The sequence below is a fragment of the Candidatus Binatus sp. genome (assembly GCF_030646925.1).
Classification (GTDB): domain Bacteria; phylum Desulfobacterota; class Binatia; order Binatales; family Binataceae; genus Binatus.
Genome location: NZ_JAUSKL010000087.1, coordinates 57,672 through 114,176 on the forward strand (window position 1 = coordinate 57,672; position 56,505 = coordinate 114,176).

Sequence of the window (56,505 nt, forward strand, 5' to 3'; positions counted from 1 at the left end):
GATGCTCTGGTCAGACCCCGCGACCAAGCGGCGCGCCCAAGTGACGCGCTTTGAACCCGGAGCAGTCCTGCCGCTCCATAAACACGTCGGCGACGAGTTCCTTTACGTGATCGAAGGCGCAATCGCGGACGAGGCGGGCGTCACCGCGGCGGGCAGCGTCGGCTATCGTCCCGACGGATGTATCCATACCGTCACGAGCAAACACGGCGCGACAGTCTTCGCGATTATCAGCGGCGGTGTCGAGCCAGCCTCGGCGATCGGCGATGCGCCCCCGTCGCAAACTATCGTACTAAGCGAAATTCCCTGGAGCAGCGCGATGCCCGGCGTCAGCCAGAAGCCCATCTGGAGCGACAAGGCGAGCAAGCGCCGCGCAGTTCTCGCGCGTTTTGACGCGGGCGCGAAATTGCCGCTGCATAAGCATCTCGGTGACGAACTGATCTTCATGATCGAGGGCTCCAACTTCGATGAATCCGGTGAAGTCCGCACCGGCAACGCTAACTACCGCCCCAACGGATGCACGCACACGGTGTCCTCGAAGCACGGCGGCACCGCGCTCGCTTTCGTGACCGGCACCGTCGAGATGCTCAAGTAGCGCGGAAAAGACGGCTTTAATCGAGTGCTTGCACCGCTGTGCGGATTGCGTGCAGAGCGTCGGCAGCGCGGGCTCGGATTGCATCCCACGTCAGACCATAGTCTGAAATCGGGAAGTCGATCCCGAGTCTTGCCAAAGCGGCTATCAGTTCAGGCGATCCCACGTGCGTCATTTTGTTGCGGACCTTCACGATATCTTTGAGAATCGCGATCGCCCTGCGCGCGTTTTCTTGCTCGGATTCGGGCGCAACCGATTCCATCGCAACCGTTAGACGAATCAGCTTTTCTTCGCGTTTTACTCCCCGGTCTTCCGGCACTTTCTCATCAGGAACTTCAATCCATCTTAGCATCTCACCGAGATCGCCAACTCGAGCTTTGAAATCCTCAAAATTCGCGCAGGGGAATCCAAGAGAAGCCACTTTTTCGGCTGACCTTATCCGAACCAGCGGCTCGGTAAACTTTTTTTCCCAGACCGCGTTAAGGAAATCTATTGCAAGTGGCAATTCGCGTGGCGAGTAAGGCACGGCCGAGGACTTTGGCGTTGTCAGTTCTTCGTAACGCTCCCAACCTGTGGGCCTCATCTGAATACGTTCCCCATCTTGTGAAACGCGAGAAACGTACCCTTTATTGGCAAGCGCCTGCATTACGTACCTGAGCCCTCCGCTAGATACCGGAGGAGCAGCGCCTATGAGCGCAGTCACTATTCGAGGTTCAATGGCTATGGAAGCATGAGGCACTGCTTGATGCAAAAGTGTCTCGCCAAACCATTGAATGAAGTTGTCCTGCTGCTTCGAAATAGAGGGCAGCCGGTAGGATTCAACAATCGTTTGCAGCAGCGAAGTTGTGAGCTCTACCTGTTGGCTGCGCTGGCAAGCGAGTCGGATTCGGTGACTCACTAAGGCTCGTATCTCGGGTCTCGAATTCAACTGATCCTCCGCTGCCTGGTGCAATCGGAATGTGCCGCATGCAGGACAGTTGACTATCTTGGACTCGAGGCTGCTCTCATTTTCTATCTGAGCAGAGTCATAGCAAGCCGGACAATTGGGCATCACCCTCTTTCTCCCCGTTACCGGAGTTTGTCACTGCACCCGAATCGCTTTACAGGGCAAGGACGTAGCACGAAGACTTCAGGCATTCGGAACCTAATGGGAAATTGCTGCAGGAAATATGGAGCGGGTGATCGGTTTCGAACCGACGACCTCGTGCTTGGCAAGCACGCGCTCTACCAACTGAGCTACACCCGCTCTCCGATCACGGTAGAGAACTATCTTGATTATCGGCCATCGCGACGCAAGTCAAACATTATACCGAATGCGGCGTATCGAAGCACGGCTTCCCTCGCGACACGCGGCTCTCTCGACAGATGCGTCGCAAATCAAAAGCGGCCCGGATTAACCCGCGGCGCGCTTGCTCGACGAAACCGGCTCCGGTCTCAGCGCCACGAAGACGCGGACATAGTAATCGATGGCCGACCACACGCTCACCAGCATCGAGAGCCACAGGATGAACATCCCGGCCGCGAAAAAATCGACGTGAAAATAGGTGTAATGCAGCAGCAAGCCATGCAGCGCGATCGACTGCAGCGCCATCTTGTATTTGCCGAGTTCCTCCGCGCCGACGATGAGCCCCTCGGCCGCCGCGACCGCGCGCAGCCCCGTGACCATGATTTCGCGCGAGACCAGCACCACCACCATCCACGACGGGACGTGCGGCGCGCGCGCCATCCCGACCAGCATCACCAGCGCCGTGATGACGATCAGCTTGTCGGCCATCGGATCGAGAAATTTGCCGAGCGTCGTGACCGCGTCGTAGCTGCGCGCGAGGTAGCCGTCGAAGTAATCGCTGAGGGTGGCGACAAAGAACACGCCGGCGGCGGCAGTCGACGCGGCCGGCCCGGTGTCCAGCAGCAGCCAGACCAGAATCGGCGCCATCGCGATTCGAAACAGCGTCACCAGGTTGGGCGTGGAGAACATCACGATTGTGCGGCTCGGGACAGCGGACTCGCGCGTATTGTCCCGCCCTTCGAGAATAGGTCAATCAGGCGGAAGTGGCAAATCAGGGTGCGCGACGAGCGAATCAATCTTCGCCATCGCCGCCGGAGCCATCATGATGAGGCCCGAACGCGACGCCGCGTTTCGACGCCCGAATAAAATCGATCAGCTCGATCACTTCGGGCGCGAGATTGCCCGCTTCGAGCAGTCGCGCGATCGCGAGCTTCAGGTTCTGCCGCGTACCGAACAGCACGCCGAAGGCGTGGCGCAATGCGTGGATCGCCTGATTGCTGATGCCCGCGCGCTTCAGTCCGACGATGTTGATACTGCGGAGCGTGTGGGTGCCATCCATGATGCAGAACGGCGGCACGTCGCGGCTGGTGCGCGACAGCCCGCGCATCATCGCGAGCCGCCCGATTCGGGTGTACTGATGCACCACGCAATTGCCGGATACCAGCGCGCGATCGCCCAGCTCGACCCATCCGGCGAGCAGCGCGCCGCCCGCGATGATCGTCGAGTTGCCGATGCGGCAATCGTGCGCGACGTGCGAATTCTGCATCATGTAGTTGTCGTCGCCCATGATCGTGATCGCGCCATGCTCGCTGCCGCGATGCACCGTGGCGTATTCGCGGAACACGTTGCGATTGCCGATCTTCACCGCGCGCGGCGCGCCGCGGTAGCTGAGGTCCTGCGGCTCGTCGCCGATGACGGCGCCCGGATGCAGCACGTTGTCCTCGCCGAATTCGGTGATGCCGAGAATCGTGACGTGGCCGATCAGCCGGGTGCGCGCGCCGATGCGGATGGCGCCATCGACGAGGCAGAGCGGTCCGATCTCGACGCCCGGCGAAAGCTGGACGTCGGGGCCGACCACGGCGCTCGGATGAATCTTCGGGGGCGGCGAAGCGGCACCGTCAGGCATCGAAGCGGCTCAATGCAGGGTTCGCCGCTTTTTCAAATCGTCGGGATGCTCGTGATCTTCGGCGCTGCCGGCGTCGTCGGGCTCATAGCCGCCGCTGGCCCAGGTGCCGAGATCGACGAGTTGGCATCGCTCCGAGCAAAACGGCCTGAATCGATTCTGCTTCGACATGTCCACTGGCTTCTTGCAAATCACGCAGAGCATCGTACCGCACCTATCAGAGAAAACTGCCAGATGGTCGCGGCGAATGAAAGGCTGAAGACGCGCCTGAATCGGCGTTCAGTGTATGAACCGAGCCGCGATCGCCGCGCGCCCGGGATTGTTTCGGCATGACGCACTCCCCTTCGCACGCGCTAAACGTGCGAAGGGTGTGTGACTGTTCGGGAACCGAACCTACGAACCGAGGCCGGGACGCATCACGAACACGCTACCCTTGGGGCCGATTCGCACGCAGGAAACATCTGTGCGCTGAAACTCAGGCGTACAAATCGGCTGATCGACTGCCGGGCATTTATACAGATTGGGCGATAATAGCTGGCACTTTTCGAGTGCGAAGTTCACCGCGACCGGCTTCTCGCCTGCCGGAGGTTCCGTTGCGTTTTCTGAAGCACAACCGGCCATCGCGAGCATCGCGAGCGACACTGCTATTACGCCAGCGCGAAACAAGCGCGCGCCAGGCCTCACCATCGAAACGACATTCTTCTCCATCGATTCCTCCCCTCGATACTGACGCGTTTAACCCCTGACCTTGGCAGGGGGAGCGCTGGCCCCGAATGATGCCCCAAGTGCGCCCACGAATCTAATACACGATAGCCGCGAAATTCCAAATAGCAACAGAAAGGCGAAGTTGCGAAATTCGCCAGAAAACCTCGCCCCCGCATCGATCACGGCCGCCGGCGGTGCGGAACGTCGCCGGCCGATAATCGTAAACCAGTTGCTCGCGATAGCAACAATCGCTGCTCCGCACCGGGCCTTTGTACAAGAAACCGACGTGGATTTGAAGGCTCGATTGGCCGCTCGCGACCGCTGGCTGCGGCGAATCGGGGGCCTCGAACCTTGCTGAGAGCGGCAACGGGCGCCGCTTCAGGGGGCGGCGAACCAAATCGTGCTGAGCGGCGGCAATTCGATCATGATCGAGTCGTCGAACTCGTGCCACGGAATCGGCGCCGAATCGACGCCGCCCAGATTGCCAATATTCGAGCCGCCGTACGCGGCCGCGTCGGTGTTGAGTATCTCGCGATAGCGTCCCGGGCGCGGCACTCCGATCCGCAGATTGCTGCGCATCACGGGCGAGAAATTGCACACGCAGATCACGCGTTCGCCGCGCGCCGGCGCGATCCGCATGAAGGCGATCAGGTTGTCGGCGGCGGCGTCGGCTTCGATCCATCGAAAACCGGACGGCTCGGCATCGGCTTCCCACAGCGCCGGCGTCGCGCGGTACAGGTGATTGAGATCGCGCACCAGCGCCTGCAGCCCGCGATGCTCCGGGTAGTCGAGCAGGTTCCAATCGAGGCTGGCGTCGTGATTCCATTCGCGCCATTGGCCGAACTCGGCGCCCATGAAGATCAGCTTCTTGCCGCCCCGCGCCCACATGTAGCCGAACAGCGCGCGCTGATTGGCGAGTTGCTGCACGCGATCGCCCGGCATCTTCGAGAGCAGCGCCCGTTTGCCGTGCACGACTTCGTCATGCGAAATCGGCAGCACGAAATTTTCGCTCCACGCGTACAGCAGGCCGAAGGTGAGATCGCGATGGTGGTATTTGCGGTAGATCGGATCGAGCGCGAAGTACTCGAGCGTATCGTGCATCCAGCCCATGTCCCACTTGAAGCCGAAGCCGAGGCCGCCTATGAACACCGGACGGCTCACGCCGGTCCACGCCGTCGATTCCTCCGCGATCATCATGATGCCGGGGTTCAGGCGGTACACGTCCTGGTTGAGTTTCTTGATGAACGACAGCGCGTCGAGATTTTCGCGGCCGCCGTATGCATTGGGAATCCATTCGCCGTCGCGCCGACCGTAGTCGAGATAGATCATCGACGCGACCGCATCGACGCGCAATCCGTCAGCGTGAAATTCGCCCAACCAATAGAGCGCGCTGGCGGTAAGAAAACTTCTCACCTCGGCCCGCCCGTAGTTGAAAATGTAAGTCCCCCAGTCGGGATGATGCCCCTGGCGCGGATCCTGATGCTCGAACAGCGCGGTGCCGTCGAAGCGCCCGAGGCTGAACGCGTCCTTGGGAAAATGCGCGGGCACCCAATCGAGAATCACGCCGATTCCGCGTTGATGCAGCTCGTCGATCAGATAGCGCAAATCGTCGGGCGTGCCGTAACGCGCAGTCGGCGCAAAATAGCCGCTGACCTGGTAGCCCCACGAGCCGGTGAACGGATGCTCCATCACGGGCATCAGCTCGACGTGAGTAAATCCCATCTCGGTCAGATAATCGCCGAGCATCGGCGCTATCTCGCGATACGTGAGCGGACGATCGCCGTCCTCGGGCACGCGCCGCCATGACCCCAGGTGCAGCTCGTAGATCGACATCGGACTCTTGACGGCTTCGCGATTCTCCCGCTCCGCGAGCCATCGATCGTCGCGAAATTCGTAGCTCGATTCATACACTACCGACGCGGTCGCGGGCGGCGCTTCCATGCTCTGCGCAAACGGATCGCACTTCAGGAGCAGCCCGCCGTCGCGCGTGCGAATTTCATATTTGTAGTTGAAACCCGCGCCGGCGCCGGGAATGAACAGCTCCCAAACCCCCGAGTTGCCGAGCATCCGCATCATGTGCACGCGGCCGTCCCAGCGATTGAAATCGCCGACCACGCTAACGCCATTCGCATTCGGCGCCCACACCGCGAACGACACTCCCTTCACGCCGCCCATTTCGCGAACGTGCGAGCCGAGCCGGTCGTAGGCGCGCTCGTGCTTCTGCTCGCCCCACAAATAAAGATCGACTTCGCCGAGCGTCGGCAGAAACGAATATGGATCGTGAATCGTGATCGATTCGCCGTCCGAATAATGAATCCTCAGTTGGTATGGAAAGACTTGGCCGTGACCTTCGACGATCGCCTCGAACAGTCCCGCCGGATCGATCATATGCATCGGGCGCGGCGCCTCGCCCGCGACGAGCAATTCAACCTCCGACGCCGACGGTCGAAACGCACGCACCACCACGCTTTGTCCGCGCGGATGCGCCCCCAGGATCGAATGCGGGTCGTGATGAATCAGCGTCAGCAGCCGATCGATCTCGTCGCGCTCTTTATGCAGTTCGCTAAGTGCTCGTGACATTACCAATTGCGAATTCCAACATTCAAGTTTAAACGATAGATTGAGTCGGCGCGACCCGAGCAAGCGGTCGGCGCGCTGCCCGCTCCCCTGCTGGATTGGGCAGCGCGCATAACGGACGATATGGATGTGAAAGGGGGACCGACTATCCATGCCGAACGCATATCAGGGCAACAGTTTGTACAGCTTCGATCCAATGATGGGGCAGCTCGAAGTGATCGAGCCGGGGATCGCGATGTTCCACGGCTACGCCAACTCCGCATTCGCATACGGGCGCGGCGAGATGCTCGCGGTCGATACCAGCTCGCGGACGATGGGCGCGATGGCGGTCGCGCGAATCCGCGAGGTCACCGCCGAGCCGTTCGCGTTCTTGATCTACAGCCACGGGCTTGGCGATCACGCCTTCGGCACCGAGGCGTTCATCCGGGATGCGATTGCGCGCGGATTTGCGCGGCCAAAGATCTGGGCGCATGAAGATGTCGCCGGACGCTTCGACCTGTTCCGAATGACCCGCGGATGGCACTCGCACGTCAATCGCATGCAGTTCGGCAACGCCAGCGCGGCCGACGAAATCTTCGGCGACGATACCTTCAGCTATCCGGATCTGACCTATCGCGGCACTCAATTTCTCGATCTTGCGGGAGAGCCCGTCGAACTGCATCATGCGATGGCCGAAACCGACGACGCGACCTGGGTCTGGATGCCCGCGCGGCGGCTCGCGATGGTTGGCGATCTGATCGTCTCGGCGATGCCCAACACCGGCAATCCCAACAAGGCGCAACGCTACACGCTCGAATGGGCGCAGGCGCTCGAACGCATCGCGCACCGAAAACCGCAATACGTGCTGCCGGGACACGGGCCGGCCTATCAGGGCGAGCAGATGTGCGAGGAGTTGCTCACCGAGACAGCGCGGGCGCTGCGCTACGTGCATGATGAGGTGGTGCAGCGGCTCAACGCCGGGCAATGGCCGATCGACATCGTCGAGGCGAACATCGCGCTGCCCGACGATCTTGCGGACAAGCCGTTTCTGAAGCCGGTGTATGGCTGCGTGCCGTTCATCGTGCGCGATGTGATTCGTCGCTACGCCGGATGGTGGAGCGGAGAGCCGTCGCAGATGTTGCCTGCGCCGCGCAGGGAGCATTGCGAGGACCTGATCGCGCTATGCGGTCGCGATGCAATCCTCGCGCGGGCGCGATCGCTGATGGAGGCGGGCGAACTCAGGCGGGCGCTGTCGCTGGCGGAGGTCGCGCTCAATGCCGACAAGGAGGACGCCGAGCCGCGCGCGCTGAATGCGGAAATCCTGGAGGCGATAGTGTCCTCGGAGCGATCGTTTATCGCGCGCAATTTCTTCGCCGCCGCCGCGAAGCAACTGAGAAATCACGCGATGTGACCGCGCCCGGCGCATACGGTTGCACCGCCGCGCGAAAGCCTTATGCTGATTCCGTCTAAGTTCAGGAACTAGATGGGACGGTAACCATGAAGGAAAAAGAGATCGAAGGATCTCTCTGGGACGTGTTTATCCACGTGCTAGCGGTGATAGCACTTTATGTGAGCATCGTGGGCGCGCTCACGGTGCTGTTTCAATACGTGAATCTCTCGTTAACTGACACGGCGGATGTCGAGGTCGACGTTAGGGATCGAATCCGATGGGGCGTGGCGTCATTGCTGATCTTTTTTCCCGCTTATGTATGGGCGTGGCGCTTGATCGAGATGGACCTGAGCGAGAACCCGGAGAAAAAGAAACTATGGGTGCGCACTTGTCCCATCTATCTCACCTTGTTTCTCGCAGGGCTGCTCGCGCTATCGGATCTCGCCTGCCTCGTCTACTACTTCATGAGCGGCGACCTGACGTCGCGTTTCTTGCTGAAGGTTATCGCAGTTTTGCTGGTCTCGGGTGCGGTTCTGTGGTTCTATCTGAGCGCTCTCCGCCGCGTCCCCGGCCCGCTACCGAGCGCGACCCGCGCCTTTGCGTACGCTACCTTTTTGCTCGTTGGACTACTCGTGATCGCCGGCTTTGCGACGGCGGGATCTCCGTCGCGCGCGCATCTTGCTCGCCTGGATGTTACACGGATAGAGAACCTGCAGGATATTCAACGAGAAATCGTTGAATACTGGCAGAATAAGATGGCGCTCCCAACCTCATTGGATCAGCTCAGCGATTCGATCTCGGGGTTCTCGCCGCCGCGCGACCCGGCTACCAGTGCATCATATGGCTATCATGCGGTCAGCCCTACTTCGTTCGAACTCTGCGCGGACTTTGCACTGAGAGATTTCGACACTGAGCACACGCTACCTTCCTGGACGCGAATGAGACTTGGTAAAATATACTGGAACCACGAGGCGGGACATTTCTGCTTTTCACGAACAATAGATCCCGCTCGTCATCCGCCCCACAAGCCCGAGGCCTAGGCCGGACCGGCTTGATTAACAGAGACGGCTGCTTACACCCGGTTGGATTTGGCGCTCTCCCTAGAAGCACCTTAACGCTCATCTTTGTGAATAGGAAGACGACTTAGAGGTCGTTAACGGACTTTCTGCTTCACCGACATCGCTGTATCGGTTATTTCTATCCTCTCGGATCTCTCATATGATGATTGCATCTTCGCGAGAGTGGCGGAATGGCAGACGCGCTGGACTTAGGATCCAGTGCCGCAAGGCGTGGGGGTTCAAGTCCCCCCTCTCGCATCAGCCAGAGCCGCTGCAAGCGCTCCAGGCATAGTAGTTTTGAAGTTCGGCGATGCGTCTTCAATCGAGCAGCCAGGCCAATCGGATCATCACCGCCGTGGTTGGTTCGACGCTCCTGATCGTCGGCGTCGCGATGCTGGCACTACCGGGGCCGGGCTGGATCGTTATCTTTTTTGGCCTCACGATCCTGAGCGCGGAATTCCTCTGGGCGCGGCTGCTGCTGAGACGTCTCAAGCAAGCCGGTCAAAAAGCCAGCGACATGGTTTCTCCGTCGCGTGCAGTTAACAGTGAAAGCAGCAAAGTGAGATGAATCGCGATCGCATCAACCTCGAGTAACAATAGTGATCCGGCGCGACCTTGGTGCGGTGAGTCAGGCGAGACCCGGACGAACTTCGGAATCGAAACGATCGAGGAAGTTGTCGATGGAATCGCCGCCGATCGGAGTCACCAGCAATTCCTGGACGCCCAGCGCCGCGAAGCGATTCAAGTAGTCGGTCAACTCGGCGGGCGGCGCAAGGATACCTTCGACGTAGCCGCCCGTCTCGGTCCATCGCGGCGCAAATCCAACATAGACCCGATGACTGATCGCGAAGCCGGCCAGGTCGCGATTTCGGCGCGCCGCGATCTCGCGAATCCAGGTGATCCGGTCGGCGAGCTGTTCGGGCTTCATCCGCGTGCCATGCCATCCGTCACCCAGTTCGACGGCGCGGCGAATCGCGCGGCGGCTGATCCCGCCGACCCAAATCGGGATGTTGCCCGCCTGTGGACGGGGACCGAACCGCATTCCGCTCAGATTGAAAAATTCGCCGTGATACTCCGGCACGTCGGCCGACCACATCGCGCGCATCAAGCTGATCGCCTCATCGGTATAGGCGCCGCGGCGCTCGAATGACACGCCGAGCGCGCTGAACTCCGCTTCCAGCCATCCGCTTGCAACCCCCGCGATAATCCGCCCCGACGAGAGGCAGTCCAGCGTCGCGAGCTCTTTGGCCAGATGGATTGCGTTTCGATACGGAACGACGATCACGCTGGTGGCGAGTTTGATTCGGCTCGTCAGCGCGGCAACGTAGGCGAGCGTCGCGACCGGCTCCATAATTTCGATCGCGGGCAGGCGGCCGCTGGACGCCGGCACCAGTAGATGATCGCTCACCCAGATCGTTTCGTAGCCGCTTTGCTCAGCGCGAATCGCGATCCGCGCGATGTCGCTCGCGGAGCCGCCGATTTGCGGCAAATGAATTCCGATCTTCATCGCGCCTCCTAAGGATTCAATGCGGCTTCGCGCTGGCGAGCATCGCAACTACCTGCCGCGCGGTGCCGATATCCACGTTCAGAGACTCCGCCGCTAGCTTCCATGCGTTGGCCTGATCGTTTTTCGCGAGGTACGCGCGGATCCGCGCCGCTAGCGACTCGTCAACGCGCGCATAAGCCTCCTTCGCGCGAGCCTCAGTGCTTTGCGAGCTAGCTGATTTGACTTTGTTGAGGCGATCCATGCCAAGTTGGGTCGGACATGGCGCCGTCTCGTACCACTTGCCGTCCTGCTGACCTATCATCCGGTTCAGCGTGATATCGCCGCGCTCCGCATTGTTGAATTGAATCTCAAGAACGTAAGTAGGCGCGACCGGATAGGTGCGGAATTTCGAATCGATAGATGCGTTAAGCGATAGCTTCGCGACACTTAGCCGATGGCGCTCGGGAATCGAATAGCGAAAGTGCTTCTTGAGCCAGCTATTCAGGTACGCCTGCCTGCTCTGATCGAAGCATGCCAGCGCCTCAGGTGCGACTAGTTTTTTAAGCTCAACGACGTCCTTCTTTCGGATCGCGGCAACCATCCGCTCGCCGAATTGGTGTTGCTCGGGCGTTATCTCCGCGGGCGTATCCTCGGTCATCGAGTCCTGTGCGCTACTATCGGCCGCCGACGTTGGCGCTCGATGCACTAGCGCCGGAAGCTGCGGTGGCGACGCCGCCGAATCGCCCGCCAGCGCGATCCCGCTGAGCGCGGCGAGCGCGATCGCGAGCATCGCAGATGCGCGCCGCACGCTCACTCGTGGTCGGGAATCAATTTCAGTTGTTCGATCCACGCGGTGGCTTCACTGTCCGACGGCGCGCGATAGTCGCCGCGCGGCGACAGCGATCCGCCCGATCCAACTTTGGGCGCGTTCGGGATGCAACTGCGCTTGAACTGGCTCAGCCGGAAGAAGCGATAGAGAAAGGTGTGCAGGTGCGCCTTGATCGTCGCGACATCGTACTGATGGCGATTCTCCGGCGCGATCCCCGGCCATCGCCCGGCTTCCTTGTCGCGCCACGCATGATGCGCCAAATAGGCGACCTTCGGCGGCGGATAGCCAAAGCGCAAAATGTAGTAGAGAAAAAAATCGTGCAGCTCGTATGGCCCAATCGTCGCCTCCGTGTCATGCGTCGGATGACCGTCGTCGTTAGTGCCGGGAATCAATTCGGGACTGATCGGCGTGCTCAGGATGTCGAGCAGCGTCTTGCTCGCGTCGCGGCCGAGGCTCTGATTTTCCGCCACCCATCGAATCACGTGCTGGATAAGGGTTTTCGGCACGCTCGCGTTGACGCTGTAGTGCGACATGTGATCGCCCACGCCGTAGGTGCACCAGCCGAGCGCGAGCTCGCTTAAGTCGCCGGTGCCTACCACCAATCCCGCATGCAGGTTCGCCAGCCTGAACAGATGACTGGTGCGCTCGCCCGCCTGCACGTTCTCGAAAGTGACGTCGTAAATTTCCTTGCCTTCGGCGAACGGATGCTCGAGGTCGCGCAGCATCTGCATGCAGCTTTCGCGGATGTCGATCTTCTCGGCCTTGCAGCCGAGCGCCTTCATCAGGCGATTCGCCTGCTCGAGCGTGCGCTCGCTGGTCGCGAACCCGGGCATCGTGACGGCGTAGATATTTTTCGCTGAATGCCCGAGCCGCTGCATCGCGCGCGCGCATACCAAGAGCGCATGCGTCGAATCGATTCCGCCGCTGACGCCGATTACGACGCGCTCGAGCCCGGTCGAGCGGAGCCGCGTCGCGAGTCCCTGCACCTGGATTTCGAACACTTCGGAGCATCGCTCGTCGCGCGTCGCCGGGTCCGACGGCACGTACGGAAAGCGCTCGTAAATGCGCTCCGGAATCATCTTCGCGCGGCGCGGCAATTCAGTCGTGAACGCGATCCGGCGAAAGCGCCTGAGCTTGTCGAGTTCGCGCTGCGCGTTGAGGCCGAAGGTATTCTGGCGCATCCGCTCCTGCGACAACCGCTCGAGGTCGATCTCCGAGCAGACCAGTTGCGGCTCATCCTTGAATCGTTCCGTCTCCGCCAGGATATTGCCGTTCTCCGCGATCAGCCCGTGGCCATCCCACGCGAGATCGGTGGTCGATTCGCCCGGCCCCGCCGCCGAGTACAGGTACGCCGCGATACATCGCGCCGACTGGCTGCTCACCAGCGTCCGCCGGTAATCCGCCTTGCCGACGGTGATATTCGAGGCCGACAAATTCAGCAGCATTGTCGCGCCCGCCAACGCCGCATACGACGACGGCGAAATCGGCACCCACAGGTCTTCGCAGATTTCCGCATGGATACTCAGCCACGGCTGATCCTCATGCTGGAAAATCAGGTTGTTGCCGAACGGCAGCCCGCGTTGACCCAGCAAATCGATCTCGTCGCGCGTCGCCGCGTCAGCCGACGTGAACTGGCGCGCCTCGTAGAATTCGCGATAGTTCGGCAGATTGGTCTTCGGCACGACGCCCAGAATCCTGCCGCGGCTGATGAAGACCGCGCAGTTGAACAGGTGATGATCGATCGCGAGCGGGGAGCCGACAACGGCCAGGATCGGCAGCTTGGCGCTCGCCTCGACGATCGCGGCGATACCGGCGAGGCATCCGTCGAGCAGCGCGCGCTGCTGGAACAAATCGTCGCACGAGTAGGCGCTGATCCCCATTTCCGGAAAAAGCGCGAGCACCGCTTTGCGCTCAGCCGCCTGCTTGAGCAGCGCGATGGTTTGTTCGCTATTGAAGGCTGGGTCGGCGACGCGGATCGCCGGCACGCCGATCGCGACGCGCACGAAATCGTGGCTATAGAAGTTGAAGAAATTTCCCGTCACTTCGTCTCCGCCGCTGACGAATCGCGCATCATCTTCTGCGCCAAGCGCCGCGGCCGATTTTTATCCGCTGCATGCCGCGCCGGGCGTTCCACCGGCTCGTTTGCGCGCGTCATTAACGATGACTCTGCCGCTTGTTTCGGGCTGGTACAAGATGGGTCACCTGGCGCCCGCGCCCGCCGGAGGGCGAGTCGCCGCTCTGATACCTCGCCCGTTACTTTACGGGAGAGGGCGCCGAAGTCGCGGAACGCTACGAGGCAGGTGAGGGTGCCGGATCGCCTGCTAACGCACTTTCGCTCGATTGCCATCGATCTCAGCAAGCACCCGCGCGATTTCTTCGACTAGAGCATCCACGCCGGTCATCACGTCGGAGTTCCAGAAACGGAGGACCCTGAATCCCAAGCTCTCGAGGTGCCTGGTTCGGGCGTCGTCGTAGCGCTTGAGCTGATCGAGATGCTGTTCGCCGTCGAGCTCGACTATCAGCCGCGCTTTGACGCAGCAGAAATCGGCGATGAAATCATCGATCGGAACTTGTCTTCGAAATTTCCAATTCTCGAGAGCTCGATTCCGCAGGATCGACCAGAGCCGCTTTTCCGCATCGGTGGCTTCGCGACGCATCTTGCGCGCGCGGGCGAGATCTTTGCTCGAGGTCAATCGCGGTGGAACGAAATCGGGCATGGATGAAGAATCGCACAATATGCTAGCAGCGGTGAACTAGCAGGCGATCCAGCACCCTCACCTACCTCGTCGCGTTCCGCGACTTCGTCCTCCTCTCCCCTAAAATAACGGGCGAGGTAAAGAAGAGGCGCCGACTCGTATTGTCAGCTTGCAAGAGCGGCGAATTGCTGCCCCCCTCTCTTTTCTAACAGCGCGGAGCGCGCATCCCTCTTATTGCGATTCGGCCCTGCGGCCCGAAGTCGGCTTCGCGTCGCCCCAGGAAGCGGCCCCTTCGAAGCTCAGGGTAAACTCCACCCGTGAGGGGTTTCGGGAATTATTCTTGCCCTCCTGCGCGGCCTACCTGCCTCAGTGCGGAGGGCCGGGGATCAGCTTCAGCTTGTTCTGGCGCGGCGGGCTCTTCGCGCCCGCGGCGCCCGCAGCCGCGCCGGTCGCGGCGCCTGCGCCGCGACGTCCGCGCGTCTTGACCGGGATGATACCCCGTTCCGTGATGTCCTTGATCTTGTGTTTCTCGCCGCGCCCGCGCGCGGAATCGCTCGCATGATGATGCGCCGAGCCGGGCGGCGCCGACGGCAGTATCGGATGCTTCGGCTGATCCATCCCGAGCGCGTGACGCTCGAGTTTTTTGATCTTGTCGCGGAGTTCGGCGGCGCCTTCGTAGTCCAGTTTCTCGGCCGCTTCCATCATCTCGCGCCGAAGCGCCGTGATGCGATCGGAAAGTTCGTGCGGCGGGATAAATTCTTCTTCGGACTTGCCGTCGCCGATCTCCGGCACCACCGCCCATTCCGGCGAATACATCTCGACCAGGGACGCGTCGATCGCTTTGACGATCGATTTCGCCGTGATGCCGTGCTCGACGTTGTAGGCGACCTGCTTGACGCGGCGCCGATCGGTTTCGTCGATCGCCTGGCGCATCGATTTCGTGATCGTATCGGCATACATGATCACGCGGCCGTTTAAGTGACGCGCGGCACGGCCGGTGGTCTGAATCAGCGAGCGCGCGGCGCGCAGAAATCCTTCCTTGTCGGCGTCGAGAATCGCCACCAGCGACACTTCCGGCAAATCGAGTCCTTCGCGCAGCAGGTTGATTCCGACCAGCACGTCGAAATCGCCGCGCCTGAGCCCGCGGATGATTTCGACCCGCTCGATCGTTTCGATATCGGCGTGGAGATAGCGCACGCGGATGCCGAGGTCGTGGTAGTAGTCGGTCAAATCCTCGGCCATTTTCTTGGTGAGGCAGGTGACCAGCACCCGCTCATTGACGGCCACGCGCAGACGAATTTCTTCGAGCAGATCGTCCACCTGCGTGCCGGCTTTGCGCACTTCGATCTGCGGGTCGATAAGTCCGGTCGGCCGAATCAACTGCTCGACGACCAGCCCGCCCGACCTCGCCAGTTCGTGATCGCCGGGAGTCGCCGACACGTAAACCGCCTGACTGACGTGCGATTCCCATTCCTCGAAGTTGAGCGGGCGATTGTCAAGCGCCGACGGCAGCCGAAACCCGAAATCGACCAGCACGCTTTTCCGCGAGCGATCGCCGCGATACATCCCGCCGATCTGCGGCACCGTCACGTGGCTTTCGTCGATGAAGTAGAGCGCATTCTTCGGAAAATAATCGAGTAGCGTCGGCGGCGCCTGTCCCGGCGAACGCCCGGTCAGATGACGCGAGTAGTTCTCGATCCCCGGACAGAAGCCCATCTCCGCCAGCAACTCCAGGTCGTAGCGGGTGCGCTGTTCGAGGCGCTGCGCTTCGAGCAGGCGATTCTCCTGGCGATAGAACTCGAGCCGCTCTTTCAATTCGATGCGGATGTTCGTGACCGCGATTTCCATCCGATCGGAGGTCGTCACGTAGTGCGACGCCGGATAGATCGCGACGCTCTGCAGCTTGCGGATCACCTTGCCGCGCAGCGCGTCGATTTCGTACATCGCTTCGATCTGGTCGCCGAAAAATTCGATCCTCACCGCGCGCTGCTCCTCGTATGCGGGAAACACCTCGACCGTGTCGCCGCGCACGCGAAACGTCCCGCGATGAAAATCGTAATCGTTGCGCTGATACTGGATATCGACCAGCTTGCGCAGCACCCGATCGCGCTCGATCGTTTGCCCCTCCTCCACGAACACCACCGTCTCGAAATAAACTTCCGGCTCGCCGAGGCCGTAGATGCATGACACCGACGCGACGATCAGGACGTCGTTGCGCTCGAGCAATGCCTTGGTCGCCGAATGCCTGAGCTTGTCGATCTCGTCGTTGATGCTCGCGTCCTTCTCGATAAACGTATCGGTCGAGGGGACGTAAGCCTCGGGCTGGTAGTAGTCGTAGTACGAGACGAAATAGCGGACCGCGTTGTCCGGAAAGAGGCTCTTGAACTCGTTGTAGAGTTGCGCGGCGAGCGTCTTGTTCGGCGCCATCACGAGCGTCGGACGATTCACCCGCTCGATCACGTTCGCCATCGTGAACGTCTTGCCCGAGCCGGTTACGCCGAGCAGCACCTGATGCGGCACGCCGTCGATTAGATTGCGGGTGATCGCGTCGATCGCGGCGGGCTGGTCGCCCTCGGGCTTGTAGCTCGATACCAGCCTGAAGACACCCTCTTTGCCGCGCGCCAGTGAAAGCATATCGACCCGTGAGTTTATCAGAGATCGAGGCGATGGACTAAACGAGCCGGCCGAAATGGCGCCTGTATCGCGATCAACGCAGCTTGGTAAAGACCTGAAGAAGGCGGCGATGGCGTCAATAGGGCAAAGTGAACGCGCGCTAATCCGGCGCGAGGCACCCCCAAAAGAGGTAACTTTCATCCTCTTCAGAGTAGATTCCGGCTTTTTGACATTATTCGCCGGGAAAAAGACCCTTGTTTGATCGGCCCTTTCTCAAGTTAAGCGAGCACATCCGGATGGCATCAGTGTTGCTGCTAATCAAGGTGGTGAGGTGGGCAGGCTGAAACCGAAACCGATCATCCGTGCGAATCTTTCCCATCAAATCCCAAACCTGACCAGCAATCGAGCGTCTCACGGAAACTCGGATCACGCTCACTTTTCCAGGAGGGCTAGTATGAAGAATCGAAGATTAATTGCTTTCGTCGCGTGCGCGTTACTCGCGATAGCCGCGCCCGCAATGGCGGATTTGTATTCCGCGGGACCCGCCGGCAAACGATTCGAGCGATGGCTCACCCGCCATCCCAATGTCGCAAGTCAGCTGTCGGCAAATCCCTATCTGGTTTACAACCCAGGATGGCGTGCGGAACATACGGACGTACAGGAATTTTTCGAGCAGCATCCGGATGTATGGCAAGGGATGGCGGCTGAGAGTAGGAAGTATTACAGTGACCGCTTCCGGCAGTTCCTCTCGAATCATCGGGAGATCGCTCGCGACATATCCGAGAATCCGTCCCTTTTGTACAATCCCGTGTACCTCGACGCGCATCCGAGGCTTCAAGAATTTCTCGCGCAGAATCGGTCTGTCTGGCAGTGGGGTTCCTTGGGCACCGAGTATGCGCGTGTCCCGGACAACTACGGCGATGCGTGGGGCGACTACGACGAGAACCGCCAGTGGCACGACTACTATTGGTGGCATCAGAATCGTCCCGATTGGTTCTGGTCTCATCATCCTGAATGGGCCGCGAATGAACCCGCCTGGCGCGACTACGACGGCGACTTCGACGAAACCCGCCAGTGGCACGATCGCAACTGGTGGGCACAGAATCGCGCCGATTGGGTAAAGACGCATCATCGCGACTGGGGCGATTGGGACGAAAATCGCCAGTGGCACGATCGCGACTGGTGGGCGCAGAACCGCGTCGACTGGGTCGCGCGCAATCGCACCAACTGGCTCCAGCAGCGCCAGACCTACGAGCAGGCGCTCAGAAACGCTCAGGCGAAAGCACAGCAGCAGGATCTGAAGATCAAGCAACTGCGCGATCAGCAGCGTGCATCGCAACTGCAAGAGCAGTCACAGCGGCAGCAGGCTGCCCGACTTGAGCAGCAAAGACAGCAGCAGCAGGAATCGGCAAGACTCGAGCAGCAGCAGAAAATGCATCGGATGCCGCCGATTGAAGTCGCGCCCCCGATGCACAAGATGCCTCCTGCGGGCGTTGGCGTGAGCAACGCGCCGCCGATGCACAAGATGCCGCCGATTGCCGTCCAACCGCCGATGCATAAGATGCCTCCTGCGGGCGTTGGCTCGGGCAGCGGCGAGGAATCCAGGATGCATCGCATGCCGCCAGTCGAGGCCGAACCCAAGATGCATAAGATTCCGCCGATTGCTGCGGAGCCTCGGACGCCGCAGGCTGGCTCAGACGTGGCGCAGCAGAACATGAAGAAGATGAACAAACATGGCAAGGCCGAACCGGCTCCGCAGGGCGCCGTCCATGAATCGAAGGAGATCAATGGCGGCGCCGGCGAAGTGAATCACTAGACCTTGAGCATTCCAGCTTTGGGTCGTAACGAATGAGATAATCGGGAACCCAAATCAGGATCCCCGATTTTGATACGCAAGATGAAATTGAATAAGTGAGATTGGTGCAGGGAGGAAGGAAGATGAAGCGACTACGAACCGCAGCCCTGATCGCGAGTGCCGTGCTGACATTCGCGGCTCCAGCGTTCGCGCAGGGATGGTTCTCTGGCGCCGACGGCCAGACTTTCCAGGAATGGCTCTCGGGTCATCCAAATGTCTCGCGCAGTCTGGGCGCCGATCCCTATCGAATCTACGATCCGCAGTGGCGCGCCAATCATCCCGAGCTGCAGGATTACATCCAGAATCATCCGGGCGTATGGAACAACCTGCGCGCGCAAGGATCGACTTACTACGACCAGCGCTTTAACGAGTTCCTGGCCAATCATCCGCGCTCGGCGCGCGAGCTGCGCGCGAATCCGGAGTTAATCTACGACCCGCGCTTTCGCGCTCAGCATCCGGAGCTGAACGAATTCTTGGCGACGCATCCAAGCGTCTGGCGCGCCGTCAAAAACGATTATCGGCCTGTTCCGATGCCCAACCGATGGGGCGCGTACGACCGTAATCGTCAGTGGCGTGACTACACCTGGTGGCATGAAAACGATCGCGATTGGTTCTGGAAAAATCATCCTGAATGGGCAGCGAACCATCCTGATTGGCGCGACAACGACGGCGATTGGGACGAGCACCGCCAGTGGCACAATCGCGATTGGTGGGCGTCGAATCGTCGCGATTGGGTAGAAGCTCATCATCCGCGCTGGTTCGACAAACACGAAGCCCACGCGGAACGGAAGGCGCAAAAGGACGCCGAGAAAAACGCCCGGCACGCGCAGAAGGATGCGGCCAAAGAGGCCAAGGCCGAGTCCAAGCACGATCAGGGACATGGCCGCGGGCATGGCAAAGGACACGACAACGACTAATCGATGCAGAATCAATCGACCGCCCATGCCGCAGGCATTGGGGGCGGCTGGTGTGCGAAAATCGGGACTTCGAAGGAGGTCCCGATTTTTTATCCGTCATGATTTCGTCAAATTGTGGCAACCCGTTATTCGCGCAATTGTAAAAATCTCAACTGCCCTCGCCGGGACGTATTGCATTTACGCCACGAATATAACTATATTTCCCCGTCAATTGGGCCACGCGTCCGTTTGTACGTATCGAACGCGCCGGGCCGGGGGCATACGGGGTTCGTTCTGCGCATACCACGCACTCGGGTGAGGAGGAGTTCATGAGATTGAAATCGAGACTAGTTAAGTCGGCTGCGACGATTGTAGGCGCCGTCTTTTTGGCGAGCAGCTTAAGCAGTTGCGCGTATCTGCGGCAGCCGCGCTCATGGGGAAACTGCGCAATCATCGGAGCAGCATTGGGTGCCGGCGCGGGAGCAGCCTCCGGTATCGTCATCGCTGACAACGTCCGCGGCCACGGCGACACCTCGAGCGACGCGAAGACCTGGGGTGGAATCGGTGGCGCCGCTGCCGGTGCACTGATTGGCGGTCTCGCCGGACATTACATTTGCGATCCAATCATTCCTCCGCCTCCTCCGCCGCCGGCGCCTCCACCGCCTCCTCCGCCGCCGCCGCCACCGCCGCCGCCTCCTCCTGCCAAGGAGAAGCTGGTTCTACGTGGCGTGCACTTCGACTTCGACAAGTCGAATATCCGGCCGGGTGATGCGGCAGTTCTGGATGAAGCCGCGGCCACTCTGAAGGCCAGCCCGAACGTCGCGATCAACGTCAACGGATACTGCGACGCGATCGGCAGCGTCGAGTACAATCTGAAACTGTCCGACCGCCGTTCGAACTCGGTCGTGGATTACCTGGTGAAGGCCGGTATCCCCGAGAGCCGTTTGATTCCGCACGGCTACGGCAAGAGCGATTTCGTCGCGACCAACGACACGGCCGAAGGCCGCGCTCAGAACCGGCGCGTCGAACTGATGCCTCAATAAACGAGTTCGGTCAAAACTGAACGTCAGCCAACGGCCGCAGTCCCACTCGGGGCTGCGGCCGTTTTCATTTCGATCAACTGAACGCGTTGAGGATCCGCGTCCGGAAGTTTCTTTCCTTCTCCAGACACAGGCTAAAGCCTGTGCCACCTCACCTGTGCCGCTCCTCAGAGATTTACCTGAGCGACCCAGGATTCAGCCAATCTGAGATTCCTGCGTTAGCCTGTGGAGGTTCTGTCCATGTGAGGGGCTTCAGCCTGTGAAGTTTTCGCGCATTTCACGTATTTTCACTGACCTGCATTTTTGCTATACACATTCGCGGCGACACTGGGAGGCAACTTGGGAAGGAGGATTAACAACATGAGAATCCGGGGATTGCTCACCGCGCTCGCGATTGTTGCTTTGACTGTTCCGATGCCGCGCCTGAGTTGCGCGCAAGATTCGCCTGACCCATCACCGATTTCGAAGGTCGCGATCACGGTGCCGATTCCCGACGCCGCTTCGCCGGCGGCGGGGCAAGGTGCCGGGGTGCCGGATTCGGCTGCGCCCGCTCCGAAATCAACGCTCAAGGAAAAGGTGCAGGCATTCGTAAAAAAAATCACGCCTGATCGCCTCAAACGAGATATCGAATTCAAAACTGCGGCGGAGACCTTCCCGCAATTCTGTCAGCATTGGGAGCAGAATCTGCGCGAACGCGAAACCAACAATCTTCAGAAGCTGATCTATACGCTCAAGCAGGGCTTCGAAACCGCGACCTATACCGGCTATGGAAAGATCGCCGGTTGCGAATGTCATCAGTCGAAGGACGGCTACTCAATCGGCAAAATCACCTACGAGGAATTCATTTACTACTTGACGGGGAAGACCAGGGACGAAGCGCGCAAGACTGCTCCGCAAACAGTCAGCGATACTCACACGACTGAGATCTTTCGCTTCGAAAAGAATAAGTGGTTCTACTAGCCGATTAGTCAGTGAGTAGGAGTGCTCCTTGAACCCTCTATCGGCTATCGTAGATAGACTTCATAACCTCTTCGAGGGCGCTAGCGACGGAAGCATAGAACGGCCCGAAACTATTCACTGGGCCGTTCTTCCTTTCACGCTGGGAGCGATGGCTCTTGCGTGGGATACGATTGTCCTGCCGCTAGCAGCGCCACGTTGGATCCCGCCTCGATACTGGGGGAACATGGCGTCGAATGTAGCCTTGGTTCTTGTCCCTACGACTCTTTCGTTCACCGCGCGCTCCTGTTCATCAAGCCAACCGGGGCAAATTCAATGAGTCCCAAAAGACGATTTGGATTTTTTTTGCGCACGATGAACGTGTGGTTTCTTGGCGCCTGCACAATAGGAATTGTTTCTTCAACATACGGTCTACTTACCGGTCATTCCTCCCGAGTGCTTTCCGGGATCCTCGTAGCCGAATACGTCATCACGGGGCTGGCTTCAGTGAGATTTCCGCTAGGCGGCAATCGGTAGAACGTGGATTCGATTGCCGGAACCGTCCTACTAACAGCGCGTAGCGCGCATCTTGTGGCCCCAGGAAGCCCGAAACCCGTGAGGGGTTTCGGAAATTACTCTGCTCTTCCCCGCTCTCACTTTTGCTTTCCACGCGCGCGCTCAGTTCAGCTCCTTACTGCTGTAGCCGAGGATTCGGCGCGCGATAATGATCATATTGATCTGCTGCGTGCCCTCGAAGATATCGTTGATCTTCGCGTCGCGCATCCACTTCTCGACCAGATGCTTGCGCGAATAGCCGATCGGCCCCAGCAACTCGACCGCCTTCTGCGTGATCAGCGTGACCGCGAGTCCCGCCTTGGCCTTCGCCATCGACGCTTCCAGGCTGTTGCGCTTGCCGAGATCGAGCATCCACGCCGCGCGCCACGTGAGCAGCCGCGCCGCCTGCAACTGTACTTCCATTTCCATGAAGTCGCGCTCGATCGTGGTCAACCGCCGCGGTGAAATCCCGTAACGGATCGCCACCTTCTGCTCTTTCAGGAAATCGCGCACGAAATCGAGCGCCGCGCGCCCTACCCCGATCGCCATCGCCGCAACGATCGGCCGCGTCGCGTCGAAGGTCGCCATCACGTCCTTGAAACCGCCTTCGCGCTTGACCTCCGCACTGCCGAGCAGATGATCGAATGGCACGCGGCAATTGTCGAAAACGATCGCCGCGGTATCCGATGCGCGAATTCCGAGTTTGTTCTCGACCCGCACCACGTCCATCCCGGGCGTGTTGTGCTCGACCACGAACGGCTTGATTCCCGCACGCCCCGCGCTCTTATCCACCGTCGCCCACACCACGACGAAGCCCTCGGATTTCTCCGCCGCCATCTCGCCCGCGGTGCAAAAAATCTTGGTGCCGTTGATCACCCAGTGATCGCCGTCGCGCGTGGCAGTCGTAGTGACGGCGGCTGAATCCGAGCCGCATCCCGGCTCAGTGATCGCCATCGCGCCCCACTTGGGCTTGCCTTCGCGAAATCGTTTCAGGAATCGTTCTTTCTGCTCCGCGGTGCCAGCCGCCATCACTGCCGCGCCGCCAAGGCCTGCGTTTGGCGTCGATAGGAACAGGCCCGCGTCGCCCCAGCATAGTTCTTCGGTGCTCAGCACGGTGTAGAGATTGCGCAATTTCGGACCCGCGTCGGCTTTCGCGCCGTCGCCGGCTTTGTCCTTATCGTTGCCGACCTGGACTTCGGCCATCGCGGACGCCGACCACATCGATTCGTAAAACTGCGTCGGCTTGACGTGCTCGTGCTCGTCGCAGTCGCGCGAAATCGGCCGCATCATTTGCTCCGAAACCATGCGATACATCTTGAGCCGATTGACTACTTGCGGTTCGAGTTCGAAATCGATCATCGGGTTTTCTCCGCGTGCCACCTAAACAGTTGCGATTCCATCGATCGCGGCGAGACCGCGCGCATTGCGCAGCCACATCTCCACCGGATGCTCCCGGATGTAGCCGTGGCCGCCGAGCACCTGCACCGCGTTGTCAGTAATTTTGAGCGCGCTCGCCGCGACGTAATTCTTGGCGAGGTAACTTTCCTTGAGCGCGTCGCCGCCCTTGTCGAGTTTCGCCGCCGCTTCCCAGATCAGCAGCCGCGACGCGTCGATTTCGATCGCCATGTCCGCGAGGATAAAAGCGATCGCCTGCTTGGTCGCGATCGGCACGCCGAACGCCTTGCGCTCCTTCGCGTAGTCGCGTGCGTATTCGTAAGCGGCGTTCGCAACGCCCACTCCCATCGCGGCAAACGCGACGCGCGACTCGCTCATCAGGCGCGAAAAATCGATTCCCTTGTCGCCGCCGAGCCGCGCGTCCGCATCGACGCGGCAATCGTTGAGGGTGAGTTCGTACGTCGCGAGCGCCTTGAGTCCCATGTTTTTCTCGCGCTCTGAAATCGTCACGCCGGGCGCGTCGCGCGCATTGCGATTAATAATGAACGCATCGACGCCCGCGAATCCCTTGCCTGCATCGGTCGCCGCATACACCAGGATATTGTTCGACTCGCTCGCGAGCGGCACGTTGCATTTGATGCCATCCAAAATGAATCCAGCGCCGTCGCGCTTCGCGATCGTCTGCATCGCGGTCAAATCAAAGTCGAAGCGCGGCTCCATTATCGCGGCAGTCGCCGCGGCGAAATCGGCGCCGCAAAAATGTTTCAAAAATTTTGCGCGTTGCTCGTCGGTGCCCATCTCGAGGATCGGAAATGCGAACAGGCGCGGCGCCAGCACGTGCAGCGCGATCGCAAAATCGCCGAATGCCAGTTCCTCCGCGACAATCGCGCCGGTCACCGCGGATCGCGCGTCCCCGCCACCGCCGAACTGCTCCGGGATTGCGCCGCTGACCAGGCCGAACTGCCACGCCTTCGCTACCAGTTCCGGCGGGATGATACCGCTTTCGTCGGCCGGACGCGCCGCGGCGCGGATTTCCTCGCGCGCGAAACCGCCGACGCTGTCGCGGATCATCTGCTGCTCTTCGCTGAGTTCGAAATCAATCATTCATCTCTGCGCGCATGTAATTGTGAGCGCCCTCACGAGCTAAAGTGTTACTTTAATTTCTCAGTTTTCGATTTCGACCGTTCGCCGCGTGCGCGCCGACTCGTACGCCGACTCAACCATCGCTTGCACCGATACGCCCGCCGCAAACGGCGGATCGGGGATGCACTCCCCTTTCAATGCGGCGACGAAAATCGCGTTTTCGATCGCATACGGAATCGCGAAGCAGTCCTTCATCGGCGCGAGATACGGCCGTTCATCCAGCAGGATCTCGCTGAAACGGCGCATCACTTCGTCCGGCTCGATCGTCTCCAAATCTGCGCTCTCGCCGCGCTGAAACACAATCGGCCCGAGCGTGTCGTAGTCCGATGCCACGAATAAATTCTCGGCGAATACTTCAAGCCGCCGATTGCTCGGACGGCCGAGCATCCGATGCCATACCGAGGTAAGTTGGCCGTGAAACCCGCCCGCAAATTCCATCTCGATCGCACCGGAATCCTCGACGCCGTTCGCGCCGTTCAGATTTCTGGTGACGCACGAGACGCGCGCAATCGGTCCGAACATCCAACGCAGGATGTCAAAATCGTGCACGCTGTGCTCGATCAGCGTGCCACCCGCCGTGAGCGACGGATCGTTGCGCCATGCACTCGCATGAACGCCGCGCGTCGGAAAATCCTGGTCGTCGCGCATCATGATCGCGAGCATCCGGCCGACGCACGGATCGGCGAACATCGATTTGATCACGGTGTAAGCCGGCGACAGTCGCATCACCAGACCGACTTGCGCGAGCACGCCAGCCGATTCGATCGCGGCGGCCATCTCGGATGCGTGCGCGGTCGTCATCGCGAGCGGCTTCTCGCAAAAGATGTGCTTGCCGGCGCGAGCGGCGGCGATACACACCTCGCGATGCATCGCGGTCGGCATGCAAATCCACACCGCGTCGATCGCCGGATCGCCGATGATCTCCTCTGCCAACGCGACCGCGCGCGCATCCTGCCATCGCGACGCCAGCGCCTGCGCTGCACTCGGCACGACGTCCGCAACCGCGACGACGCGCACGCTTTGCTCGGTGCGATCGGCAATCAGCCGAAGCATCCGCGAATGCACCTGCCCAATCAGTCCCGCGCCGATGATTCCGACGCGAATCACGCCTTCGACGGACATCAGAGGTTCCCCGATTTTTCGTCGCGCCGGATTTTCTCGAGTTCGCGCTCGCGTTTGTACTTCGTCGGATCCTCGATTGTTTTCGACGGCGGCGCGATCGGCTTGCGTATTTTTTTGATGATCGCGCCGCGCGGAGATTTTTTGGTTTTTCGTTGTGGCATGGCGATTACTCTGCGAAGCCGACGAAGCTCATCTGCAGCCCGGTGGTTTTTCCGCCTGCCGCGCGCCGCGAGAAAAACCGCTCGGAGGCGCATCGCGTGCACGGCCCGACCGCGCTGATATTCACGTCCGCCAATCTCGCGCCAATCAATCGATCGCGCACGAGGCCGCGCAGATCGAGATACGCCTTGCCCGGACGGCCGGCGCGCGCATGACGCTCGCTGCCTTCGATCTCGCGGACAAAGCGCTCGGCCAGCGTCGCATCGACCTCGAAGCAGCACGGCCCGATCGATGGACCCAGCACCGCGCGGATATTCTCGATATCGGCACCGAGCGACACCATCGCATCGACGCCGTTCGCCACGATTCCCGCGATCACGCCGCGCCATCCCGCGTGAATCGCGCCCGCGATTTTCCGCTTCTCATCGATCATCAAAATCGGCACGCAGTCCGCCGTGAAGATCCCGAGCATCACGCCCGGATCGCGCGTGACCATGCCATCCGCCCGCGCCCGCGACGACGCCGTCGCTCGCGTCACGACCTGCACTATATTTCCGTGCACCTGGTTCACCCGCGCGACCAACTTTAGCTCCGGCACTTCGCGGCGCAGGCGCTCCCAATTCTCATCGACGGCCCGCGCGTCATCACCGACGAAGTACGACAGATTCATCGAGGCGAACGCGCCCGCGCTGACCCCTCCTTGCCGCCCGATGAACCCGTGGATGATTGATGTCTCCACGTCGTTCCACGCGCGCACGATCGGAATACCGCTCGCGCCTGTGGATAATGCTGTCTCGATTTCCACGTCCGGTTGTTCGCTCGCGGCAGGATAACCTATAATTGGAGTCTTTGGAATTTGAGGTTTCGAGCGCCCATATAAGGCTATGAAATCATGAATGGCTACGAATATTTGATCGAGCGCAACCGCCTGATGTTTCAGCTCGAGGACGCGCTCCGCAAGCTGGTCGCGATGCCGCCCGCGGAACGCGAGGCCGAAACTCATCGCCTGCAGGCGCAATTCGACATCCGCCTCACCCAACTTTACTCGAAGGTTGCCGACGAATATCCGGGCGAGCGCAAGAAAAAGGCGCGACCGATCGCCGATCCGCGGTAACACGGGAATACGTTGGACCGCACGATCAGTATTCGCGGCGCGCGGACTCACAACCTCGCAAACATCTCGCTCGAAATCCCGCGCGGGATGCTCACCGTCGTCACCGGCGTTTCCGGCTCCGGCAAATCGAGCCTCGTGTTCGACACGCTCTACGCCGAGGGCCAGCGGCGCTTCGTGCAGAGCATGTCCACCTACGCGCGGATGTTCCTCGAACGGATGGAGCGTCCCGACGTCGATTCGATCTCGCAAATTCCGCCCGCACTCGCACTCCGACAAAAAAACACCATCAAGAATGCCCGCTCGACTGTCGGCACCGTGACCGAGATTAGCGACTACTTGCGCCTGCTGTTCGCGACCGTCGGCATCACCACCTGCCCGCAATGCGGCGGCGCCGTTCGCCGTGACACCGTCGAAAGTGCTGGCGCGCAGATCCTCGCGACACCCGGGATGTACCTCGTGCTCGCGCCGTTCGAGGCGGGCTCGCGCTCGATGCTCGACGCCGCGAATTACCTGATCCAGAACGGCTACCATCGCCTGTTCATCGGCGGCGCGATCACCGAGACAGTTGAATTCGCGTCACGCGCTGATGCCGCCGATGCACGTCCTGACAGCGCGATGCTGGTGATTGTCGATCGAATTTCTGTGAACAGCCCATCCGATCACGAGCGCGTGCGAGAAGCGCTCGAGAAGGCATTCTACCTGGGCGGTTCGCGCGCACGCGCGGTTCGCGTCGAGCGCAGCAATGGCAATGGCAACACGCACACCGTCGCGACGCTCGATTTCGATCGCAGGTTCAATTGTTCGAATTGCGCGACGCCGTTTGCCGAGCCAACCTCCGCGCTGTTTTCGTCGAACAGTCCGATTGGCGCGTGCGCTGAATGCGAGGGCTTCGGCCGCACCGTCGAACTCGATCTCGAAAAAGTAATTCCGAATCCGAACCTGTCGCTGCGGCAGGGGTTGATCGCGCCGTGGCGTACGCCCGCTTATCACGAGATGAACGCGTGGATGCTCAAGCTCGCGCGGCGCAGAAAAATCCGCACCACCGCGCCCTTTCGCGAAATGACCGACGAGGAACGCGGCTGGCTGCTCGACGGCGACGAAGGCCCGCGCACGAAATGGGATCCCGACAAGTGGCCCGGCGTGCACGGATTCTTCAAATGGCTCGAAGGACGCCGCTACAAAACGCACGTGCGAATCCTGCTCGCGAAGTATCGCCGCTTCGTGACGTGCCCGAGTTGCGCCGGCTCGAAGTTGAAACGCGATGCGCTCAACGTTCGCGTTGACGGCGCCTCGATCGCCGACGTCGGCCGTCTCTCCGTGCGCGATTTGATCGGATGGCTCGATCAAATTGCGCGACGTCCCGAGGTCTCCACTCGCGCCGGCGTTGTAATGCGAGAGTTGCGCAATCGCGTCAGCTACCTGCTCGAAGTCGGCCTCGGCTATCTCACGATCGAGCGGCAAGCGCGCACTCTCTCCGGTGGCGAGGCGCAGCGGATTCATCTCGCGACTGCGCTCGGCAGCGTGCTGGTCGGCACTCTCTACGCGCTCGACGAACCGACGGTGGGTCTTCATGCCGCCGACGCGCGCCGCTTGCTCGGTGTGCTGCATCACCTGCGCGATTTCGGCAACACCGTCGTCGTCGTCGAGCACGATCCCGGCATAATCGCGGGCGCAGATAACGTTGTCGAGCTTGGCCCTGGCGGCGGCACCGAAGGCGGACGCCTGATCTATTCCGGTGATCCCGCCTTGACCGCGCTCGACAGTATGGCGTCGTCGCCCGGACGCGTGCTGCTGATGCGGGCGCTATCGAAGCAGCGAAAATTCGCCAAGCACGATCCCTCGATTCGAATCACCGGCGCGCGCGAGCACAACCTCGCCGGCATCGACGTCGCGCTTCCGCTCGGCCGCATGATTTGCATCACTGGAGTTTCAGGCTCGGGCAAATCGTCGCTGGTCGAGGACGTGCTCTACAACAACTATCTGCGAAGCAAGGGGATTTCCGCCGAAGTTGGCGAATGCGATCGAATCGACGGCCTCGATCAGATCGGCGCCATCGTGCACATGGGCCAGGAATTGCCGACGCGCTCGATGCGTTCGAATCCCGCGACCTATCTCAAAATCTACGACGAGATTCGAAAGTTGTTCGCGTCGAGCCCCGAAGCCAAACGCCTCAAAGTGCAGCCGCGGCATTTTTCCTTCAATGTCACCGGCGGGCGATGCGAAAAATGCCGCGGCACCGGCACCGTCACGATCGAGATGCACTTCATGGCCGACCTCGAAGTGAAATGCGACTCGTGCGACGGCCGCCGCTTCCAGAGCCACATCCTCGCGATCCGCTATCGCAAGCTCAACATCAATCAGGTGCTCGATCTCACCGTCGAGGATGCGCGCCGCTTCTTCGCGCACTCGCGCGCGATCGTCGAACGGCTCGACGCCCTCAATGCGGTCGGCCTCGGCTATCTGCGCCTCGGTCAGACCACTTCGACCTTGTCCGGCGGCGAGGCCCAGCGTCTCAAGCTCGCGCGATTTCTGCTGGTCGATCTCGAACCGACGCCGGTCAATGACGCGGGCAAAAGCCTGCCGCGGATGTTCCTGCTCGACGAACCGACCACCGGCCTCAGTTCCACCGACATCCGGCGCCTCACGCGGGTGCTCTCGCGATTGGTCGCCGAAGGCAATACGCTGGTGGTGATCGAGCACAACCTGGAATTTATCGCGCACGCTGACTATGTCATTGATCTCGGGCCCGGCGGCGGTGACGAGGGAGGCCGAATCGTGGCGTGCGGCTCGCCGGTCGATATCGCGGCGTCGGAAAAATCGGAAACCGGACGCGAACTGCGCCGCCTGTTTGGACTTCCCGAGCGCGGACGCCAGGTCCGCTCGGCGATCAGAACGGCGGCCGGTGCATAGATGGTGAAACCGTGAAAAGCGGAGACTCGATGCGAGCAAAAGACCTGATTGCTGGATTTCGGCGCGGCGCAATTCAACTGCGCTTCCTCGACGTGCTGACCGCGGTGATTCTGACTGGAATCCTGCTCTACGTCGCCTCGCTCCAGTTCGCGACCTATAACCGCGCGCCCCAACCAGTCGGCTCTTCAGCCGCCCCGGCCAAATCACCGTAACCATCGATATCGTGGATGACGTCAGTCGCGAACGCCTCGACCATTACCTGGTGAGGACCGGCCTCGCCTCGTCGCGGCGAATCGCGCAGGAACTCGTCGAGCGCGGGATGGTCCGCATCAACGGACGCTATCCGCGCAAAAGCGAAATCGTCGGCGCCGACGATCAAGTCGAAGTGCGCGGCGCAAACATCGCGCGCATCGCGACGCCGCTGCAGCCCGATTCGAGCATCGCGATCGATATCGTCCATCAGGACGCGGCCGTCATCGTCGTGAACAAGCCCGGCGGCATCCCGTGTCATCCGCTGCGACCGGACGAACGCGGCACCGTGATGAATGCGATCGTCGCGCGATTTCCCGACACGGCCAGCGCCGGCGAAAAGCCACTCGAAGGCGGACTGGTCCATCGCCTCGACAACGGCACCTCGGGCGCGATGCTCATCGCGCGCAATCGCGCCGCATTCATCAAGCTTCGCGAGGCAATTCGATCGTCGAAAATTGCGCGCCGTTATGAAGCGTTGGTCTTGGGCGATCTCGATCGCAAGCTCACAATCGATACGCCGATCGCGCATCATCCGAAAAATCCGCGCAAGATGATCGGCGGCGATCCCGCGAGCGCCAATCCCAAGCGCGCTGGCCGTCCCGCGCTCACGACCGTCGAGCCTCTGCGACGTATCGGCGACTTCACGCTCGTCTCGATCGTGCCGAAGACCGGCTGCCGTCATCAGATTCGAGTGCATCTCGCGAGCGCCGGTCTACCGATCGTTGGTGATACGCTGTACGGCGGCCCTGAAAGCGCGCAACTCGCGCACGGCCGTTTCTGGCTTCATCTATGCGATATCGCGTTCGACTCGCCGGCAGTCGGACACGTCAAAGCGACCGCGCCGCTCCCGCAAGATCTTAAAGCATTGCTCGCCTAGCCCACCGACTTCGCCCAGTCCTCCTTTTGTCATTCTGAGCGCAGCGAAGAATCCCGGATGCTTTACTCTGCCCGGCATCGCCCCGGGATTCTTCGGCGTCGCAGCCTTAGCCTCAGAATGACAAAGTTGGTCAAGTTCGCTTAGTAGTAAAAGGCATAAGCTCTGAGCGAAGCCTGCTGCCTTCGGTCATCTCCTATGCGGACGCCGCTCTCCTAATACCTCGCCCGCTTGGTTGCGGGAGAGGTCGCCCGCCGCCTTCTTTGCCTCGCCCGCTTTGTTGCGGGAGAGGTCGCCGAAGCGCGCCAGCGATGAGGCGGGTGAGGGTGCAGACGGCGCGAGCTAAAAATCCGGGATTCTTCGCTCCGGCAGCCTCCGCTCTGAATGACAACGTTGGTGAGGTTCACCCGGTACTAAAAATTCGATGCCGTTCGGCATTCTGTCATTCCCGCGCGTGGCTGCCGCGCGAGGAATCCCGGATCTCTTCCCGGATCTTTTTGCAGCGCCGGATTTCCGCGCGTATCAGTTGCACGCGCATTGCGTGCATTCGCCCGCGACGGTTCCCTTGAACACATTCACCGCCTGATTGCTCGCGACGTTGCTGTTGATGAGCGCGTGCGAGTTGTTGAACGCCGTGCCGTTCTGAAACCCCGGCCGCGCGAACTGCGTCGGCGGCGGAATGTATGGCGACGGCGCGCCGGAGTTCACATTGAAGCTGATGCACTGACCTGACGCCGCCTGCTTCGCCAATATGTAGCTCGGCGCAACCACTTGTCCGGCCCACTGCGTCCAGTATCCGGGCGCCGCGCAGGTGCATCGAAATGCCCGCGGCGTCGGCTGAACTGCGGCACGCGCGGCCGCCGCGCTGAAAGTCCCGGGCGCAGGCGCGAGCCGCGGCAACGCTCCGATCGTCGCAAATGAATTGGGCTGACCCGGAGCACCAGGTGGAGTCAGTGGCGCGGGACCCGGCTGTCCCGTTACTTGTGCCAGCACGCGAACGCCGAGACTTGACTCGCTGATCGCAAGCAGAAATATCGGTGACAGTATCAATAGTGCGATTGCCTTTCTGATTGCGCGCATGCGAACTCCGTCCATTCGAACCGAAACATCCGTCGTTCGCGCGGGCAAACGGCAGACATCGCTCTCGGCCTTGGATATAATCGCGACCCGACTGATGCCGCGCAAGCACTCCGCCGAAGATGCCGAGTCCACGCGCGGCGCTTCCCTGCAAATGCCGATGCGTTTTGCAGTTCCTGCGCAGACAGCGCCTCACCCTGGTTTCCGCGGTGAGAGGGACGAGGAGGTCCCCCCGAGATGTTGAGGAAGAAATCCTTTTTTCTGGCGCTCCTGATTTTACCCCTCCAGATTCTACCACTGTTGCTGATCGGAACGCGGTCCGGCATCGCGCAGGATTCGTCGCTCAAGGTGACCGGCGAGTTGCCCAAGACTCCGCTCCCGCCGCCGAATGTGACCGGCCCGATTCGCCGGCAGGCGATGCCCGTCGGTCCGCAGGAGCCGCCGCGCGTCAGCATTCCGCCCAGCGCCGCCAATGAGTTCGAGCATCATGATTCGTTCGTCAGCCTGCCGTCGATCTTCGCGAATCAATGGTCGCTGTCGAAGCAGGTCCCGCCGGAAACGCTGATCAGCGAGCGATACATGCGCTCGAGCGATCCAAATGTGCGCGGGCTCACGCTGAAGGAAGCGATCTATATCGCGCTCAAGAACAATCCCGGGCTTGCCGCGTCGGCCATGGATCCGGTCGCCTCCACCGAAACGATTCGCCAGGCCAACGGCACCTTCGATCCGAATCTCACCGCGCTCGGCGACATCACCAAGACCGTCGTGCCGGTAACTTCGGCCCTGCAGGCGGGCGGCGGGACGCATTTTGTACAGAAGTACTACGACTGGAATTTCGGCATCAACAAGGTCTCATCGCTGACCAACGGCACTTGGGGCGTCACCTTCAACAACACGCGCGCGCTCAACAATTCGATATTCGCAGGCGTCAATCCAGCCTACAACCCGAGCCTCACGCTGTCGCTGTCGCAGCCGCTCTTGCAAAACTTCGGCTGGAAGTTCGCGACCATCAATGTGCAGATCGCCGAATCGGGACAGAAGCAGGCGCAATGGAACTACGGACAGAACCTGCAGGACTTCGTCCAGAAGATTGGCGGTGAGTATTGGAACGTCGTGCTCGCCGAGGAAAATCTGCATGTCGCGCGCGCCGCGTTGCGCTTCAACCTCGACCTCGTGAAGAACAATTCCATCAGCGTGAAAGTCGGGACGCTGGCGCCGATCGATTTGCAGGAAGCGCAATCCGCGTCCGCCACCGCCGAAGCCAACGTCTATACCGCCGAGGCGAATCTCAAAAACGCGCGCACCCAGCTTCGCCAGGACGTGATGCTCAATCCATACGCCACCTTCCTGCCCGCCGAGATCGAGCCGATCACGCGGCCCAATCCGACTGAGAAAATCACCGTTGACGAGGAACGCGCGCTCGAACTCGCCGTGCAGTATCGTCCCTCGCTCGGCGCGATGCGCGAGGCGATCCGCAACGCACTGCTGCAGGTCAAGTATTCTGAAAATCAGGTGCTGCCGCAGTTGAATCTCGGCACCCAGTTCGGCTTGAACTCGTCCGCCGGCACCGCGCCCTGCCTGAAGCCCTTCGGGACCCCAACCGCCGGCGCCGGAAACTGCACTCCGACCGGTTTCCCGGCCGATTCGGGCGCCCGGCTACCCTTCGGCGGAATCTATGGCGATGCGCTCAATCGCCTGTGGGGATTCAGTTTCTACAGCTACGCGGCGGTGCTGACCTTCCAGATGCCGCTCGACAACGCAGTGCCGCGCGCAGCCCTGGCTCAGGCCCGCGTCCAGTACGAACAACAGCGCCTGCTCTATCGCAATGCGTTGTCGCAGGCGGTTGTCGATGTGCAAAGTTCGCTGGCGAATCTATACGCCGATCAGAAGCGCGCCTCCGCGACTGCGCAAGCGACTTACTATGCGCGCGAATCGCTGCATGACGAGGAAATCAGGTTCAAAGTTGGGATGGCGACGACGCACGACCTCCTGCAATTCCAGGAAGAGGAAGTCAGCGCGCAGGGCAATCAGGTGCAGGCCGAAGTCGATCTCGAGAACGCCAAGCTGGCGCTTCGTCACGCCAACGGCACGCTGCTGCAGGCATTTCAGGTCAACTGGGAAGTCCAGAATCCGCACGAAGTCCCATGGTACGCGGCGTTCTAGCAGCGGCGATCATCCAAAAAATACGGGGCGGAATCGCGATGCGATCCCGCCCCACTTTTTTCTTCGCGTTTCGTTCCCCTGAACTCTCCTGAACTTTCAGACGTTTCACGTGAAACGTCGTGAATGCGGAAGAGCGCCCATCGGATACTCCACCTCGGCGCGATTCCTCGCGAAGCCAGGTGCGCACCCCGCCGACGAGACGGCTGAAAAAATCAGCTATGCCCGAGAATCGTCACTTGCCGGCTCTCGAATCGCCATCCCGCGTCGATCTTGCGCAGCTTGTCAGTGTAGTAGCCGAGCGTACTCTGCTGCACCCGGCCATCCTTGCAATGGTAATACAGCAGATAGCAGCTTCCGGTTCCGCTCGCGCCGCTTAGCTCGAAGGTGTGATTCGTCACGACGTGCAGCACGCGCGCGCCGCCGAGCGATTCCTTGTACATCGCGGCGAACTTCCTGAGGCCATCGGTCCCAGCGTGACGCCCGAAACGCGGGCTCTCAAATGCTCCGTCCGCGGTAAAGCAATCGATCCATTCGTCGTAGCGGCCATTGTCGATCGTGAGGCAGTAGCGCGCGTGCAGCTCGCGGATTTCCTCGCGATCTTCCAAACTCCCGGAGATTCCCATCGCATTGACTCCTTGAATCCAGGCCTTCGAGCGGGTGGCCTTCAGATCACGTTCGCCTCTCGCAACCGCGCGACGTCGTCCCACGTGTAGCCGAGCATCTCGGTCAGCAGCAGTTCCGTATGCTCGCCGAGTTCCGGCGCATGTCCGCGCGGCTCGCCCGGCGTCACGCTTAGCTTCACCGGCATCCCGAGCAGCGTCATCTTGCCCGCCTGCGGATGCTCATAATCGACGACGTAGTTGTTCGCCCGCACTTGCGGATCGTCGGGCAGGTCCGAAACCGAATTGACAATGGTGTAAATGAAATCGCCGCCGCCCGCCTTCAGGACCTTCATCCATTCGTCGCGCGGCCGCGCCTTGAAAACTTCATCGAGGATCGCGATCAGCGCCGCCGAATTCTTGCCGCGAGTTTTGGTTTCGGCGAAGCGCGGGTCGATTTCAAGGTCCGGCCTGCCGATCGCCGCGCAGAAATCCTTCCAGTAGCGATCCGGCTGGAGCATCGCGAGCGAGAACCATTTTCCGTCGGCGCACTGATAATGGTTCCACAGCGGATTGTAAGCTTTCTCGCGCGTGCTGCGTGGAAATTCCTTGCCCATGATCGTGCGCGACACGACGTTCAGCCCCTGCAGCGCCATCATCGATCCCAGATGCGACGCATCGACTTCCTGGCCCACGCCGGTGCGCTCGCGCGCGAACAGCGCCGCGAGGATTCCGTATGCCAGCATCGTGGCGCCCATCTGGTCCGCAATTCCGCCCATTATGTAAAGCGGCGTCGTGCTGTCGATTCCGATCGTGTTCATGATTCCGGAGCGCGCCTGCCCGAGATAATCGAACGAAGGCTCGGCGCTGTCAGGACCTTCGGGCCCGTAACCCGACGCGCTCGCATAAATGATTCGCGGATTGTGCTTGCAGAGCTCCGCGTAGCCGAAGCCGAGCCGCTTCGCGACGCCCTTGCGAAAGTTCTGCACGAAGACGTCGCTCTTCGCGGCGAGCCGATAGACGATTTCGCACGCCTCGGGCTTCTTCAAATCGAGCGCGATACTTTGCTTGTGCTTGTTGTTCGCCTCGAAATAGTAATTGAGCCCGCTCCGGCCGGTGCCACTGCCTGAGATCGCGACGATACCGCGGCCCGGGTCGCCGCGTTCCCGCTCTTCGATCTTGATCACCTCGGCGCCAAGATCGGCGAGCATCTGCGTCGCCACGGGGCCCTGCTGCCAGATCGTCCAATCGATGATTCGAATGCCGTCAAGAGGTCCGCTCATGGCGTGTCTATACCACATCCGGCGTGAATCCGTCGCGCCCGCGACAATGGCGATTTGGCGCCCCTTGAGTTTGAGCGCACCACGACGCATCTATCTTGAGTGGCCGCGTTTTCGCTGTTCCTGAATTTTCTGTATCCGCCGCGATGCTTTGCGTGCGGGATGCGTTTCGGCGCGGCGGAAGAACGGCGTGTGTGCGACGCCTGCATCGCGCGCGTCGAGCGGATGCCGGAACCGCAATGCAACATATGCAGCGGGCCGCTCGAGTCCGTCGTCAGCGGTGAATCGCGATGCGCGCGATGCGCCGCGGTTCGTCCGCATTATCGCAAGGCTCGCACGATTGCGCGCTATCGCACCAGCGCCGAGGATCAGCCCGGCACTTTGCCTGCGCTGATTCGCCGCCACAAATACGGCCTCGACCAATCCGCCGGCCGCGCAATCGCGGAATATCTCGGCGATCGATTGCCCGTGTCATCGGCTGATTACGATCTGATCGTTTCAGTGCCGTTGCACTGGCGGCGTCTTTGGTGGCGCGGATTCAACCAGGCGACGCTGCTGGCCGAGGAAGTCGCACGGCGCTTGCAACTTCCACTCGACGCGGTTTCGTTTGCGCGCCGACGCTCTACCACGTCGCAGACCGCGCGCGACCACGACGAGCGCATCAGAAATGTCCGCCGCGCGTTTGTCGTGCTTTATCCCGAGCGCATCCGCGGACACCGCATCCTTCTGATCGACGACGTGATGACGACCGGCGCCACGGTGAACGAATGCGCGCGCACGCTCATCGCCGGAGGCGCTGTCAGCGTGGACGTGTTCACGCTCGCGCGCGTGCTATGAGCGAGCGGGAAAAATGGAATCAGCGCCATCGCGAACAGCCGATCGGGGCAGTCGAGCCGTTTCTGGTCGAGATGATTGCGCGGATTCCGCGCGGCGTCGCGCTCGACGTCGCCGCGGGCCGCGGCCGCAATTCACTTGCGATGGCGCGCGCCGGCATCCGCGTGATCGCAGTCGATTTTTCGGTCGAGGCGATGCGCACACTCGCCGCCGCGGCGCGCGCCGAGCATCTTGCAGTATGGCCGGTGGTTGCGAACTTGGATAACTTCTATATTCGCGCAGGATCGCTCGACGCGATCGTCAACGTGAACTTTCTCGAACGCAGACTGTTTCCGAATTTCGTTCGCGCACTTCGCCCCGGAGGTATTTTGATCGCCGACACTTTTCTCATCGATCAGGCGGAGATTGGGCATCCGCGAAATCCCGACTTTCTGCTGAATCACGGCGAATTGCCGGCACTCGTCGCGGGCCTTCAAGTCGAGGATTATCGCGAAGGACTGGTGACCTGTCCCGACGGAACGAAGGCGTATCGCGCATCGATCGTGGCGCGGCGGACGGAGCGAAGCTGATGCCGGCGCCGATGACGTACAAGGCAGCCGGCGTGGATATCGCGCTGAAGCAGAGCCTGATTCCGCTGTTCGGCTCGATCGCGAAGTCCACCGCCGGCGCGCACGTGCTCGGCGGGATCGGCGGATTCGGCGCGCTGGTTTCGCTCAATGGCGCGCGCAGGATGCGCTCGCCGGTGCTGGTCGCGGGCACCGACAGCGTCGGCACCAAGCTGCTGATCGCGTTCAAAGCGGGCCGTCACGACACCGTCGGGATCGATTGCGTCGCGATGTGCGTGAACGACATCGTCTGCCACGCCGCGCGCCCGATGTTTTTTCTCGACTACATCGGCGCGGGCAAGCTCGATAAAAAGATCGCGCTCGACATAGTTCGCGGGGTCGCGCGTGGATGCAACGAAGCCGGCATGAGCCTGGTCGGCGGCGAGACCGCGCAACTCAGTGGACTATACAAACCGGGCGAATACGATCTGGCGGGCTTCGCCGTCGGCATCGTCGATCGCGCGCGGATACCGCAGCCGGCGAAGGTGCGGGCGGGCGACGTGCTGATCGGGCTTGCGTCGAGCGGGCTTCATTCCAACGGCTTTTCGCTCGTGCGCCGCGTAATTTTCGATCGCGCCAAACTCAAGCTGAGCGCCAACGTTCCCGAACTCGGATGCACGCTCGGCGAGGAGTTGCTGCGCCCGACGTTGATCTATGCGCGCGTCGTGGTGGAATTGTTCGATCGATTCAAGATCAACGGCCTCGCCAACATCACCGGCGGCGGCGTGATCGAAAACGTGCCGCGCGTGATGCCATCAAACGCGCATGCGGTATTCCGCCGCGGCAGTTGGCCAACGCCGCCGATCTTCGAGCTGATCCAGCGGCTCGGCAAAATCAGCCGCGATGAAATGGATCGGACGTTCAACAACGGCCTCGGCATGGTTGCGATCGCGCCGCCGCGCGAGGCCGATCGCGTGCTCGCACATTTGAAGCGGCGGGGTTTCGCGGGCTTCGTGGTCGGCGAAGTGCGCACCGGCAAGCGCGGAGTTTCGATTATTTGAACGCGGAGCAATGACCGCGAGCGGCAAAATGGATCGTCCACCCGTCAAACTCGGCGTAATGATTTCCGGCTCCGGCACCAACCTGCAAGCGATCATCGATGCGATCCTGCGCGGCGATCTCAAAGCCGAAATCAGGCTCGTGATTTCGAATCGCGCCGACGCGCAAGGCCTCGAACGCGCGCGCCGCCACGGAATCCAGACGCAAGTGATCGAACATCGCAAATTCCCCACGCGCGAGGATTTTGACCGCGCAGTGCTCGCGACGCTGAACCAGCGCTCGGTCGAACTCGTCATCTGCGCCGGCTTCATGCGACTCTTTTCGGCGGTGATGCTGGACGCGTTCCCGGGCCGCATCATGAATATCCACCCCGGCTTGTCGCCCGCATTTCCCGGTATCCACGCGCAGCGCGACGCGCTCGAGCTCGGGGTGAAGATCGCGGGATGCACCGTGTTCTTCGTCACCGCCGGCGTCGACGTGGGTCCGATAATTCTGCAAGCCGCGGTGCCGGTGCTGCCGGGCGACGACGAAAGCCGGCTGGCCGCGCGCATCCTGCAGCAGGAGCATCGGATTTTACCGCACGCGATTCGCCTGTTCCAGCAAGGCCGGCTCGAGATCGAGGGCCGGCGCGTGATCGTGAAAGGCGAGCCGGGCGGCACTCACCCGCCGCCGCTGATCAATCCGCCGATCGATTGAAGTGCTTCGATCGCAGGTGGCAAAACTTTCGGTCATCGTGCCGATGCTCAACGAGGCGAGCACGATTGCGCGCGCACTTGCCGCACTTCGGCGCGGCGCTGCGAATGCGGAAATCATCGTTGTCGATGGAGGCAGCGGCGACGCGAGCGTCGCCGCGGCGCGGGCTATCGCCGACACGGTGATCGCGAGTCCGCGCGGGCGTGCTCGCCAGATGAATGCCGGCGCGCGCGTATCAACCGGCGCCGCGCTGACATTCGTGCACGCCGATACGATCGTGCCGACGACCTTCGCCGCGGATATCGATGAGGCCCTGTCGAATCCCGCGATCGTCGGCGGCCGCTTCGACGTTCAACTCGACTCCAACGCCCTCGCGCTGCGCTTAATCGGCGCGATGATCAGCATCCGCTCGCGAATCAGCCGCACCGGCACCGGCGATCAAGCGATCTTCGTGCGGCGCGAGGTCTTCGATCGTATCGGCGGATTCCCCGATCTCGAACTGTGCGAGGATTTGGATTTCACGCGGCGCATGAAACGCGCGGGCGGCGTCGCCTGCCTGCGCTCGCGCGTGATCACGTCGTCGCGGCGATGGACCCACGACGGAATTGCGCGGACCGTGCTCCGGATGTGGTCGATACGCGCGCTCTACCTGCTCGGCGTTTCACCGGCGCGCCTCAGCCGGCACTATGTCGACGTCCGCTGAATCGGCGAGCGCTTCTGGACACGTTCGCCGCGTGATAGAAGAATGCAAACTGGGAGTGCTAACAGCGTGGCCAAAGTCGAAGTCTATACAACCAGCTATTGTCCGTTCTGCACGCGCGCCAAGAGCCTGCTCACCCGCAAAGGCGTGGCGTTCGATGAAATCGACGTGAGCAATGATGATGCGCTGCGCGCGAGGATGATCGAGATGGCGGGCGGACGGCGCACCGTGCCAGAGATTTTTATCAACGGCAAGATTATCGGCGGCTTCGACGAGCTGAAGGCGCTCGACCTCGAGGGCAAGCTCGACGAATTACTGGCCGCTCCGGCGTAGAGGATCCCGGCGCTCAGGATTTCGGCCAGCATCGGCAATCGAAAATAGAAACGGGCAGTCCCGCCGATGCGGGATTGCCCGTACCATCTCGTGCCTAAACTCGTCGAATCAGTTGCCGCTTGGCGATGCGACCATGCCGTCGTTCATCTTGTGCAGCGCGGCGCGATCGACCGACGACTCGTACTGAATCGCCTCGCCGGTGACCTTGACCTGCGCGCCGTCGGCGGAAATCTCCTGGTTCTCCTTCACGACCGCATCGACCGTGTCGGGCCATTTCTCGAAGGCCGCCTTCTTCAGACGTTCCTTGATTTTCGCCCCATCGATCGCGTCGGGCGAGAACGGCTCGGTATAATCCACATTGCCGAGAACCGTGTACGGCTTGCCCGGCGCGGGCGTTTCCGTCGTCACCCAGATGTGCGCGAAATCGACGCGATGAGTGAATTCCTGCTTCTTCTGTTCGCGCTCGGCCTGCTGCTGCTGAATCGCGCCGCATGCGGACAGCGCCAGCGTCATTGAAACCGCGATCGATGCCGTAAATAACTTCGATGCTCGCATTTTGTTCCCCGTCGTTTTTCCCCAGTCTCTATTGTTCATTATAGCCCCACCACATCGAATGTCTAATAGTCCGGGCGAGGGTTCAACATACCCTTATTTCATCGAATGGCCTTGTTCGGCAAGCCAGAGCGACGGCCCGCGGCGGCCCGCATCTGTCCGATCGGCGCGGTGACCGGTAGTATTCCGGCGTGACCAGATTTGCGACCTGCTTCATCCTGATATTCGGCGAACTCGCGTGGGGCGGAATGTTCGCGCTCGCGATTCCGCCTTTTTCCAAGGTCGAGCGGGGATTCTACAAATCGAGCGCCTCGGTTTTTCTTTCCTCGGGACTGATCGCGGCAATCGGGCTCGCGTGGCTCGCGATCCGCGGCGGCGCAGCCGACGGTCCCGGCGCGACTGCGCTCTGGATCGCCGCCGCACTGTGGACGTTATGGATCGTCGTTACCTCAGTCTATCTGTACACGCTGTGGAGCGACGATGGCGCGCTGCGTGCGCGCGCCTACACGCTCGCGCTCGCGACCGGGATGCTCGCGGTCGTCGCCAACATCCTGCTGCTGAAACCGCGCGGCTTCGGCATCGTCGCGGACGTCGCCTACGGGCTCACCGCGATCACCTCGTCGCTCGCGCTCGGCCTGGTGAGCGGCGCGATGCTCTTCGGCCACTGGTACCTCATCGATCTGGAGATGCCGGTGGACTATCTGCGCAGTTTCGTCCGGGTGCTCGGCGTGGTGCTGATTGCCGACGTAATCGCGCTGGGACTCGCAATCGCGCTGATGGCGATACCCGGAATCGCGGGCAGTGGCGCGCCGGTCGCGGCGCTGTGGGAATCGCACGCGGGGCTGCTCGCGACGCGGATGATCCTCGGACCAATCACGACGATCGTGCTGATTCTGATGTGCTGGCAGACGCTGAAAATCCCGCAGACGATGGCGGCGACGGGGCTGCTTTACATCGCACTGATGTCGGTGATCGTCGGCGAGATGCTCGGCCGCTTCATCCTGTTCCGCACCGCGATCCCGCTCTGATCGCCTCCCCTTCGGCCTTAACGCAAGGTCCTGAAGAAAGCGCGGATGTCATCGACCAGTGCTTGCGGTTCCTCCATGTGAGCGAAATGGCCGCCGCTTTTGAATCGGGTCCAGCGCTTGAGGTTGTAGTAACCTTCGGCCCACTTATGCGGCATCAGGACAACCTCCTTCGGCAGAACAGCTATCGCGGTTGGGGCTTCGATAACCGGTTTGCGATCGTGTGACGGATGCCATTGCTGGTGAACCGCCTCATAATAGAAGCGCGCGGAGGTCCCGTAGCTTTCAGTAACCCAGTAAAGGGTCATCGCGGTAAGTAGCTCGTCCTTGGTGAAGCGCTTCTCGACGTCGCCGCCGCAGTCACTCCATGAGCGGCGTTTCTCCAGAATCCAGGCGCAAAGACCCGCTGGAGAGTCATTTAAGCCGTAAGCAAGAGTTTGTGGCCGGGTAGTTTGAATCGCCGAGTATCCGCTACCGTCCACCAAAAAGCGCGTCGACTGCTCGTACCAGCCTTGCTCATCGGGACCGTAGTCGGCAGCCGCCGGGAACTTGGCGCCCCACAAATTCAAATCGATCGCCATGTTCATGTGCACGCCGATCAGCTTGTCCGCATGCTTGTGTCCTAGCTGATGAGTAATGATCGATCCCCAGTCGCCGCCTTGCGCAGCAAACTTGCCATAGCCAAGCACGTCCTGCATCAAGGTGACCCAAAGGTCAGCGGTGCGCCAGTAGTTGATTCCCGGCTTGGTCAAAGGCGTCGAAAAGCCGTAGCCAGGCAACGATGGCACGACCACATCGAAAGCGTCGCGCGGGTCGCCGCCATAGGAGCCCGGATCGGCGAGCGGCCGAATCACCTTGTTGATGTCCCAGAACGTCCATGGCCATCCATGCGTAACTATTAGCGGTATCGGCTTGGGGCCTTTGCCGCGCTCATGGATGAAATGAATCGGAACGCCTTCGATTTCGGTCTTGTAGTGACTAAAGGAGTTGATTTGCTTTTCGATTTTTCGCCAGTCGAAGTCCTTGATCCAGTAATTGACCAACTCGCGGAGATACTCGAGGTTGGTGCCGTAGCGCCAATCGTCGTTGGCGAAGTCGCGCGGCCATCGCGTGCGTTTCAGCCGTTCGCGGAGATCGTCCAGAACTTCATCGGGGACGTGGATGCGGAATTCTTCCTTGGCCATGGTTGATCGCTCCTGGTCAGATGCGTCGCGGGCGAGCCTCTACCTAGCACGGCGGCGCTGAAAGGTCGAAGGCCGCGCCAGGCGTGAAGCGGGAGAGCTGTTGCAACCGCGAATCGGCGCCTATTTCAAGAAATCGATCACGTGGCGCGTAACCATTTCGCGCTGCTCGACTTGAGGCATGTGGCCGGCGTTCTCGATCAACTGCACTCGCGAGTTACCGATCCGCGAGGCAAATTCTTCCGCATAGACTGGAGGCGTGAGCTTGTCCTGCGCGCCCCAGATGATCAGAGTCGGCGCCTTGATGCGGCGCAGCCTCCGCGCAAGGCCCCTTTCAGGAATCGGATGAATGAAGTGCGACGTGCTCGCCAGCGCGCCGAAGCGACGCAGGATAGCTTCACGAAGCTCGTCCGAATTCTCGGGCATCGCAAGCTTGGCCTTCACCTCAGGCTTGGCCGGATCATTGAACAACAGCGCCACCTGCTTTTCAGGCGAAGCGAGCAGGTGGTCTTCCACCGGTATGTCGTCGCGCCATAGGCCTAGCGCGTCGATAAGAACCAGCTTGCCAACTCGATGCGGAAAAGTCGCCGCATACTCGGCTGCCACCATCCCGCCGAATGAATGCCCTACCAGGTCCACCCGCTCGAGACCTAGCTGGTCGAACAGGTCATCGTAGTAGAGCACCAGGTCCGAGAAGTTATCCATGTACTGCAGGTCGTCGATGTCTTCGGCGCCGGCGTGGGCGGGCGCGTAAACCCGTCGCCGAGTCGCGAGATCGTCGAGGAAGCCGTCCCACTCCTGGCCGAAGGGTCCATGAAGATAGACGACCGGCGACCCCTTGCCATCGATCAGAACGGGATTCGGCACGAAGCCGCCGGGAAGATTGATGCTTTGTGAAATTGCCGCGCTCATGCCATCACCTTTTCCCGCGCTGGTTTGCGAATCTGGTTGCGCGTCGCACCTTGAGGCCACCATCGATCGGCATAGCCTTCCTTGTCCCAGATGCCCTGAATCTTCGGCAGCACCTTTTCCGCAAACAGGCGGGTGCTGTATTCGGTGAGTTCCTTGTCCATCGACTGAATCTGCAGGATGACCATCAGGTGACCGACCCGGATGTTTCGCACAGCCTCTTCCAGTTGATGCGCCACCGTCGCTGGGCTTCCTCCAATCACCATCTTGGAGTCATCGACCAGTTCCTTCCAGGTAGCTTCATGCGGCTTGAAGTTGATCTGGAAAGGCCCTATTCCCTTGTTGTTCTTCAACTGGATGGACAGGCTCTTCCTGCTCATGTAGCCCGGCACTGCGGCAAGGTGGGGTGGAATGTAGAGCGACTTGGAGTAGAAGTTGCGCAGATGCTTCAAATAGATGCGCTCGGCTTGCGCGTCGGTATCGGCAACTACTACCAACTGCGCGAAACCCGCCCGATAGGGATTGTCATCCAAACCGGCTTGCTCGACCGTGCTCCAGTAGCCATCCATCAATGCCTTAGCCGCCTTGTGGCCCATGAAGCTCAGGTAGCTATAGGTGTAGTCGTTGTCGGCGGCGAATTTCCAGGTTTCGACCGAGCCACCGCCCGCCAGCCAGATCGGCGGATGCGGCTTCTGGAGCGGCTTGGGCCACGGATTGACGTAGCGCAGCTTGGTAAATCGGCCGTTGAAAGGAAAAGGTCCCGGACGCGTCCATGCCTGCTTGATCAGGTCGTGAGCTTCATAGTAGCGCGCTCGGACCTGGGTAGGGGGCAAGCCATAGCATCCCACGGTATCCATCGCGGAGCCGACAGGAAGTCCTGCCACGAGTCGTCCGCCGCTCAGGCAATCGATTAGCGCGAACTCCTCAGCGACGCGGATCGGCGGATTGTAGAGCGGAATAGTATTGCCCAGCACGACCAGCGCCGCGTCCGACTTTCGTCGCGCGAGAATCGACGCAATCAGATTCGGCGCGAGCGGAAAGCCGTAGCCATTCTGATGATGCTCATTGAGACCGAGGCCATCGAAGCCCAGGTCGTCCGCCATCTCGAGCTCGTCGAGATTCCAGTTAAGGTACTTCTGCACCATCTCTGAGTTGCATAGCTCGTCGTTGGGCGGAGTCACCCAGATGCTTTCGTAGCGATCGCGAAAGTCGTCGGGCAGGTCGCGATATCCCTGCATATGAAACCAGATCGTCTTCATCTTGTTGCGCGCCTCTTCTTTACCGGCAGTTTGATAACGTGGCTTTTACTGTTTGAAGCGATCGATCGGTTTGACACACGTTTCGGCATCGAGGTGATTGCTGACAGATACGATTCCAGCGCTTTGGCGGTGAAACCTTCGGGCTCGAGGCCAGTCAGATCGCGAAAGAGATCCTTGTCGCGCGTCACCATGTAGGAGCCGTTCAGGATGGCCCAGATTCCTACCGTCACACCGGTCGGGCCGAGCGCATCGGCGATCAGGTTCGCGTCGAAAGCGCGGCGCACGGTGCTCTCGAACAGGTGGAAGACCTCGCGGCTGAGGGCAAGTCCGCGATCGAATTCCCGGATCTCCGAGGCGCGGCGCAGCCGGCGGCGAATCTGCGAATAGGGCGTCGGCTCGCTGGTCAGCACCGGTTCGGCGGATTCGCGCAGGTGCTCGATATAGACCTGCGCCAGCGTGCGCATCTCGTCGAGCGGCGCCAATCCGCGCGCTTTCACTTCGCGGTACCGGACGCCAAGTTGTTCGGCGAATTGGGCGCGCAGGCTCAGATAGACCTCGTCGCGCGAGGGGAAATGGAGATAGATAGTCCCGACGGCGACCTTCGCCTCGCGCGCGATCATCTCCATGGTGGCGTTGTCGACGCCGTGGCGCGCGAACACGCGCGCAGCCGCGGCCAGGATCCGCGCGGCGCGCGCCTGATTTTCGTGCCGTCGCCGGGCTTTGACTTTTACCGAGATCGCCACGATACTATCGATGAATCATAATTCATGAATTGAGATTCATAAGTAGCCGTCTGCCGCGGAACTGTCAAACGCGCCGCTGGCTGATTCTATAGAAGCGCGCGAAGGCGGTACCGGAACGGTCCGAAAAAAGGAGAATCGCAATGGCATCGAAAGAATTAATAATCGACGCGGACGGACACATCCTCGAACCACCCGACCTGTGGGACAAATACCTGGAGCCAAAGTATCGCGACCGCGGCATCCACATCCGCGTCGGTGACGATGGTTTCGAGTACCTCGAAATCGATCGCAAGCGCGCCGTCCTGACCCAGCGCGGAGCGCTTGGAGCGCTAGGCGGGATGGGCCGCAAGGTCGAGGAATCGCGCAAGCTGCGCGAAGCAATCGCACGCGGCGAGAAGCTGCCCGAGGGCGGATTTGCGTTTCAGCCCAAGCCCGAAGACACCTACATGAAAGGCGCCGCGTACGGTTCGATGAACATGAAGGAGCGCCTCGAACTGATCGACAAGGAAGGGATGCAGAAGGCGCTGCTCTATCCTACGATCGGGTTGCTGTGGGAAGCCGAGTTGTTCGACGCCGAACTGACGAGCGCTTACTGCCGCGCGTACAACCGGTGGATCGCGGACTTTTGCCGCGACTCCGGCGGACGGCTGATTCCGATTGCACATCTGTCGCTCGGCGATCCGGCGGAAGCGGCGCGCGAACTGCGGCGCGCGGTCGAGGATGGATGCAAAGGCGCTTTCGTTTGCCCCTTCACGATCACAAGAATAGCTCACGGCGATCCGCGCCACGACGTGCTCTTCGCCGCCGCGCAGGATCTCGACGTACCGCTCGCGATTCATCCTACCTTCGAGCCGCTTAGCTGGGGCGTTCATCATCGCTTCGACGGGATGGAGTGGGCGTCATGGTATGCGGATCTCTTTGCGGCGCAAGGAGTTCAGCACGCGTTCGCGACCCTATTCCAGTATGGCGTGTTCGATCGATTTCCGAAGCTGCGGGTAGTCGTGCTCGAGGCGCAGGCGGGCTGGATCGGCTACCTGCTGGATCGCGCCGACGCGATCTACAGCGGAACCGTGCTAGGCAGCAGCGTCAAGCTCAAGGAGAAGCCCTCTTACTACTTCAAGCGCCAGTGCTATATCTCGGCGGATCCCGACGAACGCACGATCTGGGCGATGGCTCAAATCGTCGGCGAAGACAAATTCTTCTGGGCGACGGACTATCCTCATCCAGATCATCCCGGCAACTACTTGGAGGAATTGCAAGGAATGATCAAGGGGATGACACCGAGCGCGCGGCGTGGCGTGCTCGGCGAGAACGTAGCCAAGGCCTACAAGCTCGGCGAGTAGCTGCCATCGGAAGCGGTCAAATCGAAACCTGGAAGAGAGCGACTGGCATCTCGCTCGGGTGATCGCCATTTTGCGATTCCGCTGCTATGCGGCACGCTTGCCTCTCTAAGAACCGGCGAACCTGGCTTATCAGTTTGTAGATGGCCGGTTGATCTCGGCATCGCGATCCGATGCGACGCTTGGCGCGCGGCTTTTGCCTTGACCGGAAATCTACGCGACGCAGCTTCCCGCCAAGGGCGCGCCGATAGCTAGGTTGCCGAGTACGCCGCCGCCGTTACCCGGAAAACCTGGATCGCGTGCAACACGATGTCCGCGGGGTGCGGAAAGTGAAGCGGGGAATTTTAATGAGCCGTCCGGGACTCGAACCCGGGACCCTGTGATTAAAAGTCACATGCTCTACCAGCCTGAGCTAACGGCTCATCGTCGAAACTTTGAATCGCCGATCCTTGCAGGGATTCCGCCGCTTTGGAAGTGCCCCGCGATCGGCGATTCGGCTGCCGGAACGTCAGGAGGCCGTCTGCGATCCGAACAGCGGCGCGAATGCGGCTCGATTTGCCCACGCGAGAATCACTTCGAGCAGCGCCACGGCGATCGCCATCCCCATCCCGCTCGGTGCGAGAAACAGGTGGAACAACACAATGTTGACGATCACCGGCGCGAGGATGATCAACGCCAGTGGCGCCGCGACGCCGATCAACAGCAGCGCCCCGCCGACGACCTGGCAAGTAAAGATCAGCGGTATCATGTAGCCGGTGGCGAACAATGCACCGAAGAATTGTCCGGCCGCCGGCGGCGGTGGCGGCGTCGGGATGAAATGGAAAAACCCGTTCAGCCCGAACACGAAGAAAATCAAGCCAAGCAGCGTGCGCACGATCATCATTGCGATTCTCATCCCCGGTCCCTCCCTCCGATGCGATGCGCCGAGCGTGACGCGCCCGGCTGGTTCGTTACCGATTCCACTGAAACCATTCCCAACTGCCGGTCGATTTATTGAACTGGTCCACCCACGTCCCTTTATTCACGTGCTCGAGGCGCGCGAGATAATAGCCGAGCGCGACCTGGTCGAGGCTGGTGCCCTTCTTCGCCGCTTCGAGGTTGTACATCTGGGTGCGATCGGAATTATCCGCATCGACGAGCGCCTGCTGGCTCGCCGTGATCGACGCCCGCGGGACCAGGTAGCCGGTGTGACTTTCTCCTAGCGCCTGGCTATCGAGCAGCGCCTGAATCTGCGGATGGCGCGCCGCCATCTTCTGGATCAATTGCGCCTGCGTGTCGTCCGCCACCAGGATGAGTCGGCCCGCGCCGATCTCGCGATCCGCGAGCGGATCGATAATTTCGTCAGCCCTGGAACTCGCCGCCGGCGCCGCTGGCAGACCGATATCCTGCGGAGTCACCGTGCGCTTCGGCTTGGAGCCGGTGATCTCTTCTTCGGCGCGGCGCGCGTCGGTGATCACCACTTCGAGACGGCCCGTGATGTTGAGATTGATATCGACGGGCTTCACATCGACTTCGCTTTTGGTCTGGACGCATCCGGCGAAGGCCGTCGCGGCAATCAGCGCAAACAAGAAAGTGAGATCGAATCGTTTCATCGGACGGCTCCTGTTTCGGACGGTCGCGGTTCGCTGCTCGGCTCGTTCACGGTCTGAATCAGCGGATGAACTCCGCTGACCAGCGCCAGAATCTCCGCGAGCGACCGGCCGGTCATCGGAATAGTCATATCAATCACGGGCACTACCAGCGACCCGACCATCACGGCCTGGCCGTTGATAATTTCCTTGTGCGGCGTAGTCGCGTCGGCGGCGGTTTTCGGTTGCCTGACAAATTTGATCTTCAACAGCGTGTTGCGGCCGGCGCTTTCCAGATGCAGCCTACCCTCCCTGAACGGATAATGCCGAAGATCGCGCATCGCGAGATTCGCGAGATCCATCCCGACGTTGCCGACCAGCATCTCCTTCACTTCCTGGATCTCGCCAATCTTGAGCAGGCCGGGACCGTCGAATGCGAGGTCTACGTCGCCGGATAGCTGTGCTTCCCTGCTGAGCGCGAGATGCAAGCTGCCGCTGGCCCTGCCGTCCGCGTCGATATGATCGGGCGACAGATTGGCGAGCGCCTGGTGAACGTCGATACCGTGAATCTCGATCGCGCGGCTCGGCATCTCGTGCGTCATCAGATTGTACGCGGGCGCACCGGCAATACGTCCGTCGAAGATTTCGAAAGCGCATCGATCGCACGCGAGCATCGCGCCGTCGTCGTGCCAGAGCGCGTCCACGTTGCCGATGGAGTTGCTGCCGTAGGACAACGCTGCGATCTTGGTAGTCCCGTCGCGAATCTTCGTCGATGCGGGAACCCATTGATCGATTCGCGAATCGATCGCTGCCGCGATCGTCATTCGATCGAGCTTGAACGAATTGCCGCCCACCGCCGGAGCCGTCGCGCTGAAGTTCTGCAACTTGAGATTGCCGTTGAAGCCGATCCCGCCGGCCGGCGCCGCCGTGATGCTTCCGCCAAGGTCGAACTGCTCGAAAGCCGCGTCGATTACGCCGTGCAAATCGGGCGGAATGCTCGCGGCGTAGCGGCGGATCGCATCCAGATCGACGGATGAACTGGCGTTCTTGATTTGCAGGCGATCGATCGTAACTGCGCCTCGAAGCGACGAGTCGAGGTCTGCCACTACTTTGGTCGCGCCCGAAAGATCTTCGATATTGAGCATCGCCTGCGATTTGCCGGGCACGCGGAGGCGCACGCTGGCGAAGCCGAGAATCGCGTCGAGATGTTGAGGAGCACGCGGACCGCGCGGCGCCAGACTGCCCGCGATGGAGAGATTTTTGAAACCCCCTTCGAGCCGGCCGGAAATCTCGGGCGGCAGGCCGGGGAAGTAGCGGCGGAGCGTCGCCGCGGCGATCGTCGCGCTCGAATTGTGCACCTCGAGGCGACTGAGCGTGAGCGCAGTCGTCTCGCCGAATTTCAGCGACGAGCTGATTTTCGCGGCGCCTGACGCGTCATCGACATTCAGCGACAATTGCGGTCCGCCGGGCGCGCGCAGATGAATCTTCGAAAACGCAAGCTCGCCGCTGAGCTGGCCGCCGCCCTCGCCTCCAAGATCGATCTCTCCGGAGCCGGAAATCGATGCGAGGCCGGCCTCGATACGACCGCTGAGTTCGCGCGGAATCGTGGCGATCGATTCTCGCAACACGGTCGCATCGACGGCCAGCACAGCGTTGGCAGCCGCCACCTGCTGCACGATCAATCGCGAGCCATTCGCGGCCGGCTCGAGCGACGCTTCCAAGGTCATTCCGAAATTTTTGCCAAAATTCTTGCCAAAGTTTTTGCCGGAGCGCGCGCGCAACTGATCGACCTCGCCAAGTTCGAGATGAATCTGGCGCGACGGATTTTTGCGATCGCCGGACATCGTGGTTTTCAGTTTCAGCCGGCCGTCCGCATCCGCAGTCGATGAAATCGCGGTAAGCGCCTCACGATGAATGCGTCCATTCAGGTCGATCGAATCGATCCAGAATGGCGCGGCTGCGCCGGCCTGCGCCGCCGGAATGTGCGCGAGCACAAAATCCAGCAGCGTTAGCTGAGAAACCGGATTCGAGCGCGCATAGAGAGTGACGTCGTTGAGCGCGAGACTCCGCAGCCGGCGCGAAATCAGCTCTCGCCAGCCAAACTCGGCGCGCAGTTCTCGAATCGTGACCAAGGGCCGCGCCGCGGACGGGCCGGTATCGTGCAGAAACAGATCATGCGCGACCAGGATGCCCACAGGAGAGAGCGTGACCCGGCCGACCGCAGGATCGCTCTGCGGGAACAGTCTCGCCAGCACAACTCGCGCGAGCTGCGATGCGAAAATAAACGGGGCCGCAGCGATCAGAAGGAGCATCGCCACGGTGGCGATTCCGATTAGCGCGCGCGATCTGTGCGGCCGGGGCCAGCGGGACATGCGACATTATGATACAGGCAGATCGCTGCCGCATCGGGGCGGAGAGGAGTGCTTACGAGAGAATTGCAACCCGTATCGTGCACGAAAGAAACGCGGGAGAGCATCGCAGGCCACGTCAAAGCGCAATAAAAGTCAAAATTGTGGAGGGATGCGCACGGCTGTAATTCGTGTCGAGAGGCATCGTCTCAACACCTTATGAACATTTCATAACGTGAGGATGCTCACAGTTGCTTGACACGACCAAAAATAGCTTTTGAATGCACTTGACATATGACGTGCTACTCACATATATGGTCACCCTACAAATAGTAGGGATATTTCCAAAACGGTCTTAACAGGGACTAAAAGCTCGGGAAGGAACACAAGATGCGGACTCAAGAGTGCATGGCGAACGGTACGCCGACGACTCTGGCGCTGAATACCACAGACAGCGCCGGTGCGATCGACGACACGTCCGAATGGCTCAGTCTGGGGCATCTTGCGCTGGGGTTGGAGCGGGTTGGTGGGATGGTGGTGAAATCGGCGCAGGTGCGCAAGATGCTGGAGACCATTTCGCGGCTAAGCCCATACAAGGCAACCGTCTTGATCAATGGCGAATCGGGCACGGGCAAGGAACTGGTCGCGCGAGCGTTGCATATGCGGGGGCCCGCACCGGGCGGCCCGTTCGTGACGTTCAATTGCTCGAACCTGGTCGAATCGCTGGCGGAATCGCAGCTCTTTGGCCACGTAAAGGGCGCGTTTACGGACGCGCGCGAGGAATCGCTCGGCTATTTTCGCTCGGCCAATGGCGGCACGCTGTTCCTCGACGAGATCGGCGAATTGCCGCTTCGGTTGCAGCCGAAGTTGCTCCGCGCGGTCGAGAATCACGAGGTTCAGCCGGTCGGATCGTCGCAGAACTACAAGGTCGATATCCGGCTGGTCGCGGCGACTAATCGCGACCTGAAGTCGATGGTCGCAGCGGGCCAGTTCCGCGACGACTTGTACTATCGGCTGCACGCCGCGGCGATCTATGTACCGCCGCTGCGCGAGCGGCCCGACGCGATTCCGGGACTGGTCGCGCATTTTATCGAGCATCACAATCGCCTGTTCGGCAAGAACATCGGCATGATTTCGCGCGCGGCGCTCGATGCGCTCTGTGCGTTTCCGTGGCCGGGCAACGTCCGCCAACTGGGACACGCGATCGAAAGCGCGGTGCTGATGACGCACAACGACGCAATCGACCTCGAGCATCTGTCGCCGGAACTGCACGATCGAGCGGCGCGCGCCGGCGAAGGCAGTTCGATAGATGCGCGCATGCAGAATGTCGCATCGCGCCCGTCGGCGGACGCTGGCGCGAACGGCGCGGAGTGGTCGTACTCGCTCGACGCGGTGATCAATGAGGCGTCGAAAGCGGCGCTGATCCGCGCGCTGGAAGCGACCAACGGCAACTGTCATCGCGCGGCCGAGTTGCTCGGCGTGTCGCGTTACACGGTTTATCGGATGCTGAATCGGTTCGGGCTGGCCGAGGCGCGCGCCTATCGCGGCTTGCGCAAGACCAACCCAGGAATGGCTTAGCGAGCAGTCTTCCAGGCAGAAAAATCGCGGCCGGTCAATTGCTCGAGCCGATCGATTTCGGGACGAAAATAATCGCGGAGCCGCGCGTCCGTCTCGCGATCGACCGGCTTGAAGGGCTCGCCCCGCTCGGCGCAGAAGTGCCAGAGCGCGCTCTGCCTGAATGAATTGGCCAGTCCGTGATAGCGATGGTCGTTCAGCCAGGCCATCAGATTGCGCGCGTTGCGGGCCAATCGGAGGTTGCGGGGCGCGACCGGCACCACGTGCACCCGCCGTCCTGCGACCGGCGAATTGGCGACCACAAACCTTTCGATCCCGATAAGATCCGCGACCCGATCGACGAAGGCCTGCGAATCGGCCTCGAGATCCTCATACACGATGACGAAAACGTTTTCGGCGCCCAGCGTATTCCGCCACGCGGCGAGGTAATGGCCGTAACGGCACGATTCGCGAAGATCCCTGTGCGACATCACCGCGTCGGCGAACTCAAGCCGCGTCCACACGTTGCGGACCATCAGGCGCCAGTGTGAATAGGCGCGATCGACGGGATCGCGAAACGAACAGATGATGCGGCATCCGGGGATGTCGCGCGCGATGCGCGTTCGCGCGTCATCCGAAATGAAGTACGTTGGCGAAAATTCTCCGAGCGGCAAGCGCGGGTCGGCGTCGCGAAAAAACGATCGGTACCAGTCGAAGCCCTTGTCGTAATTCTTCGAGAAAAAATCGGTCTCCTTCTTTTCCTGCGGAAGAGCGACGCGGCCCTTCAGCACTTCATGCAGCCACGTCGTCGCGGTGCGCGGCGGTCCGACGCCGATGAAGCGTGGCAAGCGCGTGGGCGACGATTGAAGGATCGCGGCGGGCATCTCGTGAATTACTCCACGTGCTTCGACGCGCGGCTGGTGCGACCGCCTAACGCCCGCGCCACGCTGAGCGGCAGATAAGTCCGGGCGTAGCGGAGATAGTTGCGCGCGCGCAGCGGATCGAATCGCAAGGCGCGACCGAACGCCTCGCGCGCAGTGGCTCGATCGCCCTCGTCGAGCGCCTTCAGCCCGATGTAGCCGAGGATCGTACGCGGGGCGCGTTCGCGCGCGCGGATCAATCCCATCACATCGACGTTCCAGCGTTCGCGCGCGAGCCGTTCGAACAACCGCGCCGCCTCGCGTTCCTTACGTCCTCGCTTGAGCGGCTTGGGGAAGAGCGAAAAGCGCCACACCACCAGCCGCTCCGCGACGTAGGCGAACGTGCCGAGTTCGCGCGCGCGCATCCACATGTACACGTCCTCGTAGCCGTAGGAGCGGAACTCTTCCGAGAATCCGCCGCACTGATCGAAGGCCGAACGGCGCATCAAAACCGCGCTCGGCATGATCGGCCACAGCCGCGCGAAGAGATCTTCGAGCGTCGGCGCGCGTTCGACGCGATCGCCCACCAACGACGTCTTCAGTTCGCGGCCCTCGCTATCGACGATCACCAAATCAGTGAACGCCATCACGCAGTTCGGGTCGGCCTCGAGGGCCGCCACCGTGCGCGCCAGGAAATCGGGCACCCACAGATCGTCGCCGTCGAGGAAGGCGAGATATTCGCCGCGCGATACCGCGACGCCCGAATTGCGCGCCGCCGAGATTCCGCCGTTGGGCCGGCGGATCATCTGGATGCGATCCTGGTAGCGGCCCAGCACCTGCGACGTGCGATCGGTCGAGCCGTCATCGACGACGATGATTTCGTAGTCCTCGAAGGTCTGCCGCAGTACGCTCTCGATCGTTTCGGCGACGGTGGCGGCGGCATTGAAGACCGGAATGATAACGCTGACTTGGGGCATCGCAAATGCGATCAAACCGCGGCAAGCGGCTCGGTCGAAAGAGAGCGATCGCGGCTTTCCTCAGAGTGCTTCCACAGAGACAGGTCGAGCTTCAACAAATCTTCGAGCGCTTCGACGTCGGGCCGGAAACGCTCGCGCACGCGCGTATCCTGTTCGGGCGTAAGCCGCGGATACAAGGGACCGCCGCCGAAGCAAAATTCCCATGCGCCGGCGTGGGCCAGCAGATTGATCGTGCGATAGGCGCGATTGCGTTTCAGATAGACGCGCAGATGGCGCGCGTTCTGCGCAAGCTTGTGACTCCGCGGCAGGCTTGAAAATGAATTGACCGAGTCGTGGAGGCCTTCCGCGTCGTCGAGCGACGCGCGCGCGATACCGATAAAATCGCAGATCCGATCGAAGTACGCCTGCTGATCTTTTTTCAGGTCGTCATAGAAGCAGACCAGCACGCGCTGACGCCCGAAGCGCGCGAACCAATCCGCGAGATGAAACGCGTAGCGATTTGCGCCAGTGACCTGCGGGCGCGTCGCGAGGAACTCCTCGAAGCCGGCCTTGGTGTACGCGCGGCATCGCATCAGCTTGTAATGCGAATAGGCGCGCTCGACCGGATCGCGCAGCGTCACGATAATCCGGCATCCGGGCATGTGCTTCTGGATTCGTTCGCGCGCTTTGGGAAACGCAAAATAGTTGCACACCTCGCCCATTGGCAGGTTCGGCTCGGCGCGGCGAAAATGGCTCAAGTACCAGTCGGTACCCTTGTCGTAATAGACGTCGAAAAAATTGATTTCCTTCACGTTGAGCGGCAGTCCGACCCGGCCGATCAGCGCGCGATGCAGCCACGTGGTGCCGGTGCGCGGCGGTCCGACGCCGAGAAAATCAGGCCATCGCAGTTGGTCGCGGCTCATCGGCGGCCGCCGATTGCGCTCGCGCTCGCGTGACCGATCGACTCGTCGTCGCGTTGCGCTCCCTTCCACGCCGACAAGTCGCAGCCGAGGAGATCCTCGAGCGCCTCGACCTCGCCGCGATAGCGCTCGCGCAGGCGTGCCTCGATCGCCGGATCGATCGGCGCGAACTCCTCGCCGCGGCCGAAGCAGTAGCGCCACACGCCGGCCTTGTCGAGCAGATCGATCGCGCGATGCCATCGATGAAGCCGCATCCAGTCGCGCGCGTTGCGGGCATTCTGCGCGACGCGGCGGCTGCGCGGCGCATGGGTAACGGTATTCACCCGCTCGGTCGCGAGCGACGAGCCCTGCACGACGACGCGCGGAATCCCGATGAACGTGCAGATGCGATCGAGATACGCCTGCGGGTCGGCCTCGAGTTCTTCGTACATGCAAACCAGCACGCGCTCGCGGCCGAACCGCTCCCACCAATTTTTCAAATGATATGCGTAACGGCTCGATTCGCGGATCACCGGATTTTTTGCGACGGTTTCCTCGAAGCCGACGCGCGTCCATGCGTCACGCCGCATGATTCGATACGACGAGTACGCGCGTTCGACCGGATCGCGCAACGAGCAGATTATTTTGCAATCGGGGATGAGCGCGGCGATTCGATCGCACGCCTCCGGGATTCCAAAGTAGTTCGGATCGATCTCGCCGAGTGGAAGGTTCGCGGGGCATTGGCGAAAAAATTCGAGGTACCAATCGAGCCCGCGCTCGTGATGCTTCGAAAAATAATCGGTCTCCTTGATGCTCGGCAGGCCGACGCGCCCCGCGAGCACCCGATGCAGCCAGGTGGTGCCGGTGCGCTGCGGCCCGACCGCGAAAAATTCCGGCAGGCAACGCTGTTCTCTTCGGAGTTCGCTCATCTATTCATCGATTCGCC

General features: G+C 61.1%; 53 protein-coding genes, 3 tRNA genes and 2 pseudogenes (1 of these 58 cut by a window edge). 25 read left to right on the forward strand and 33 right to left on the reverse strand.

The genetic code is table 11. The features are described 5' to 3' along the window. Both Q7S58_RS22245 and Q7S58_RS22250 read left to right on the forward strand, forming a co-directional pair. A pseudogene (locus Q7S58_RS22245) lies at positions 1–208 on the forward strand (cupin domain-containing protein) (its annotated part extends 86 nt beyond the left edge of the window); the annotation flags it as partial. Positions 209–316: 108 nt separating this feature from the next. Next, positions 317–592 (forward strand): annotated as a pseudogene (locus Q7S58_RS22250) (cupin domain-containing protein); the annotation flags it as partial. A gap of 16 nt (positions 593–608) precedes the next feature. On the opposite strand, the gene Q7S58_RS15250 reads toward Q7S58_RS22250, so the two are convergent. From Q7S58_RS15250 to glgB, 7 genes are all read right to left on the reverse strand, one after another. Beyond that, a complete protein-coding gene (locus Q7S58_RS15250; RefSeq protein WP_304827510.1) occupies positions 609–1,487 on the reverse strand; it encodes a hypothetical protein in 879 nt (292 codons plus the stop codon). 272 nt (positions 1,488–1,759) lie between these two features. After that, positions 1,760–1,835, reverse strand: a tRNA-Gly gene (locus Q7S58_RS15255). A gap of 147 nt (positions 1,836–1,982) precedes the next feature. After that, positions 1,983–2,564: a CDP-diacylglycerol--glycerol-3-phosphate 3-phosphatidyltransferase gene (gene pgsA / locus Q7S58_RS15260; RefSeq protein WP_304827513.1), complete on the reverse strand. Its 582-nt coding sequence runs from the start codon at positions 2,562–2,564 to the stop codon at positions 1,983–1,985. A 103-nt stretch (positions 2,565–2,667) separates the two neighbouring features. Next, positions 2,668–3,501, reverse strand: a complete 834-nt coding sequence (gene lpxA / locus Q7S58_RS15265) for an acyl-ACP--UDP-N-acetylglucosamine O-acyltransferase (RefSeq protein ID WP_304827516.1) — start codon at positions 3,499–3,501, stop codon at positions 2,668–2,670. Between the two features lie 9 nt (positions 3,502–3,510). Continuing rightward, on the reverse strand, positions 3,511–3,702 hold the full coding sequence (locus tag Q7S58_RS15270) for a DNA gyrase inhibitor YacG (protein WP_304827519.1): 192 nt from the start codon (positions 3,700–3,702) through the stop codon (positions 3,511–3,513). Between the two features lie 189 nt (positions 3,703–3,891). After that, positions 3,892–4,206, reverse strand: coding sequence for a hypothetical protein (locus Q7S58_RS15275; protein WP_304827522.1), 315 nt, complete (start codon positions 4,204–4,206; stop codon positions 3,892–3,894). Positions 4,207–4,581: 375 nt separating this feature from the next. Next, positions 4,582–6,783 carry a 1,4-alpha-glucan branching protein GlgB gene (glgB, locus tag Q7S58_RS15280; RefSeq protein ID WP_304827525.1) on the reverse strand — a complete coding sequence of 734 codons (2,202 nt, stop codon included), beginning with the start codon at positions 6,781–6,783 and terminating at the stop codon, positions 4,582–4,584. A gap of 148 nt (positions 6,784–6,931) precedes the next feature. Between glgB and Q7S58_RS15285 the strand changes: the two genes are divergently transcribed. The 4 genes from Q7S58_RS15285 (at position 6,932) to Q7S58_RS15300 (ending at position 9,775) form a co-directional block, all read left to right on the forward strand. Next, positions 6,932–8,170 carry an alkyl sulfatase dimerization domain-containing protein gene (locus tag Q7S58_RS15285; RefSeq protein ID WP_304827528.1) on the forward strand — a complete coding sequence of 413 codons (1,239 nt, stop codon included), beginning with the start codon at positions 6,932–6,934 and terminating at the stop codon, positions 8,168–8,170. An 86-nt stretch (positions 8,171–8,256) separates the two neighbouring features. Next, entirely contained in the window at positions 8,257–9,189 is a 933-nt protein-coding gene (locus Q7S58_RS15290; protein ID WP_304827531.1) for a DUF5671 domain-containing protein, read from the forward strand. Positions 9,190–9,384: 195 nt separating this feature from the next. Further along, positions 9,385–9,465, forward strand: a tRNA-Leu gene (locus Q7S58_RS15295). 52 nt (positions 9,466–9,517) lie between these two features. Beyond that, positions 9,518–9,775, forward strand: a complete 258-nt coding sequence (locus Q7S58_RS15300) for a PGPGW domain-containing protein (protein WP_304827534.1) — start codon at positions 9,518–9,520, stop codon at positions 9,773–9,775. 60 nt (positions 9,776–9,835) lie between these two features. On the opposite strand, the gene Q7S58_RS15305 is transcribed toward Q7S58_RS15300, so the two are convergent. The 5 genes from Q7S58_RS15305 to uvrB form a co-directional block, all read right to left on the reverse strand. After that, entirely contained in the window at positions 9,836–10,714 is an 879-nt protein-coding gene (locus Q7S58_RS15305; protein WP_304827538.1) for an LLM class F420-dependent oxidoreductase, read from the reverse strand. A 16-nt stretch (positions 10,715–10,730) separates the two neighbouring features. Then, positions 10,731–11,501: a hypothetical protein gene (locus Q7S58_RS15310; protein WP_304827541.1), complete on the reverse strand. Its 771-nt coding sequence runs from the start codon at positions 11,499–11,501 to the stop codon at positions 10,731–10,733. Positions 11,502–11,503: 2 nt separating this feature from the next. Further along, entirely contained in the window at positions 11,504–13,564 is a 2,061-nt protein-coding gene (locus Q7S58_RS15315; RefSeq protein ID WP_304827544.1) for an NAD(+) synthase, read from the reverse strand. A gap of 279 nt (positions 13,565–13,843) precedes the next feature. Further along, positions 13,844–14,239, reverse strand: a complete 396-nt coding sequence (locus Q7S58_RS15320; RefSeq protein ID WP_304827547.1) for an endonuclease domain-containing protein — start codon at positions 14,237–14,239, stop codon at positions 13,844–13,846. A gap of 345 nt (positions 14,240–14,584) precedes the next feature. Next, complete coding sequence (gene uvrB, locus Q7S58_RS15325; RefSeq protein WP_304827550.1) at positions 14,585–16,852, reverse strand: excinuclease ABC subunit UvrB; 2,268 nt, start codon at positions 16,850–16,852, stop codon at positions 14,585–14,587. Positions 16,853–17,285: 433 nt separating this feature from the next. Here uvrB and Q7S58_RS15330 point away from each other — a divergent pair, with 433 nt between their 5' ends. The 4 genes from Q7S58_RS15330 (at position 17,286) to Q7S58_RS15345 (ending at position 21,582) form a co-directional block, all read left to right on the forward strand. Next, a complete protein-coding gene (locus Q7S58_RS15330; RefSeq protein WP_304827553.1) occupies positions 17,286–18,647 on the forward strand; it encodes a hypothetical protein in 1,362 nt (453 codons plus the stop codon). 122 nt (positions 18,648–18,769) lie between these two features. Beyond that, positions 18,770–19,603 carry a hypothetical protein gene (locus tag Q7S58_RS15335; protein WP_304827556.1) on the forward strand — a complete coding sequence of 278 codons (834 nt, stop codon included), beginning with the start codon at positions 18,770–18,772 and terminating at the stop codon, positions 19,601–19,603. A gap of 308 nt (positions 19,604–19,911) precedes the next feature. After that, positions 19,912–20,625, forward strand: coding sequence for an OmpA family protein (locus Q7S58_RS15340; RefSeq protein WP_304827559.1), 714 nt, complete (start codon positions 19,912–19,914; stop codon positions 20,623–20,625). Between the two features lie 357 nt (positions 20,626–20,982). Next, positions 20,983–21,582 (forward strand): hypothetical protein, encoded by a 600-nt coding sequence (locus Q7S58_RS15345; RefSeq protein WP_304827561.1) that lies wholly within the window; start codon positions 20,983–20,985, stop codon positions 21,580–21,582. A 654-nt stretch (positions 21,583–22,236) separates the two neighbouring features. On the opposite strand, the gene Q7S58_RS15350 is transcribed toward Q7S58_RS15345, so the two are convergent. The 5 genes from Q7S58_RS15350 to pgeF are packed head-to-tail and all read right to left on the reverse strand — an operon-like array spanning position 22,237 to position 26,737. After that, positions 22,237–23,472, reverse strand: a complete 1,236-nt coding sequence (locus Q7S58_RS15350; RefSeq protein ID WP_304827564.1) for an acyl-CoA dehydrogenase family protein — start codon at positions 23,470–23,472, stop codon at positions 22,237–22,239. A 21-nt stretch (positions 23,473–23,493) separates the two neighbouring features. Next, a complete protein-coding gene (locus Q7S58_RS15355; RefSeq protein ID WP_304827567.1) occupies positions 23,494–24,612 on the reverse strand; it encodes an acyl-CoA dehydrogenase family protein in 1,119 nt (372 codons plus the stop codon). A gap of 60 nt (positions 24,613–24,672) precedes the next feature. Next, a complete protein-coding gene (locus Q7S58_RS15360; protein ID WP_304827570.1) occupies positions 24,673–25,773 on the reverse strand; it encodes a Gfo/Idh/MocA family protein in 1,101 nt (366 codons plus the stop codon). Continuing rightward, on the reverse strand, positions 25,773–25,934 hold the full coding sequence (locus tag Q7S58_RS15365; RefSeq protein WP_304827574.1) for a hypothetical protein: 162 nt from the start codon (positions 25,932–25,934) through the stop codon (positions 25,773–25,775). Before Q7S58_RS15365 ends, Q7S58_RS15360 begins: the two co-directional genes overlap by 1 nt. A gap of 5 nt (positions 25,935–25,939) precedes the next feature. Further along, positions 25,940–26,737 (reverse strand): peptidoglycan editing factor PgeF, encoded by a 798-nt coding sequence (gene pgeF / locus Q7S58_RS15370; RefSeq protein WP_304827577.1) that lies wholly within the window; start codon positions 26,735–26,737, stop codon positions 25,940–25,942. A gap of 87 nt (positions 26,738–26,824) precedes the next feature. Between pgeF and Q7S58_RS15375 the strand changes: the two genes are divergently transcribed. Genes Q7S58_RS15375 through Q7S58_RS15390 form a run of 4 tightly spaced genes read left to right on the forward strand, consistent with a single transcriptional unit; the run spans position 26,825 to position 31,085 of the window. Continuing rightward, positions 26,825–27,046 carry a hypothetical protein gene (locus Q7S58_RS15375; protein WP_304827580.1) on the forward strand — a complete coding sequence of 74 codons (222 nt, stop codon included), beginning with the start codon at positions 26,825–26,827 and terminating at the stop codon, positions 27,044–27,046. Positions 27,047–27,058: 12 nt separating this feature from the next. Further along, entirely contained in the window at positions 27,059–29,956 is a 2,898-nt protein-coding gene (uvrA, locus tag Q7S58_RS15380) for an excinuclease ABC subunit UvrA (RefSeq protein ID WP_304827583.1), read from the forward strand. Between the two features lie 29 nt (positions 29,957–29,985). Continuing rightward, the gene (locus Q7S58_RS15385; RefSeq protein WP_304827586.1) at positions 29,986–30,168 is read left to right on the forward strand and encodes a hypothetical protein; all 183 of its coding nucleotides are present in this window, start codon (positions 29,986–29,988) and stop codon (positions 30,166–30,168) included. A gap of 11 nt (positions 30,169–30,179) precedes the next feature. Further along, positions 30,180–31,085, forward strand: coding sequence for an RluA family pseudouridine synthase (locus Q7S58_RS15390; protein WP_304827589.1), 906 nt, complete (start codon positions 30,180–30,182; stop codon positions 31,083–31,085). A 519-nt stretch (positions 31,086–31,604) separates the two neighbouring features. Here the strand turns inward: Q7S58_RS15390 and Q7S58_RS15395 are convergent. Then, a complete protein-coding gene (locus Q7S58_RS15395; RefSeq protein ID WP_304827592.1) occupies positions 31,605–32,162 on the reverse strand; it encodes a hypothetical protein in 558 nt (185 codons plus the stop codon). A 234-nt stretch (positions 32,163–32,396) separates the two neighbouring features. Between Q7S58_RS15395 and Q7S58_RS15400 the strand changes: the two genes are divergently transcribed. Then, positions 32,397–34,322 carry a TolC family protein gene (locus tag Q7S58_RS15400; RefSeq protein WP_304827595.1) on the forward strand — a complete coding sequence of 642 codons (1,926 nt, stop codon included), beginning with the start codon at positions 32,397–32,399 and terminating at the stop codon, positions 34,320–34,322. A 212-nt stretch (positions 34,323–34,534) separates the two neighbouring features. Here Q7S58_RS15400 and Q7S58_RS15405 read toward each other — a convergent pair whose 3' ends face one another. Next, positions 34,535–34,945 (reverse strand): nuclear transport factor 2 family protein, encoded by a 411-nt coding sequence (locus Q7S58_RS15405; protein ID WP_304827598.1) that lies wholly within the window; start codon positions 34,943–34,945, stop codon positions 34,535–34,537. Between the two features lie 41 nt (positions 34,946–34,986). After that, entirely contained in the window at positions 34,987–36,204 is a 1,218-nt protein-coding gene (locus tag Q7S58_RS15410; RefSeq protein ID WP_304827601.1) for a CaiB/BaiF CoA-transferase family protein, read from the reverse strand. Between the two features lie 99 nt (positions 36,205–36,303). On the opposite strand from Q7S58_RS15410, the gene Q7S58_RS15415 reads away from it, so the two are divergent. The 6 genes from Q7S58_RS15415 to grxC all read left to right on the forward strand — a co-directional run bounded on the left by Q7S58_RS15415 (position 36,304) and on the right by grxC (position 40,365). Continuing rightward, positions 36,304–37,038, forward strand: a complete 735-nt coding sequence (locus Q7S58_RS15415) for a ComF family protein (RefSeq protein ID WP_304827604.1) — start codon at positions 36,304–36,306, stop codon at positions 37,036–37,038. Then, positions 37,035–37,604 (forward strand): bifunctional 2-polyprenyl-6-hydroxyphenol methylase/3-demethylubiquinol 3-O-methyltransferase UbiG, encoded by a 570-nt coding sequence (locus Q7S58_RS15420; RefSeq protein ID WP_304827607.1) that lies wholly within the window; start codon positions 37,035–37,037, stop codon positions 37,602–37,604. Before Q7S58_RS15415 ends, Q7S58_RS15420 begins: the two co-directional genes overlap by 4 nt. Then, the gene (gene purM / locus Q7S58_RS15425; protein WP_304827609.1) at positions 37,604–38,641 is read left to right on the forward strand and encodes a phosphoribosylformylglycinamidine cyclo-ligase; all 1,038 of its coding nucleotides are present in this window, start codon (positions 37,604–37,606) and stop codon (positions 38,639–38,641) included. Before Q7S58_RS15420 ends, purM begins: the two co-directional genes overlap by 1 nt. Positions 38,642–38,669: 28 nt before the next feature. Next, entirely contained in the window at positions 38,670–39,335 is a 666-nt protein-coding gene (purN, locus tag Q7S58_RS15430) for a phosphoribosylglycinamide formyltransferase (protein ID WP_304827612.1), read from the forward strand. Positions 39,336–39,351: 16 nt separating this feature from the next. Continuing rightward, the gene (locus tag Q7S58_RS15435; protein WP_304827615.1) at positions 39,352–40,035 is read left to right on the forward strand and encodes a TIGR04283 family arsenosugar biosynthesis glycosyltransferase; all 684 of its coding nucleotides are present in this window, start codon (positions 39,352–39,354) and stop codon (positions 40,033–40,035) included. A 66-nt stretch (positions 40,036–40,101) separates the two neighbouring features. Continuing rightward, positions 40,102–40,365, forward strand: a complete 264-nt coding sequence (gene grxC / locus Q7S58_RS15440; RefSeq protein ID WP_304827618.1) for a glutaredoxin 3 — start codon at positions 40,102–40,104, stop codon at positions 40,363–40,365. A gap of 108 nt (positions 40,366–40,473) precedes the next feature. On the opposite strand, the gene Q7S58_RS15445 is transcribed toward grxC, so the two are convergent. Continuing rightward, positions 40,474–40,920, reverse strand: coding sequence for a hypothetical protein (locus tag Q7S58_RS15445; RefSeq protein ID WP_304827621.1), 447 nt, complete (start codon positions 40,918–40,920; stop codon positions 40,474–40,476). Positions 40,921–41,108: 188 nt separating this feature from the next. Between Q7S58_RS15445 and Q7S58_RS15450 the strand changes: the two genes are divergently transcribed. After that, positions 41,109–41,945, forward strand: coding sequence for a hypothetical protein (locus tag Q7S58_RS15450; RefSeq protein ID WP_304827624.1), 837 nt, complete (start codon positions 41,109–41,111; stop codon positions 41,943–41,945). Positions 41,946–41,962: 17 nt separating this feature from the next. Here Q7S58_RS15450 and Q7S58_RS15455 read toward each other — a convergent pair whose 3' ends face one another. From Q7S58_RS15455 to Q7S58_RS15470, 4 genes are all read right to left on the reverse strand, one after another. Beyond that, positions 41,963–43,126 carry an epoxide hydrolase family protein gene (locus Q7S58_RS15455; RefSeq protein WP_304827625.1) on the reverse strand — a complete coding sequence of 388 codons (1,164 nt, stop codon included), beginning with the start codon at positions 43,124–43,126 and terminating at the stop codon, positions 41,963–41,965. Positions 43,127–43,246: 120 nt separating this feature from the next. Further along, on the reverse strand, positions 43,247–44,035 hold the full coding sequence (locus Q7S58_RS15460) for an alpha/beta fold hydrolase (RefSeq protein ID WP_304827628.1): 789 nt from the start codon (positions 44,033–44,035) through the stop codon (positions 43,247–43,249). Next, on the reverse strand, positions 44,032–45,291 hold the full coding sequence (locus tag Q7S58_RS15465; RefSeq protein WP_304827630.1) for an LLM class flavin-dependent oxidoreductase: 1,260 nt from the start codon (positions 45,289–45,291) through the stop codon (positions 44,032–44,034). The genes Q7S58_RS15460 and Q7S58_RS15465 overlap by 4 nt, the downstream gene beginning before the upstream one ends. Next, the gene (locus tag Q7S58_RS15470; RefSeq protein WP_370655530.1) at positions 45,288–45,917 is read right to left on the reverse strand and encodes a TetR/AcrR family transcriptional regulator; all 630 of its coding nucleotides are present in this window, start codon (positions 45,915–45,917) and stop codon (positions 45,288–45,290) included. Before Q7S58_RS15470 ends, Q7S58_RS15465 begins: the two co-directional genes overlap by 4 nt. Between Q7S58_RS15470 and Q7S58_RS15475 the strand changes: the two genes are divergently transcribed. Together Q7S58_RS15475 and Q7S58_RS15480 are read left to right on the forward strand one after the other, a co-directional pair. Continuing rightward, complete coding sequence (locus Q7S58_RS15475; protein WP_304827636.1) at positions 45,864–46,055, forward strand: hypothetical protein; 192 nt, start codon at positions 45,864–45,866, stop codon at positions 46,053–46,055. The genes Q7S58_RS15470 and Q7S58_RS15475 overlap by 54 nt on opposite strands. 119 nt (positions 46,056–46,174) lie before the next feature. Then, positions 46,175–47,377: an amidohydrolase family protein gene (locus tag Q7S58_RS15480; protein WP_304827640.1), complete on the forward strand. Its 1,203-nt coding sequence runs from the start codon at positions 46,175–46,177 to the stop codon at positions 47,375–47,377. Positions 47,378–47,722: 345 nt separating this feature from the next. On the opposite strand, the gene Q7S58_RS15485 is transcribed toward Q7S58_RS15480, so the two are convergent. The 4 genes from Q7S58_RS15485 to Q7S58_RS15500 all read right to left on the reverse strand — a co-directional run bounded on the left by Q7S58_RS15485 (position 47,723) and on the right by Q7S58_RS15500 (position 51,254). Continuing rightward, a tRNA-Lys gene (locus Q7S58_RS15485) sits at positions 47,723–47,796 on the reverse strand. Between the two features lie 86 nt (positions 47,797–47,882). Next, the gene (locus tag Q7S58_RS15490) at positions 47,883–48,269 is read right to left on the reverse strand and encodes a DoxX family membrane protein (RefSeq protein ID WP_304827643.1); all 387 of its coding nucleotides are present in this window, start codon (positions 48,267–48,269) and stop codon (positions 47,883–47,885) included. A 55-nt stretch (positions 48,270–48,324) separates the two neighbouring features. Continuing rightward, on the reverse strand, positions 48,325–48,966 hold the full coding sequence (locus Q7S58_RS15495) for a DUF1318 domain-containing protein (protein ID WP_304827645.1): 642 nt from the start codon (positions 48,964–48,966) through the stop codon (positions 48,325–48,327). Beyond that, complete coding sequence (locus Q7S58_RS15500) at positions 48,963–51,254, reverse strand: YdbH domain-containing protein (protein ID WP_304827747.1); 2,292 nt, start codon at positions 51,252–51,254, stop codon at positions 48,963–48,965. Before Q7S58_RS15500 ends, Q7S58_RS15495 begins: the two co-directional genes overlap by 4 nt. Positions 51,255–51,680: 426 nt before the next feature. Between Q7S58_RS15500 and Q7S58_RS15505 the strand changes: the two genes are divergently transcribed. Continuing rightward, positions 51,681–52,868 carry a sigma-54-dependent Fis family transcriptional regulator gene (locus tag Q7S58_RS15505; protein ID WP_304827647.1) on the forward strand — a complete coding sequence of 396 codons (1,188 nt, stop codon included), beginning with the start codon at positions 51,681–51,683 and terminating at the stop codon, positions 52,866–52,868. On the opposite strand, the gene Q7S58_RS15510 is transcribed toward Q7S58_RS15505, so the two are convergent. The 4 genes from Q7S58_RS15510 to Q7S58_RS15525 are packed head-to-tail and all read right to left on the reverse strand — an operon-like array spanning position 52,865 to position 56,488. After that, a complete protein-coding gene (locus Q7S58_RS15510) occupies positions 52,865–53,728 on the reverse strand; it encodes a sulfotransferase (protein ID WP_304827649.1) in 864 nt (287 codons plus the stop codon). The two genes, Q7S58_RS15505 and Q7S58_RS15510, sit on opposite strands and share 4 nt — an antisense overlap. Positions 53,729–53,736: 8 nt before the next feature. Continuing rightward, positions 53,737–54,681: a glycosyltransferase gene (locus Q7S58_RS15515; RefSeq protein WP_304827652.1), complete on the reverse strand. Its 945-nt coding sequence runs from the start codon at positions 54,679–54,681 to the stop codon at positions 53,737–53,739. An 11-nt stretch (positions 54,682–54,692) separates the two neighbouring features. Next, entirely contained in the window at positions 54,693–55,583 is an 891-nt protein-coding gene (locus Q7S58_RS15520; RefSeq protein WP_304827655.1) for a sulfotransferase domain-containing protein, read from the reverse strand. Next, complete coding sequence (locus tag Q7S58_RS15525; protein WP_304827658.1) at positions 55,580–56,488, reverse strand: sulfotransferase; 909 nt, start codon at positions 56,486–56,488, stop codon at positions 55,580–55,582. Before Q7S58_RS15525 ends, Q7S58_RS15520 begins: the two co-directional genes overlap by 4 nt. Positions 56,489–56,505 lie beyond the last annotated feature (17 nt).

Coding starts and splice junctions, on each gene's coding strand:
- Q7S58_RS15385 (WP_304827586.1), top strand. CDS start 29,986: ATGCGAGCAAAAGACCTGATTGCTGGATTTCGGCGCGGCGCAATTCAA.
- Q7S58_RS15360 (WP_304827570.1), bottom strand. CDS start 25,773: ATGTCCGTCGAAGGCGTGATTCGCGTCGGAATCATCGGCGCGGGACTG.
- Q7S58_RS15465 (WP_304827630.1), bottom strand. CDS start 45,291: ATGAAGACGATCTGGTTTCATATGCAGGGATATCGCGACCTGCCCGAC.
- purN (WP_304827612.1), top strand. CDS start 38,670: ATGGATCGTCCACCCGTCAAACTCGGCGTAATGATTTCCGGCTCCGGC.
- Q7S58_RS15305 (WP_304827538.1), bottom strand. CDS start 10,714: ATGAAGATCGGAATTCATTTGCCGCAAATCGGCGGCTCCGCGAGCGAC.
- Q7S58_RS15275 (WP_304827522.1), bottom strand. CDS start 4,206: ATGGAGAAGAATGTCGTTTCGATGGTGAGGCCTGGCGCGCGCTTGTTT.
- Q7S58_RS15345 (WP_304827561.1), top strand. CDS start 20,983: ATGAGAATCCGGGGATTGCTCACCGCGCTCGCGATTGTTGCTTTGACT.
- purM (WP_304827609.1), top strand. CDS start 37,604: ATGCCGGCGCCGATGACGTACAAGGCAGCCGGCGTGGATATCGCGCTG.
- glgB (WP_304827525.1), bottom strand. CDS start 6,783: ATGTCACGAGCACTTAGCGAACTGCATAAAGAGCGCGACGAGATCGAT.
- Q7S58_RS15515 (WP_304827652.1), bottom strand. CDS start 54,681: ATGCCCCAAGTCAGCGTTATCATTCCGGTCTTCAATGCCGCCGCCACC.
- Q7S58_RS15285 (WP_304827528.1), top strand. CDS start 6,932: ATGCCGAACGCATATCAGGGCAACAGTTTGTACAGCTTCGATCCAATG.
- Q7S58_RS15520 (WP_304827655.1), bottom strand. CDS start 55,583: ATGAGCCGCGACCAACTGCGATGGCCTGATTTTCTCGGCGTCGGACCG.
- Q7S58_RS15500 (WP_304827747.1), bottom strand. CDS start 51,254: ATGCTCCTTCTGATCGCTGCGGCCCCGTTTATTTTCGCATCGCAGCTC.
- Q7S58_RS15510 (WP_304827649.1), bottom strand. CDS start 53,728: ATGCCCGCCGCGATCCTTCAATCGTCGCCCACGCGCTTGCCACGCTTC.
- Q7S58_RS15355 (WP_304827567.1), bottom strand. CDS start 24,612: ATGATTGATTTCGAACTCAGCGAAGAGCAGCAGATGATCCGCGACAGC.
- Q7S58_RS15460 (WP_304827628.1), bottom strand. CDS start 44,035: ATGAGCGCGGCAATTTCACAAAGCATCAATCTTCCCGGCGGCTTCGTG.
- uvrB (WP_304827550.1), bottom strand. CDS start 16,852: ATGCTTTCACTGGCGCGCGGCAAAGAGGGTGTCTTCAGGCTGGTATCG.
- Q7S58_RS15455 (WP_304827625.1), bottom strand. CDS start 43,126: ATGGCCAAGGAAGAATTCCGCATCCACGTCCCCGATGAAGTTCTGGAC.
- Q7S58_RS15495 (WP_304827645.1), bottom strand. CDS start 48,966: ATGAAACGATTCGATCTCACTTTCTTGTTTGCGCTGATTGCCGCGACG.
- Q7S58_RS15395 (WP_304827592.1), bottom strand. CDS start 32,162: ATGCGCGCAATCAGAAAGGCAATCGCACTATTGATACTGTCACCGATA.
- Q7S58_RS15330 (WP_304827553.1), top strand. CDS start 17,286: ATGAAGAATCGAAGATTAATTGCTTTCGTCGCGTGCGCGTTACTCGCG.
- Q7S58_RS15470 (WP_370655530.1), bottom strand. CDS start 45,917: ATGGAGATGATCGCGCGCGAGGCGAAGGTCGCCGTCGGGACTATCTAT.
- Q7S58_RS15475 (WP_304827636.1), top strand. CDS start 45,864: ATGGAGATAGATAGTCCCGACGGCGACCTTCGCCTCGCGCGCGATCAT.
- Q7S58_RS15375 (WP_304827580.1), top strand. CDS start 26,825: ATGAATGGCTACGAATATTTGATCGAGCGCAACCGCCTGATGTTTCAG.
- Q7S58_RS15490 (WP_304827643.1), bottom strand. CDS start 48,269: ATGAGAATCGCAATGATGATCGTGCGCACGCTGCTTGGCTTGATTTTC.
- lpxA (WP_304827516.1), bottom strand. CDS start 3,501: ATGCCTGACGGTGCCGCTTCGCCGCCCCCGAAGATTCATCCGAGCGCC.
- Q7S58_RS15365 (WP_304827574.1), bottom strand. CDS start 25,934: ATGCCACAACGAAAAACCAAAAAATCTCCGCGCGGCGCGATCATCAAA.
- Q7S58_RS15505 (WP_304827647.1), top strand. CDS start 51,681: ATGCGGACTCAAGAGTGCATGGCGAACGGTACGCCGACGACTCTGGCG.
- Q7S58_RS15335 (WP_304827556.1), top strand. CDS start 18,770: ATGAAGCGACTACGAACCGCAGCCCTGATCGCGAGTGCCGTGCTGACA.
- Q7S58_RS15445 (WP_304827621.1), bottom strand. CDS start 40,920: ATGCGAGCATCGAAGTTATTTACGGCATCGATCGCGGTTTCAATGACG.
- Q7S58_RS15300 (WP_304827534.1), top strand. CDS start 9,518: ATGCGTCTTCAATCGAGCAGCCAGGCCAATCGGATCATCACCGCCGTG.
- Q7S58_RS15320 (WP_304827547.1), bottom strand. CDS start 14,239: ATGCCCGATTTCGTTCCACCGCGATTGACCTCGAGCAAAGATCTCGCC.
- Q7S58_RS15350 (WP_304827564.1), bottom strand. CDS start 23,472: ATGATCGATTTCGAACTCGAACCGCAAGTAGTCAATCGGCTCAAGATG.
- Q7S58_RS15410 (WP_304827601.1), bottom strand. CDS start 36,204: ATGAGCGGACCTCTTGACGGCATTCGAATCATCGATTGGACGATCTGG.
- Q7S58_RS15525 (WP_304827658.1), bottom strand. CDS start 56,488: ATGAGCGAACTCCGAAGAGAACAGCGTTGCCTGCCGGAATTTTTCGCG.
- Q7S58_RS15400 (WP_304827595.1), top strand. CDS start 32,397: ATGTTGAGGAAGAAATCCTTTTTTCTGGCGCTCCTGATTTTACCCCTC.
- Q7S58_RS15420 (WP_304827607.1), top strand. CDS start 37,035: ATGAGCGAGCGGGAAAAATGGAATCAGCGCCATCGCGAACAGCCGATC.
- Q7S58_RS15340 (WP_304827559.1), top strand. CDS start 19,912: ATGAGATTGAAATCGAGACTAGTTAAGTCGGCTGCGACGATTGTAGGC.
- Q7S58_RS15405 (WP_304827598.1), bottom strand. CDS start 34,945: ATGGGAATCTCCGGGAGTTTGGAAGATCGCGAGGAAATCCGCGAGCTG.
- Q7S58_RS15290 (WP_304827531.1), top strand. CDS start 8,257: ATGAAGGAAAAAGAGATCGAAGGATCTCTCTGGGACGTGTTTATCCAC.
- Q7S58_RS15270 (WP_304827519.1), bottom strand. CDS start 3,702: ATGCTCTGCGTGATTTGCAAGAAGCCAGTGGACATGTCGAAGCAGAAT.
- Q7S58_RS15480 (WP_304827640.1), top strand. CDS start 46,175: ATGGCATCGAAAGAATTAATAATCGACGCGGACGGACACATCCTCGAA.
- pgsA (WP_304827513.1), bottom strand. CDS start 2,564: ATGTTCTCCACGCCCAACCTGGTGACGCTGTTTCGAATCGCGATGGCG.